Annotated in this window: 48 protein-coding genes and 1 pseudogene (2 of these 49 only partly in view); 17 read left to right on the forward strand and 32 right to left on the reverse strand. The window is 73.0% G+C overall.

Annotation, left to right across the window (positions count from 1 at the left end):
- The 4 genes in view from leuS to LEP48_RS10400 are tightly spaced (at most 1 nt apart) and all read left to right on the forward strand, a layout consistent with a single transcriptional unit that may run on beyond the window.
- On the forward strand, positions 1-1,307 hold the end of the coding sequence (leuS, locus tag LEP48_RS10385; RefSeq protein ID WP_225565523.1) for a leucine--tRNA ligase. The gene continues 1,630 nt to the left of window position 1, outside the view; 1,307 of the gene's 2,937 nt are visible here — the last part of the coding sequence; its start codon lies beyond the left edge, outside the window; it ends in the stop codon at positions 1,305-1,307.
- A gap of 1 nt (position 1,308) precedes the next feature.
- Entirely contained in the window at positions 1,309-2,880 is a 1,572-nt protein-coding gene (locus tag LEP48_RS10390; RefSeq protein ID WP_225565524.1) for a DUF3375 domain-containing protein, read from the forward strand.
- Positions 2,877-3,713 carry a DUF4194 domain-containing protein gene (locus tag LEP48_RS10395; RefSeq protein ID WP_225565525.1) on the forward strand — a complete coding sequence of 279 codons (837 nt, stop codon included), beginning with the start codon at positions 2,877-2,879 and terminating at the stop codon, positions 3,711-3,713. The genes LEP48_RS10390 and LEP48_RS10395 overlap by 4 nt, the downstream gene beginning before the upstream one ends.
- A complete protein-coding gene (locus LEP48_RS10400; RefSeq protein ID WP_308010004.1) occupies positions 3,710-7,162 on the forward strand; it encodes an ATP-binding protein in 3,453 nt (1,150 codons plus the stop codon). Before LEP48_RS10395 ends, LEP48_RS10400 begins: the two co-directional genes overlap by 4 nt.
- Positions 7,163-7,166: 4 nt before the next feature.
- Here LEP48_RS10400 and LEP48_RS10405 read toward each other — a convergent pair whose 3' ends face one another.
- On the reverse strand, positions 7,167-7,982 hold the full coding sequence (locus LEP48_RS10405; RefSeq protein ID WP_225565526.1) for a hypothetical protein: 816 nt from the start codon (positions 7,980-7,982) through the stop codon (positions 7,167-7,169).
- A gap of 156 nt (positions 7,983-8,138) precedes the next feature.
- Between LEP48_RS10405 and LEP48_RS10410 the strand changes: the two genes are divergently transcribed.
- A complete protein-coding gene (locus LEP48_RS10410) occupies positions 8,139-10,610 on the forward strand; it encodes a glycogen/starch/alpha-glucan phosphorylase (protein WP_225565527.1) in 2,472 nt (823 codons plus the stop codon).
- A gap of 15 nt (positions 10,611-10,625) precedes the next feature.
- On the opposite strand, the gene LEP48_RS10415 is transcribed toward LEP48_RS10410, so the two are convergent.
- Positions 10,626-12,410, reverse strand: coding sequence for a helicase HerA-like domain-containing protein (locus LEP48_RS10415; protein ID WP_225565528.1), 1,785 nt, complete (start codon positions 12,408-12,410; stop codon positions 10,626-10,628).
- A gap of 100 nt (positions 12,411-12,510) precedes the next feature.
- On the opposite strand from LEP48_RS10415, the gene LEP48_RS10420 reads away from it, so the two are divergent.
- From LEP48_RS10420 to LEP48_RS18805, 3 genes are all read left to right on the forward strand, one after another.
- A complete protein-coding gene (locus tag LEP48_RS10420) occupies positions 12,511-13,389 on the forward strand; it encodes a DegV family protein (protein ID WP_225565529.1) in 879 nt (292 codons plus the stop codon).
- Between the two features lie 146 nt (positions 13,390-13,535).
- On the forward strand, positions 13,536-14,636 hold the full coding sequence (locus LEP48_RS10425) for a ComEA family DNA-binding protein (RefSeq protein ID WP_225565530.1): 1,101 nt from the start codon (positions 13,536-13,538) through the stop codon (positions 14,634-14,636).
- On the forward strand, positions 14,633-17,179 hold the full coding sequence (locus LEP48_RS18805) for a ComEC/Rec2 family competence protein (protein ID WP_225565531.1): 2,547 nt from the start codon (positions 14,633-14,635) through the stop codon (positions 17,177-17,179). The genes LEP48_RS10425 and LEP48_RS18805 overlap by 4 nt, the downstream gene beginning before the upstream one ends.
- Before the next feature lie 27 nt (positions 17,180-17,206).
- Here LEP48_RS18805 and LEP48_RS10435 read toward each other — a convergent pair whose 3' ends face one another.
- Positions 17,207-18,172 carry a helix-turn-helix transcriptional regulator gene (locus LEP48_RS10435; RefSeq protein ID WP_225565532.1) on the reverse strand — a complete coding sequence of 322 codons (966 nt, stop codon included), beginning with the start codon at positions 18,170-18,172 and terminating at the stop codon, positions 17,207-17,209.
- Between the two features lie 123 nt (positions 18,173-18,295).
- Here LEP48_RS10435 and LEP48_RS10440 point away from each other — a divergent pair, with 123 nt between their 5' ends.
- Positions 18,296-18,691 (forward strand): RidA family protein, encoded by a 396-nt coding sequence (locus LEP48_RS10440; protein WP_225565533.1) that lies wholly within the window; start codon positions 18,296-18,298, stop codon positions 18,689-18,691.
- 196 nt (positions 18,692-18,887) lie between these two features.
- On the opposite strand, the gene LEP48_RS10445 is transcribed toward LEP48_RS10440, so the two are convergent.
- The 8 genes from LEP48_RS10445 to LEP48_RS10480 all read right to left on the reverse strand — a co-directional run bounded on the left by LEP48_RS10445 (position 18,888) and on the right by LEP48_RS10480 (position 30,660).
- Positions 18,888-21,125 carry an alpha-galactosidase gene (locus LEP48_RS10445; RefSeq protein WP_225565534.1) on the reverse strand — a complete coding sequence of 746 codons (2,238 nt, stop codon included), beginning with the start codon at positions 21,123-21,125 and terminating at the stop codon, positions 18,888-18,890.
- The gene (locus tag LEP48_RS10450) at positions 21,122-23,758 is read right to left on the reverse strand and encodes a glycoside hydrolase family 2 protein (RefSeq protein ID WP_225565535.1); all 2,637 of its coding nucleotides are present in this window, start codon (positions 23,756-23,758) and stop codon (positions 21,122-21,124) included. Before LEP48_RS10450 ends, LEP48_RS10445 begins: the two co-directional genes overlap by 4 nt.
- Positions 23,759-23,808: 50 nt before the next feature.
- Positions 23,809-25,044, reverse strand: coding sequence for an ROK family transcriptional regulator (locus tag LEP48_RS10455; RefSeq protein WP_225565536.1), 1,236 nt, complete (start codon positions 25,042-25,044; stop codon positions 23,809-23,811).
- Positions 25,045-25,134: 90 nt separating this feature from the next.
- Positions 25,135-25,938 carry an ABC transporter ATP-binding protein gene (locus LEP48_RS10460; RefSeq protein ID WP_225565537.1) on the reverse strand — a complete coding sequence of 268 codons (804 nt, stop codon included), beginning with the start codon at positions 25,936-25,938 and terminating at the stop codon, positions 25,135-25,137.
- On the reverse strand, positions 25,935-26,867 hold the full coding sequence (locus LEP48_RS10465; protein ID WP_225565538.1) for an ABC transporter ATP-binding protein: 933 nt from the start codon (positions 26,865-26,867) through the stop codon (positions 25,935-25,937). Before LEP48_RS10465 ends, LEP48_RS10460 begins: the two co-directional genes overlap by 4 nt.
- Positions 26,864-27,895 carry an ABC transporter permease gene (locus LEP48_RS10470; protein WP_225565539.1) on the reverse strand — a complete coding sequence of 344 codons (1,032 nt, stop codon included), beginning with the start codon at positions 27,893-27,895 and terminating at the stop codon, positions 26,864-26,866. The genes LEP48_RS10465 and LEP48_RS10470 overlap by 4 nt, the downstream gene beginning before the upstream one ends.
- Positions 27,896-27,905: 10 nt before the next feature.
- Entirely contained in the window at positions 27,906-28,895 is a 990-nt protein-coding gene (locus LEP48_RS10475; RefSeq protein ID WP_225565540.1) for an ABC transporter permease, read from the reverse strand.
- Positions 28,896-28,944: 49 nt separating this feature from the next.
- On the reverse strand, positions 28,945-30,660 hold the full coding sequence (locus LEP48_RS10480) for an ABC transporter substrate-binding protein (RefSeq protein WP_225565541.1): 1,716 nt from the start codon (positions 30,658-30,660) through the stop codon (positions 28,945-28,947).
- Between the two features lie 280 nt (positions 30,661-30,940).
- Between LEP48_RS10480 and LEP48_RS10485 the strand changes: the two genes are divergently transcribed.
- Together LEP48_RS10485 and glgB are read left to right on the forward strand one after the other, a co-directional pair.
- The gene (locus LEP48_RS10485) at positions 30,941-31,912 is read left to right on the forward strand and encodes a LacI family DNA-binding transcriptional regulator (protein WP_225565542.1); all 972 of its coding nucleotides are present in this window, start codon (positions 30,941-30,943) and stop codon (positions 31,910-31,912) included.
- A complete protein-coding gene (gene glgB, locus LEP48_RS10490; protein WP_225565543.1) occupies positions 31,909-34,143 on the forward strand; it encodes a 1,4-alpha-glucan branching protein GlgB in 2,235 nt (744 codons plus the stop codon). Before LEP48_RS10485 ends, glgB begins: the two co-directional genes overlap by 4 nt.
- A 20-nt stretch (positions 34,144-34,163) precedes the next feature.
- Here glgB and LEP48_RS10495 read toward each other — a convergent pair whose 3' ends face one another.
- The 3 genes from LEP48_RS10495 to LEP48_RS10505 are packed head-to-tail and all read right to left on the reverse strand — an operon-like array spanning position 34,164 to position 37,606.
- Positions 34,164-35,105, reverse strand: coding sequence for a tetratricopeptide repeat protein (locus LEP48_RS10495; RefSeq protein WP_225565544.1), 942 nt, complete (start codon positions 35,103-35,105; stop codon positions 34,164-34,166).
- 18 nt (positions 35,106-35,123) lie between these two features.
- Positions 35,124-36,143 carry a DUF8094 domain-containing protein gene (locus LEP48_RS10500; protein ID WP_225565545.1) on the reverse strand — a complete coding sequence of 340 codons (1,020 nt, stop codon included), beginning with the start codon at positions 36,141-36,143 and terminating at the stop codon, positions 35,124-35,126.
- Positions 36,140-37,606, reverse strand: coding sequence for a hypothetical protein (locus tag LEP48_RS10505; protein WP_225565546.1), 1,467 nt, complete (start codon positions 37,604-37,606; stop codon positions 36,140-36,142). Before LEP48_RS10505 ends, LEP48_RS10500 begins: the two co-directional genes overlap by 4 nt.
- Positions 37,607-37,827: 221 nt before the next feature.
- On the opposite strand from LEP48_RS10505, the gene LEP48_RS10510 reads away from it, so the two are divergent.
- Positions 37,828-39,531 (forward strand): coiled-coil domain-containing protein, encoded by a 1,704-nt coding sequence (locus LEP48_RS10510; RefSeq protein WP_225565547.1) that lies wholly within the window; start codon positions 37,828-37,830, stop codon positions 39,529-39,531.
- A gap of 31 nt (positions 39,532-39,562) precedes the next feature.
- On the opposite strand, the gene LEP48_RS10515 is transcribed toward LEP48_RS10510, so the two are convergent.
- The 3 genes from LEP48_RS10515 to LEP48_RS10525 all read right to left on the reverse strand — a co-directional run bounded on the left by LEP48_RS10515 (position 39,563) and on the right by LEP48_RS10525 (position 41,581).
- Positions 39,563-40,390 (reverse strand): alpha/beta fold hydrolase, encoded by an 828-nt coding sequence (locus tag LEP48_RS10515; RefSeq protein WP_225565548.1) that lies wholly within the window; start codon positions 40,388-40,390, stop codon positions 39,563-39,565.
- Positions 40,391-40,444: 54 nt separating this feature from the next.
- Positions 40,445-41,212, reverse strand: coding sequence for an alpha/beta hydrolase (locus LEP48_RS10520; protein WP_225565549.1), 768 nt, complete (start codon positions 41,210-41,212; stop codon positions 40,445-40,447).
- Between the two features lie 69 nt (positions 41,213-41,281).
- The gene (locus tag LEP48_RS10525; protein ID WP_225565550.1) at positions 41,282-41,581 is read right to left on the reverse strand and encodes a hypothetical protein; all 300 of its coding nucleotides are present in this window, start codon (positions 41,579-41,581) and stop codon (positions 41,282-41,284) included.
- 229 nt (positions 41,582-41,810) lie between these two features.
- On the opposite strand from LEP48_RS10525, the gene LEP48_RS10530 reads away from it, so the two are divergent.
- A complete protein-coding gene (locus tag LEP48_RS10530; protein WP_225565551.1) occupies positions 41,811-42,779 on the forward strand; it encodes an FKBP-type peptidyl-prolyl cis-trans isomerase in 969 nt (322 codons plus the stop codon).
- Positions 42,780-42,868: 89 nt separating this feature from the next.
- A complete protein-coding gene (locus tag LEP48_RS10535) occupies positions 42,869-43,408 on the forward strand; it encodes a phosphoribosyltransferase (protein WP_225565552.1) in 540 nt (179 codons plus the stop codon).
- 24 nt (positions 43,409-43,432) lie between these two features.
- Here LEP48_RS10535 and LEP48_RS10540 read toward each other — a convergent pair whose 3' ends face one another.
- The 8 genes and pseudogenes from LEP48_RS10540 to rpmB all read right to left on the reverse strand — a co-directional run.
- Entirely contained in the window at positions 43,433-43,816 is a 384-nt protein-coding gene (locus LEP48_RS10540) for a Fur family transcriptional regulator (protein ID WP_225565617.1), read from the reverse strand.
- 116 nt (positions 43,817-43,932) lie between these two features.
- Positions 43,933-44,877: a metal ABC transporter substrate-binding protein gene (locus LEP48_RS10545; protein ID WP_225565553.1), complete on the reverse strand. Its 945-nt coding sequence runs from the start codon at positions 44,875-44,877 to the stop codon at positions 43,933-43,935.
- Positions 44,878-45,005: 128 nt separating this feature from the next.
- On the reverse strand, positions 45,006-46,361 hold the full coding sequence (aztD, locus tag LEP48_RS10550) for a zinc metallochaperone AztD (RefSeq protein ID WP_225565554.1): 1,356 nt from the start codon (positions 46,359-46,361) through the stop codon (positions 45,006-45,008).
- A gap of 416 nt (positions 46,362-46,777) precedes the next feature.
- Positions 46,778-46,900 carry a type B 50S ribosomal protein L36 gene (gene ykgO / locus LEP48_RS10555; protein ID WP_225565555.1) on the reverse strand — a complete coding sequence of 41 codons (123 nt, stop codon included), beginning with the start codon at positions 46,898-46,900 and terminating at the stop codon, positions 46,778-46,780.
- A complete protein-coding gene (locus LEP48_RS10560; protein WP_225565556.1) occupies positions 46,897-47,178 on the reverse strand; it encodes a type B 50S ribosomal protein L31 in 282 nt (93 codons plus the stop codon). The genes ykgO and LEP48_RS10560 overlap by 4 nt, the downstream gene beginning before the upstream one ends.
- 16 nt (positions 47,179-47,194) lie before the next feature.
- A complete protein-coding gene (rpsN, locus tag LEP48_RS10565) occupies positions 47,195-47,497 on the reverse strand; it encodes a 30S ribosomal protein S14 (RefSeq protein WP_225565618.1) in 303 nt (100 codons plus the stop codon).
- Positions 47,497-47,664 carry a 50S ribosomal protein L33 gene (rpmG, locus tag LEP48_RS10570; protein WP_225565557.1) on the reverse strand — a complete coding sequence of 56 codons (168 nt, stop codon included), beginning with the start codon at positions 47,662-47,664 and terminating at the stop codon, positions 47,497-47,499. The genes rpsN and rpmG overlap by 1 nt, the downstream gene beginning before the upstream one ends.
- A gap of 13 nt (positions 47,665-47,677) precedes the next feature.
- A pseudogene (rpmB, locus tag LEP48_RS10575) lies at positions 47,678-47,902 on the reverse strand (50S ribosomal protein L28); the annotation flags it as partial.
- A 328-nt stretch (positions 47,903-48,230) separates the two neighbouring features.
- On the opposite strand from rpmB, the gene istA reads away from it, so the two are divergent.
- Entirely contained in the window at positions 48,231-49,910 is a 1,680-nt protein-coding gene (gene istA / locus LEP48_RS10580) for an IS21 family transposase (protein WP_225565619.1), read from the forward strand.
- Positions 49,907-50,740: an IS21-like element helper ATPase IstB gene (gene istB / locus LEP48_RS10585; RefSeq protein WP_225565558.1), complete on the forward strand. Its 834-nt coding sequence runs from the start codon at positions 49,907-49,909 to the stop codon at positions 50,738-50,740. Before istA ends, istB begins: the two co-directional genes overlap by 4 nt.
- 92 nt (positions 50,741-50,832) lie before the next feature.
- Here istB and LEP48_RS10590 read toward each other — a convergent pair whose 3' ends face one another.
- From LEP48_RS10590 to LEP48_RS10600, 3 genes are all read right to left on the reverse strand, one after another.
- Positions 50,833-51,060 carry a hypothetical protein gene (locus LEP48_RS10590; RefSeq protein WP_225565559.1) on the reverse strand — a complete coding sequence of 76 codons (228 nt, stop codon included), beginning with the start codon at positions 51,058-51,060 and terminating at the stop codon, positions 50,833-50,835.
- Positions 51,061-51,077: 17 nt separating this feature from the next.
- Positions 51,078-51,989: a hypothetical protein gene (locus LEP48_RS10595; RefSeq protein ID WP_225565560.1), complete on the reverse strand. Its 912-nt coding sequence runs from the start codon at positions 51,987-51,989 to the stop codon at positions 51,078-51,080.
- 158 nt (positions 51,990-52,147) lie between these two features.
- A complete protein-coding gene (locus LEP48_RS10600) occupies positions 52,148-52,390 on the reverse strand; it encodes a hypothetical protein (protein WP_225565561.1) in 243 nt (80 codons plus the stop codon).
- A 121-nt stretch (positions 52,391-52,511) separates the two neighbouring features.
- Between LEP48_RS10600 and LEP48_RS10605 the strand changes: the two genes are divergently transcribed.
- The gene (locus LEP48_RS10605) at positions 52,512-52,676 is read left to right on the forward strand and encodes a hypothetical protein (RefSeq protein ID WP_225565562.1); all 165 of its coding nucleotides are present in this window, start codon (positions 52,512-52,514) and stop codon (positions 52,674-52,676) included.
- A gap of 121 nt (positions 52,677-52,797) precedes the next feature.
- Here the strand turns inward: LEP48_RS10605 and nrdF are convergent, their stop codons facing one another.
- From nrdF to nrdH, 4 genes are all read right to left on the reverse strand, one after another.
- Positions 52,798-53,778 (reverse strand): class 1b ribonucleoside-diphosphate reductase subunit beta, encoded by a 981-nt coding sequence (gene nrdF / locus LEP48_RS10610; RefSeq protein WP_225565563.1) that lies wholly within the window; start codon positions 53,776-53,778, stop codon positions 52,798-52,800.
- A gap of 32 nt (positions 53,779-53,810) precedes the next feature.
- On the reverse strand, positions 53,811-55,970 hold the full coding sequence (gene nrdE / locus LEP48_RS10615) for a class 1b ribonucleoside-diphosphate reductase subunit alpha (protein ID WP_225565564.1): 2,160 nt from the start codon (positions 55,968-55,970) through the stop codon (positions 53,811-53,813).
- The gene (gene nrdI / locus LEP48_RS10620; RefSeq protein WP_225565565.1) at positions 55,967-56,398 is read right to left on the reverse strand and encodes a class Ib ribonucleoside-diphosphate reductase assembly flavoprotein NrdI; all 432 of its coding nucleotides are present in this window, start codon (positions 56,396-56,398) and stop codon (positions 55,967-55,969) included. The genes nrdE and nrdI overlap by 4 nt, the downstream gene beginning before the upstream one ends.
- Positions 56,399-56,522: 124 nt before the next feature.
- Positions 56,523-56,709, reverse strand: partial view of a glutaredoxin-like protein NrdH gene (gene nrdH, locus LEP48_RS10625; RefSeq protein ID WP_166849614.1) — the 3' portion only. Its footprint extends 56 nt past the window's final position; the window shows 187 of its 243 coding nt (coding positions 57-243); the start codon falls outside the window, past its right edge; the stop codon is at positions 56,523-56,525.

Below are 56,709 nucleotides of genomic sequence, written 5' to 3' on the forward strand. Positions count from 1 at the left end.
ACGAGCGCCCCGTCGCGGTTCCCGCCGACATGCTGCCCATCGACCTGCCCGACGTGCCCGACTACGCGCCGCGCACGTTCGAGCCGGACGACGTCGACTCGTCGCCCGAGGCGCCGCTGGGCCGCAACGACGACTGGGTGCACGTCACCCTGGACCTGGGCGACGGCCCGAAGCGGTACCGCCGCGACACCAACACCATGCCGAACTGGGCCGGCTCGTGCTGGTACTACCTGCGGTACCTGGACCCGACGGACGCCACTGACGGGCCCGCCGAGGGCACCGCCGTCGTCGACCCTGAGCTGGAGACGTACTGGCTGGGGCCGCGGCACAACGCGACGTCCGGTGCCGCGGGCGGCGTCGACCTGTACGTGGGCGGCGTCGAGCACGCCGTGCTGCACCTGCTGTACGCGCGGTTCTGGCACAAGGTGCTGCTGGACCTGGGCTACGTCACGTCGATCGAGCCGTTCGGCACCCTGTTCAACCAGGGCTACATCCAGGCCTACGCGTTCGTCGACGACCGGGGCCAGCACGTGCCCGCGGCCGAGGTGGCCGAGGGGCCGGGGCCCGACGGCGAGCCGCAGTACACCTGGAACGGCCAGGTGGTGCAGCGCGAGTACGGCAAGATGGGCAAGTCGCTCAAGAACGTCGTCACGCCGGACGAGATGTACGAGCAGTACGGCGCCGACACGTTCCGCGTGTACGAGATGTCGATGGGACCGCTGGACCTGTCGCGCCCCTGGGAGACGCGCGCCGTCGTCGGCTCCCAGCGCTTCCTGCAGCGGCTGTGGCGCAACGTCGTGGACGAGGAGACCGGCGAGGTCACCGTGACCGACGACGCGCCCGACGCCGCGACCCTGCGGGCGATGCACCGCGCCGTCGCCGACGTGCGCGTCGAGATGGAGCACATGCGGCCCAACACGGCGATCGCCAAGCTCATCACGTACAACAACCACCTGACGGGCCTGGACCGTGTGCCGCGCTCCGCCGTCGAGCCGCTCGTGCTCATGGTCGCGCCCATCGCCCCGCACATCGCGGAGGAGCTGTGGCACCGGCTGGGGCACGACGCCTCGCTCGCCCGTGAGCCGTTCCCGGTCGCCGACGAGCAGTACCTGGTCGAGGACACCGTGACCTGCGTCGTGCAGGTCAAGGGCAAGGTGCGCGGCCGGATCGAGGTCTCGCCGTCCGTCTCGGACGCCGACCTGGAGGCCGCGGCGCTCGCCGAGCCGAACGTGGTGCGGGCGATCGACGGCGCACCGGTGCGCAAGGTGATCGTGCGCGCGCCCAAGCTCGTCAACATCGTCGTCTAGGTTGTCCACGAGCCGTCTGGAGGGTGCCCTCGCGCGCAGCGAGGGCGCCTTCGGCACGCCCGCGCTGGCGCTCCTGCACCGCAAGGAGGGCCCGCTCGTCGTCGCCGTCCTGTCGCTGATCTTCACGCCCGGTCGTTCGCGGGTGGCCACGGAGCAGATGCACGTCGAGGTGGAGGACCTGCTCGCCGAGGCGCGCTCCGGCGACCGCGACGTGCCCGACGGGCCCGCGCGCGCCCTGTGCTCACGCTGGGTGGCGGGGCGCTGGCTGGTGCGTTCGCTCGACGACGAGGGCGTCGAGCAGTACCAGGTGAGCTCGCACGCCGCGGAGGCGCTGGCGTTCGTCGACCGGACCCAGGGCTCGCGGTCGCTGGTGAGCGAGTCTCGGATCCGCACGCTGCTGGTGGCTCTCGACGGGCTGGCCCGGGACGCACGCCCCGACCGGGCCTCGCAGCAGGCGGCGCTGCGCGAGCAGATCGCACGGTCCCGCGACGAGGTCGCGCGCGCCGAGGCGGAGCTGGCGCGGCTGGAGGCGGGCGGCCCCGTCACGCAGGTCCCGACGGACCGCCTGGTGGAGCAGCTCGACAACGTCGCGTCCCTCGTCCGCGAGCTCCCGGCGGACTTCGCACGCGTCGTGGAGTCGATCGCCGAGCTGCAGCGTGCCATCGTCACGAGCCTGCGGCAGGACGAGCGCGCCACGGGGGAGGTGCTGGGCGACTATCTCGACGCGTCGGAGCACCTCATGCGCCGCACCCCGGAGGGCCGGGCGTTCGCTGGCGCGATGGAGGTGCTGCGCGACCCGCAGCTGCTGGCCCAGGTGGACGACGGCGTCCGCGCGGTGCTGTCCCACCCGTTCGCGGCCGACGTGCCCGAGGACCGGCGCGAGGCGGTGCGTGCCCTCTACGGGCAGCTGCTCACGGCGGTCGACGCCGTCCTCGACGCGCAGGCCCGGGCCTCGCGCACCATCACGCAGCAGCTGCGGGTGCACAACCCGCTGCGCGACCGCGAGCTCGACGCCGCCCTGCGCGAGGCGACGGCGGCGATGGCCCAGTGGTTCCCGGCGTCCGCGCGCGCCGCCCGGGTCGAGCCGCTGCGGTGGTTCGAGCGGGCCCGGCTCGGCCGGTTCCGCGACCAGCTGCACGACCTGCGTCCTGAGACGCCGCCCGAGGCCCTGCGTGAGCAGCACGACCTCGACGACCACGACGCGGGCAGCCCGCTGGCGACGCTGCGCGGCATGGGCGGCCCGCGCTACGCGGAGACGACGGCGCACGTGGCGCGCATGCTGGCCGCGCGCGGGACGGCGAGCGCCGACGAGGCGTTCGCCTCCGCGCCCGTCGAGCTGCGGCGGCCCGTGGAGCTGCTCGGCTACCTGGAGCTGGCGGCTCCCGACGCGCTGGACGAGGTGCTGGCGGCCGGGGACGTGCCCGCGGACCGGGTGCGGCGGGTGACGACGGTGCGCGCGGACGGCACCACGCGCGACCTGGCGCTGCCGCTGGTGCGGCTCGAGGTCGGCGACGACGCTCCGGGCGCCCGGGCGGAGACGCCGGCGAACATCAGGGACGAGGGGGAGGCATGACCGAGGTGTCCGAGGTGGACCACGACGCGGCGCACGACACGGCACAGGTCGCGATGCACGAAGACCACACCGGCGCGCCGCCCGCGGCGCCGCCCGGGCCCCCGACGTTCGTCGAGCCGGAGGCCGTCGAGGCCGACGTCACCACCCTGTTCGCGGGGGACACCGGCGTGCTGCCGTACCAGGCGCGCCGGGCGCTCGCGCTCGTGCTGCAGCGGCGCTACCTGTCGGCCGCCGGTCACCCCGCCGAGTGGAAGGCGCTGCTCGCGCACCAGGGAGTGCTCGCGTCGCGCTGCCACGATCTCTTCGTCGAGCTGGTGGTGGACCGCGACTACGAGATCGCCTACAAGCGTCAGGTGCGCGAGGCAGGGCTGAGCATCCCCGTGCTGCTCAAGGACGAGCCGTACAAGCGCATCGAGACGCTTCTCATGCTGTTCGCCCGCAACCGGTTCCGTCAGGAGCAGGGCGTCGGCGAGCGTGCGGCGTACGTGGACGCCGAGGAGCTCGTGGACTACGCCCTCGGATTCCTCGCGCAGGACGAGACCAATCTCGCCGGCCGCCGTCGGGAGATCGACAACGCGGTCGCGTCGCTGGTGCGGGAGCACGTGCTCGACGAGGTCGCGCAGGGCCGGTACCGGGTGGAGCCCGTGGTCGAGATCCTGCTGCCGGTCGAGCGGCTGCGCGAGCTGACCGCCTGGCTGCGCGACCCCTCGCCGTCCGGTCCGGGCTCGCCCCACACGACCGACCGCGCCGGTGAGGCGGACGAGGCCGACGAGACCCACGACGCCGACGACGGCTCGGACGCCGTCGACGAGGACGAGGAGGCCACGGCGTGACCGTCACGGGCACGAGCACGACGTCAGAGGCCGCTGCCGCCGCGCCCCGGATGCAGCAGTCGCTGTTCGGGCTGATCCCCACGGCGTCGGACGGGCGCCAGTGGGTGGCGCACTCGATGCAGCTCGTCAACTGGGGCGGGTACCACGGGCACCACGAGGTGCGGTTCGCGGGGACGACGACGCTGCTCACGGGCGCGTCCGGCTCGGGGAAGTCCACGCTGCTGGACGCGTACATCGCGCTGATGATGAGCCACACCACGCCGTTCAACGGTGCGTCGAACGGGGCCACCAGCGGGCGCGCCCGGGGGCAGGAGCAGCGCAACGTCGTCTCGTACGCCCGCGGCAAGCTCGACGAGCAGCGCACCGGTGCGGCGACGTCGAAGGACCGGGTGCTGCGCGGCGAGACGTCGGACACGTGGTCGGCGATCGCGATGACCTGGTCGTCCCAGGCCGGCGAGCGGATCACCGCCTTGCGCGCCTGGTACGTGCCGCGGGGCGCGAGCCGGGCGGACGAGACGACGCCGGTGCGCGCCGTCGTCGACGCGGACTTCGACGCGCGGCGGCTCGAGCCGCTCGCGGCGCAGCGCTTCGGCCGGGCGGGGCTCTCGGCCGCCGGGCTGACGACGTTCGACACCGACAAGGCGTTCGCCACGCGGCTGCACGCGGCGCTCGGCATCGGCGCCGCCGGGGACGGCGACACGGCGATGCAGCTGCTCGGCCGCATCCAGGCGGGGCAGCAGATCACCACGGTCGACGCCCTGTACAAGGCGATGGTGCTCTCGGCGCCCGAGACGATCCGCATCGCCGATCGCGCCGTCGCGCACTTCGACGAGCTGAGCGAGGTGCGGCACGAGATGGACACCGCGCAGCGTCAGGTCGACGTGCTGCGCCCGATGCTGGACCACCGCGCGGCGATCGACGCCGCGGTCCAGGCCCGCCGCGTCGTCGAGGACCTCGGGCTCGACGCCGCCGGCGCCGCCGTCGCCACCCCGGGCTCGCAGGGCGACGGGGGCCCGCGGGGTGGGTCGCCCACGCCGTTCACGGCCTGGCGCGACCGCACCCAGCTCGACCTGCTGCGCGACGCGGAGACGCACAACCGCACCCAGCACCGCGCGGCCGCCGAGCGGGTCGCCGTCGCCGAGCAACGGATCGCCGCCGCGGAGGCCGAGCTCGAGCAGGTCCGGGCCGACCAGCGCAAGAACGGCGGCGACGCGATCGAGGCGGCGGAGCGCGACGTGCGCGAGGCCGAGCGCGGTCTCGCCGACGCGCGGCGCGCCCGGGCGGAGCTGGAGGGTCAGGTCGCGCCGCTCGAGCGCGACGTCTCCACCCGGCGTGACCTGGAGCGGCTGCACGCCGACGCACGCCGGTACCGCGACGAGCGCGACCGGCACACGGACGCGCTGTCCGAGGCGGTGCTCGACGCGAGCACCCGGGAGAAGGTGGCCGCCCAGGCGCTCGCGGAGCTGGAGCGTGAGGCCGCCTCGCTGCGCGACCGCAAGGGCAACGTCCCGCGCGAGCTGCACGAGGCGCGCGTGGCCCTCGCCCGGGCGTCAGGGTTGCGCGTGGAGGACCTGCCGTTCGTCGGCGAGCTGCTCGAGGTCCGCGGGGAGTACGAGCCGTGGCGGGAGGCCGCCGGCCTCGCGCTCGGCGGCTTCGCGCTGACGCTGCTCGTCGACGAGGACCGGCTGTCGGGGTTCCGCACGGCGATCGACGACGTGCCGTCGGCGGTGCGGCTCCGGTTCGAGGGCGTGCCCACCGGCCTGCCGCTGTACGAGGAGACGGACCGTTCGCTGCTGGGCGGGCGGCTCGAGATCAAGGCGGGGCCGTTCGGCGGCTGGCTCGCGGGCCGGCTCGCCGAGCGGTTCGCGTACGTCTGCGTGGACGACCCGGCCGACCTGGCCCGGCACGACCTCGCCCTCACGCGCACCGGCCAGACCACCGAGGGCCGCCGCGGCGCCCACGGCGGCCGGGGCCGCGCGTCCGCGCTGGGCTTCAGCAACCACCGCCGGCTCGAGAAGCTGGTGGACGACGTCGCCGCCGCGCGCACCGAGCTGCGGCTCGCCACCGAGACGCTGGCGGGGGCGCGTCTGCGGCAGAAGGGCGAGGCCGACCACTTCGTCGCCTACAGCCAGGCGCTGCGCGTGGGGTGGGACGACATCGACGTGGCCGGGGCCGAGGCCAGGGCCGCCGAGCGCCGCGAACGGCTCGGGGCGCTGGTCGCGGGCTCCGACGTCCTGCGCGCGCTCAAGGCCGACGAGGACGCGCTGCGCGCCCGGCTCACCGAGCTCTACCGGGAGCGCGCCGAGGGACAGAACCGGGTGACCGAGCTCGGCGCCACCTGGGAGCAGCTCAGCGACCAGGTGGACCAGGTCGCGGACGCCGTCGAGCGGGCGGACGAGGACGGCGTCGCCCCCAGCCCCGAGCAGGAGCGGCACCTGGGCGAGCTCATGGCCGCCGTGGGCTGGTCCGGGGCGGTCGCGACGTCCGGGGGCGGCGGGCTCGCCGACCTCACGACCGCGGTGTCCGCCGTCGAACGTGAGCTGCGGCACGACCTGGACGCGGCCGACGACGCCGAGCGCAACGCCCGTGCGGCGCTGGCGGCGCTGTTCGAGCGGTTCAACGACACGTGGCCGGACCCGAACCGCGGGGCCGACCCCGACGCGTCGTACGAGGACTTCCTGCGGATCTTCTCCGAGCTGGAGTTCGCCCAGCTGTACCGGCTGCGGGGCAAGTGGTCGGCGCACCTGCGCCAGATGTCGGGCGACCAGCTCACCCGGTTGAACAACGGGATCGCCCAGGCGGTCGCGGAGATCCGGGACCGGATGGAGCCCGTCAACACCATCCTCGCCACGCTGCCGTTCCGCGACGGCGAGCACCGGCTGCGCATCACCGCCACGCCCGCGGAGGGGCAGGACGTCGCGTCGTTCCGCCGCCAGCTGCGCGAGCTGGCGACGACGCCCGCGGGGGACGTGCCGATGGCCGAGCACGAGCGCCGATACGCGCGCATGTCGCGGCTCATCGACCGGATCCGCCCGGACAGCCCGGAGCGTCGCCGGCTGGTGGACGTGCGCGACCAGGTACGCATCAGCGCGGAGTGCGTCGACGTCGAGGGCAACCACGTGAGCGTCTACGACCACATCGCCGGCAAGTCCGGCGGGGAGTCGCAGGAGCTCGTGGCGTTCATCGTCGGCGCGGCGCTGCGCTACCAGCTCGGCGACGCCGGCGCCGAGCGCCCGCGCTACGCCCCCGTGTTCCTCGACGAGGCGTTCATCAAGGCGGACGCCCGGTTCGCCGGCCGTGCGGTGGGCGCGTGGCGAGGGCTGGGCTTCCAGCTCGTCGTCGGCGCGCCGCTGGACAAGGTGAGCGCGCTGGAGCCGCACGCCGACGTCGTCCTGCAGGCCGTCAAGGACGCGACCGGCCGCTCACGGCTGGTGACGCTCGTCGGCTAGGCGCTCATCCGCGGGTGACCCACACGAACCGCGTCCGCACCTCCGCCTTGGTGACGGGAACCAGGCGGATGCGCCCCGTCGTCGGACGATCGACCGACACCTTGCGCGTGCGCCACGCCTTGGTGCTGGACCTGGCGTCGACCGTGCCCGCGTACCGCTTGCCCACGTAGACCTTCATGCGCCCGGCGTCGGGGCCGGTGCGCACGGACAGGCGGATGGTCCGCGCCCTCTCGTAGGAGTACCTCGTCCGGGTGGAGAGCGAGGCGGAGTTCCGCGTGCTCACCACGGCGTAGGCGTGCTGGTGGGCAGCACCCTGGATGACGGACTTGTTGACGTCGAAGTTCAGTATCGGGACGAGCGGGGCGTTCGTGCACTGGGTCTTGGACCACGCGCTCTTGTTCCCGGCGGCGTCGCGGGCGCGGACCCGGATGCAGAGCTCGCCGCCGTCGTACAGAAGGCCGCGGTAGGAGCGTGTCCCGGCGGAGCGCCAGGTCTTTCCCACGGTCGACCACCCGCTCAGCGCCTCCCGCTCGCCGGCGACGCGGGTCTGGATCTGGTAACCCGTCACCCCGCGGCTGTCCCGCGACTTCGTCCATGTCGCGCGCGGCTTCCAGGCGTACAGTCCGGCGAAGTCCGGGCCCTTCGGGTCGAGCCAGCGCTCGAGGCTGACGACCGGGCGGGTCGGGGCGGTGCGGTCGGCGGCATGGGCCGACGGCGCCGCAACCAGCGCACCGGTCAGCGCGACGGCGAGGCTCAGGAAGAACCCTGCGGCACGGCGGTGGACGGGGCGGCGGGGCTCGGTGCTCGACACGGTGCTCATGAATCTCCAGTGTCCGGCGATGGGTCGAGCCGGAGCATATCGGGACATCCCGCCCCGCACCGGGTGAAGTCCGGGGTCTTCTCGGGCCACCGGCGGGTGCGGGAGGACCGCCGCTGCGACCGGCGGTGGGCGGGGCCCCGTGTATAGGGTCGGGACGTGACCGAGAACACCCCGCTGATCAGCAGCCCGGAGCACTCCGTCGAAGGGTTCGTGCGCGAGTTCATGCGCGAGCTGAACTTCTCCCAGGGCACCGTCCTGGAGCGGTCGACGGTGAACGACGAGTACCTGGCCCTCGCCCGCACGGTGCGCCACTACCTCATGGCGCAGTGGATGGAGACGACCGTCGACCACTACCGCGCGCAGCCCAAGGCCGTGGCCTACCTGTCCGCCGAGTACCTGCTGGGGCGCCAGCTCGACAACGCGCTCATCGCCACGGACCTGGTCGAGATCGCGACCGAGGCCCTGGCGAGCCTCGGGCTCGACCTCGCCGACCTGCGCGAGGCGGAGGTGGAGCCCGGCCTCGGCAACGGCGGCCTGGGCCGGCTCGCGGCCTGCTTCATCGACTCGCTGGCCACGATGAGCGTGCCCGCCATCGGCTACGGGATCCGGTACGAGTACGGGATCTTCCGGCAGACGTTCGCGGACGGCCGCCAGGTCGAGGAGCCGGACAACTGGCTCGAGTACGGCTCGCCGTGGGAGTTCGCGCACCCCGAGCACGAGGTCACGGTCGGCTTCGGCGGCCACACCGAGAAGTACACGGACGACGACGGCGTCGAGCGGTCGCGGTGGGTGCCGGGCTGGCGGGTGCTGGGCGTGCCGCACAACTACATGGTGCCCGGCTACCGCAACGGCCGCGTCAACACGCTGCGGCTCTGGAGCGCGCGGGCGACGCACGCGTTCGACCTCAAGATCTTCAACTACGGCGACTACGCGGAGGCGGTCCGCTCCCAGACGTTCGCGGAGAACATCTCCAAGGTGCTGTACCCGGAGGACTCCACGCCGCAGGGCAAGGAGCTGCGGCTGCAGCAGCAGTACTTCTTCGTGGCCTGCTCCATCCGCGACTTCATCGACCAGCTCCTGCCGCGCGGCTTCGACCTCCACCGGCTGCCGGAACGCATCGTGTTCCAGCTCAACGACACGCACCCGGTGATCGGGATCCCGGAGCTCATGCGCGTGCTGGTGGACGAGCACGGCTTCGAGTGGGACGACGCCTGGGACGTCACCCGCCGCTGCTTCGCCTACACCTGTCACACGCTGCTGCCGGAGGCGCTCGAGGTGTGGCCGGTCGAGCTGATGGGGCGCCTGCTGCCGCGGCACCTGGAGATCATCTACCGGATCAACGACGAGTTCCTCGCCGACGTGCGCGAGCGCTCGGGTGGTGACGAGCTGCTGGTGCGCCGGATGTCGATCATCGCGGAGCACCCGGAGCGGGCCGTGCGCATGGCGTACCTGGCGACGGTCGGCGGGGCCAGGGTCAACGGCGTCGCCGAGCTGCACTCGCAGCTGCTCCGGGACAAGGTGCTGGCGGACTTCGCGTCGTTCTTCCCGGAGAAGTTCACCAACGTCACGAACGGCGTGACGCCCCGCCGGTTCGTCAAGCTCGCCAACCCGGGGCTGTCCGGGCTGATCACCGAGGCGATCGGCGACGGCTGGGTCACCGACCTCGACCGCCTGCGCGAGCTGGAGCCCCTGGCGGAGGACGCGGAGTTCCGCCGGCGGTTCCGCGAGGTCAAGGCGGCGAACAAGGACCGCCTCGTCGACCTGCTGCGCCGCCGCGACGGCATCGAGATCGACCCGTCGACGATGCTCGACGTGATGGTCAAGCGCCTGCACGAGTACAAGCGCCAGCTCCTCAAGCTGCTGCACGTGGTCACCGTCTACGACCGGATCACCACCGGCGAGCTGGCGGTCGCGGGCGTCACCCCGCGCACCGTCGTTTTCGGTGCCAAGGCCGCCCCCGGGTACGTCATGGCCAAGCAGATCATCGCCCTGATCAACCACGTGGGCGCGGTGGTGAACTCCCACCCGGAGGTCTCGGGCGTCCTGCGCGTGGCGTTTCCCGCCAACTACAACGTCACGGTCGCGGAGACGCTCGTGCCCGCGGCCGACCTCTCCGAGCAGATCTCGCTCGCCGGCAAGGAGGCGTCCGGCACGGGCAACATGAAGTTCGCCCTCAACGGTGCGCTGACCATCGGCACCGACGACGGAGCGAACGTGGAGATCCGCAAGCTCGTGGGCGACGACAACTTCTTCCTGTTCGGGCTAACGGAGCCGGAGGCCAGCGCGATCGCGGAGCGGGGCTACCGCCCGACGTCGTACTACGAGGAGAACGAGTCGCTGCGCCGTGCGCTCCACCTCATCGCGACGGGCGTGTTCTCCCACGGCGACCGGTCGACGTTCGAGCCGGTCGTGTCCAACCTGCTGGGCGAGGACCGCTTCATGGTCCTCGCGGACTACCAGTCGTACCTCGACGCCCAGGAGCGCGTGGACGCCGCGTACGCCGACCCGGAGGCGTGGAGCAGGTCCGCCGTGCTGAACGTGGCCCGGTCCGGGTTCTTCTCCTCCGACCGGTCGATGCGTGACTACCTCGAGCGGATCTGGCACGCCGAGCCGCTGCCGAGCTCCTGACCGCGCCCCGCGACGTCAGCGGCGCCGTCGGGTACCGAAGACCGTGCGCGTGATCTCCCGCGCGAGCGTGGTGCCCACCGTCGTCAGGATCGATTCCAGCGGGCTGCGGGCCGGGCGTCCGCCGGACGGGCGGGTGGACCGCGGTGCGGGGGAGCGACGCTCCGCCTGCTCGGCCGCCTCCTCGGCCTCGGCACGGGCGTCGGCGGCGTCCTGGCGCTCCTGGTCGGCGCGGGCGCGCTCGGCCAGGAGCTCGGCAGCGGACTCCCGGTCGACGGAGGCCCCGTAGGCGGCCTGGCCGGGCGACGCCGCGACGGTCGCGGTCAGGGTGGCGGCGGGGGCCGGGTCCATCGAGGACTGCGGCGCGCGCACGCGGGTCCAGGCCACCGGCGTCGGGGTCCCGTCCTCGTCGAGCAGCGTGACGACGGCCTCGCCCGTGCCGAGGGACTGCAGCAGCCGCTCGAGGTCGTAGGGCGAGCGGGGGAACGTGCGCACGGCCGCGCGCAGGGCGGTCGCGTCGTCGGGCGTGAACGCGCGCAGCGCGTGCTGCACGCGGCTGCCGAGCTGGGCCAGCACGTCGGCGGGCACGTCCTTGGGCGACTGCGTGACGAAGAAGACGCCCACCCCCTTGGACCGGATGAGCCGCACGGTCTGGACCACCTGCGTGAGGAAGTCCTTGGACGCGCCCGTGAACAGCAGGTGCGCCTCGTCGAAGAAGAACACCAGGCGCGGCCTGTCCGGGTCGCCCACCTCGGGCAGCTCCTGGAAGAGCTCGGCGAGCAGCCACATGAGGAACGTCGAGAACAGGGCGGGCCGGTCGGCGATCTCGGGCAGCTCGAGCGCGGAGATCACCCCGCGCCCGTCGAGCGCCGTGCGCAGCAGGTCCGCCGTGTCGAAGGCGGGCTCGCCGAAGAAGACGTCGCCGCCCTGCGCCCCGAGGCCGGAGACCTCGCGCAGGATGACGCCCGCCGTCGCGGTCGAGATGCCGCCGATGCCCTTGAGCTCCGCCTTGCCCTCGGGCGAGGTGAGATAGGCGATCGTGGCCCGCAGGTCCTCGAGGTCGAGCAGGGCCAGGCCCTGGGCGTCCGCCCAGTGGAAGATCAGCTGCAGGCTGGACGACTGCGTCTCGTTGAGCCCCAGGACCTTGCTCAGCAGCAGGGGGCCGAAGTCGGTGACGGTCGTACGGACGGGGACGCCCGTGCCGAGCCCGCCGAGGGCGTAGAACTCGACGGGGAACGCGGTGGGCTCCCAGTCCTGGCCGATGCTCGACGCGCGTGAGGCGATCTTCTCGTTCGCCGGGCCGGGGACCGCGAGACCTGACAGGTCCCCCTTGACGTCCGCGAGGAAGACAGGGACGCCCGCCGCGGACAGCCCCTCGGCCATCCCCTGCAGGGTCTTGGTCTTGCCCGTGCCGGTGGCGCCCGCCACCAGACCGTGACGGTTGAGCATCGACAGCGGGAACCCGACCTGCACCGACGCGTCGGGCGTCGCCTCGCCGCCCACCTCGCCGGTGAGCAGCGCGCCCAGCGCCAGCGTCGGGCCGTCGTGGGTGTACGCGGTGCGGACCTCGTCGCCGTAGCCGGGCTCGACGCCGGCGGGGGCTTCCTGAGGCGCCGCGCGGTCCGCCTCGCCCGCACTCTTCGGTGCGGCACGGCGTGCCTCGGCGGGTGCGGCCCGGTGTGCCTCCGCCGCCTCGAGGGCTGCCTGGGCGGCCGCGGCCCTCGCTTCCGCCGCCTGTGCAGCGGCCTGGGTGGCGGCCGCCCGCAGCGCGGCGAGCTCGGCGTCGTCGGCGGTCTGGCCCATGGCGGGCACGCTAGCGCGGGGGTGGGGCGCGTGCGCGCCGAGCCGTCGAGAGGGAGCGGTGCGGAGCCGGCCGCCGGGGCGCCACTAGACTGCGGGTGCCATGCCCTCAGCCCCTCCCACGGTTCGCGTCGTCACCGACTCGACCGCCTGCCTGCCCGCCGCACCGCGGGACGCCTCGAGCCCCGTCGTCGTCCCCCTGAGGGTGGTGTCGGGAGACTCGGCCTGGCTCGAGGGCGTGGACATCACCCCCGAAGAGGTGGCTGAGCGCATTCGTGCCGGCGAGCGGCTGAGCACCTCTCAGCCGCCGGCCCAGGACTTCTCCGCCGCGTACCGCGACCTGGCCGCCGCCGGGGCGCGCGCCGTGGTGGCCGTCCACCTGTCGGGGATGCTGTCCGGCACGGTGGACGCGGCGGCCGCCGCGGGGCAGCGGGCCATGCTGCCCGTGCGGGCCGTGGACTCTGGCACGGTCGCGATGGCGCTCGGGTTCGCCGCGCAGGAGGCGGCGCGCTGCGCGGCGGACGGCCAGGACGCGGCGCACGTCGCGAAGCGCGCCCGCCAGGTCGCGGCGTCGTCCCAGACGTACTTCCTCGTGGACTCGCTGGAGCACCTGCGTCGCGGTGGCCGGCTGTCGGGCCCGGCGGCGGCGCTGGGCACCGCGCTGGGCGTGCGGCCGATCCTGACCGTGCGTGACGGTGCGATCGAGCTCGCGCAACGCGTGCGCACCCGGCGGGCGGCGACCGACCGGCTGGTCGAGCTCACCGTGGCCCGCGCCCAGACCTGTGCGCGTCCCGCGGTCGCCGTGCACCACCTCGGCGTGCCCGAGCGCGCCGAGGAGCTCGGGCGGGTGCTCGCCGACCGGACCGGGGTGACACCCGTCGTCACTCCCGTCAGCGCCGTGCTCGGGGCGCACGCCGGCCCCGGGGCGCTCGCCGTCGTGGTCGCGGAGCTCGGCGGCCACGTGCACGAGGACCCCTGGTAGGACGGCGGAGCCGGGCGGCGACCCGGCCGACCACTGAGGTCGTGACTCCGGCGGCAAAAGGAGCCGAACCTGTGCACAGGGCGGCGCCGTCCACAGCGTGACCCGGAACTCCTGGTCGGGCCCGACGGCGGTCCTACCGTCGCCGGGTGACCTCGACCGCCCCCCGCGACCCCCTGCCCCACGAGCCGCGCGCCGCGGCGTCGACCGGTGCCCGGACCGGTGCCCCCGACCTCGACGAGGCGGTGGCGCGGCTGCGTGCCTGGCGGGTAGGGCTCGGGGCGACCGCTCCGGGGCAGCACCGGCCGGCGGCACCACCGCCAACGTCGTCCGAGGCCGCGCACACCGGCGCGACGGTCGCCACCGACGCGACCGTCGCCACCGACGACCTCGCGGGCCGGTTGGCCGCGCGGCGCTCGGCCCGACACGTGGCGGCGGCCTACGCCGCCGTGCACGGGCACCCGATCACGGGGGCGGAGGCGGGCGAGACCGCGCCCGGTCGACGACGCTGGAGGCTTGGCCTGCGCGCCGCGGTGGTGGCCTCCGTGGCCGTGCTCCTGCTCGGGATCGTCGCGTCGGCGCTGGCGCTCGGCGGGCCGGACGACGTGACCACCCTCGCGGGTGCGGGCCCGGGAGCGACCGCCGGGGGAGTCGACGCCGTCGGCGAGCTGCCGTCGTCAGGCTCGCCGTCGGCAGGCTCGCCGTCCTCCGGCTCGGCGTCGGCGCCGTCGTCGTCCGGAGCGACGTCCGACCAGGCGTCGGCGGCCCCCACGCCCGAAGGGGCGGGCACTGACGCCCGGGCGGAGGTCGTGGTGCACGTGGTCGGGGCGGTCGGCGAGCCGGGCCTCGTGACCGTGCCGGCCGGTGCGCGCGTGGCCGACGCCATCGAGGCGGCGGGCGGCGCGACGTCGAAGGCCGACACGGCGGCGCTCAACCTCGCGCGAGCGGTGGCCGACGGGGAGCAGATCGTGGTGCCCGAGCCCGGTGACGTCGTGGTTCCCGCGCCCGAGGCCGGCACCGGGACCGCGGCCGGTGGAGGAGCGGACGGGCCGGGCGCGGCGGTGCTGGACCTCAACGCGGCGAGCGCCGCCGACCTCGACGGACTGCCCGGCATCGGTCCGGTGCTCGCCGAGCGGATCGTCGCGTGGCGAGCGGCGCACGGCCCGTTCACCGCCGTCGAGGAGCTGGACGAGGTGTCCGGCATCGGTCCTGCCGTGCTCGAGCGGCTGCGCGACCTGGTCCGCGTGTGAGTGCGGCCGCGCCTGTCGACCTCCGTCTCGTCCCCGCCGTCCTCGTCGCCTTCGCCGCCGCGTGGTGCGTGACCGGCCCGGCACGCGGCTGGGCGGGAGCCGCTGCCGTGGTGGGCGTCGTCGGCCTCGCGCTGGTCGGGTTCGCGCTCGCCTCGCGCACCTGGATCGCGCGGCTCCGGTCGCCACGCTCCCGGACGGCGCGCGTCGCGACCGCGCGATCGAGGACGGCCGGCGCGCCGGGTGCGGGCACGGTGGCGCACGTCGTCCTGGCCCTGGCGTGCCTGGCGGCCGTCGGTACGGGCGCGCACGTGCAGCTGGCACGGCAGGAGCCGCTCGCCGCGGCGGCGGGCTCCGGTGCGCTCGTGCACCTGACCGGGCGGGTCGCCTCCGAGCCCCGCCCCGCCGTCTTCGGCCCGGGCAGCCGCTGGGTGCTGGCGACGTCGTCCGTCACCGTGCGCGGTGCGGCGACCGGCACGGCGGGGCTCGTCGAGGTCACCGCACCGGGGGACCCGCCGCGCTACGGCGCGCTGGTCGCGCTGCGCGGGGTGCTGCGTGTCGAGGGCCCAGGCGACGGTGTCCTCGCCCGTACCTCGGTGGACGGCCCTGTCCCCGAGCGGGCACCGCCCGGGGCGGCGCTGCGGGCGACCGACCGCCTGCGCTCGGCGCTGCTGCAGGTCACCGACCCGCTGTCCGAGCAGGCCCGTGGGCTGGTGCCCGGGGTGGCGGTCGGCGACACGTCACGACTGTCGCCCGACCTCGACGAGGCGATGCGCACGACCTCCCTGACGCACGTCACCGCCGTCTCGGGCGGGCATTTCGCGATCGTCGTCGCCACCTTGACCGCCCTGTGCGCGGCGCTGCGGGTGCCGCGGGTCGTACGGGTGCTGGCGGTCGCGACGGTGGCCGTCGGCTTCGTGCTGCTCGTGCGACCGGAGCCGAGCGTGCTGCGGGCGGCCTGGACCTGCGCGGTCGGGCTTCTGGGGCTCGCTCTCGGCCGGCCGTCGGCCGGGCTGCCCGCTCTCGGCGCGGCGGCGATCGCTCTCCTGGTCGTCGACCCGTGGCTGGCCCGGTCGTACGGGTTCGTCCTGTCGTGCGCGGCGACCGCGGGGCTGGTGCTGCTCGCCGGGCCGCTGGCCCGCCGCCTCGCGCCCTGGACGGGGCGACCGCTCGCCTTCGCGCTCGCGGTGCCGTGGGCGGCGCAGGCGGCCTGCGGCCCGGTGCTCATGCTCCTGGACCCGCGCGTGCCGCTCACCTCGGTGCCGGCGAACCTGCTGGCCGCGCCCGCGCTGGTGCCCGCCACGGTGCTGGGTCTCGTCGCGACGCTGCTGGCCCCCTGGGCGCCGGGCCCGGCCACCGCCGTCGGGTGGTGCGCCGGGCTGGCGACGGGCTGGATCGCGATGGTGGCGCGCTGGTTCGCCGCCCTGCCGTGGGCGTCCGTCCCGTGGCCGGGTGGCATCGGCGGTGCCCTGGCGCTGGCGTTGCTGACCGGCGTCTCGGTGGTGCTGGTGCTGCGACGAGGTCCCGCCGAGGGGTGGCCGCGACGGTGGAAGGAGGCGGGCCCGCGGGTCGTGGACCGGGCATGCCGGGCCGTGCGCCGCCGCCGGGACCGTCGGCAGGTCGTCCACCTGCTGCTCCTCGCGGGCGCGGGAGCGGCCGGGCTGGCGCTGATCGTCGCTGCGGCCGCGCCCCGGCTCGGGCTGGTCCCCGGCGCCGTGCCCGACGACTGGCAGGTGGCGGCCTGCGACGTCGGCCAGGGTGACGCGCTGGTGGTCCGCACGGGGCCGGCGTCGGGCATCGTCGTGGACGTCGGCCCCGAGGGCGGGGCGGCGGGGCGCTGCCTGGACCACCTCGGGGTCGAGCGGGTGGACCTGCTGGTGCTCAGCCACTTCCATGCGGACCATGTCGGAGGCCTGCCGGCGGTGCTGCGCGGCCGCACCGTCACCGAGGCGCTCGTCTCCCCGCTGGAGGCTCCCGCGGGGCAGGCCGAGGCGGCACACGTGGCTCTGGACGACGCCGGCGTGCCGGTCCGGGCCGCGAGCCCCGGCGACCAGGGGAGCGTCGGGGACGTCGGCTGGCAGGTCCTGGGCAGCGGTGTGGGCGGTGGTGTCATCAGCGCGGCGTCGGTCGGTGGCGGGGGCGGTGGCGCCGAGGGCGACCGCGCCAACGACGCGAGCGTGTCGCTGCGCGTGCGCACCGCCTCCGGGCTCGACGTCGTCGCGCTGGGTGACCTGGAGGAGCCGGGCCAGGACGCGCTGCTGCGCTCGCTCGCCGCCGTCCAGGGCAGCGACCTGGCGGGGGTCGACGTCGTGAAGATGGCGCACCACGGCTCGCGGGCTCAGTCCGCCGCCCTGGCCGGGTTCCTCGCGCCGCGGGTCGCGCTGGTGAGCGTGGGCGTGGACAACACCTACGGGCACCCGACGCGCGACGCGCTGGACCTGTACGCGGGCGTCGGGTCGGCGGTGGTGCGCACGGACGAGTGCGGCACCGCCGTCCTGGTGGACCGCGGCGGCGAGATCGGCCTGGCGTGCACCTCGCCGTCCTGAGCGGACACGCTCCGCAGGGACAGGTGGTCAGGATCGATATCGAGCCGCCAGGGCTTCGGCGCGCTCGCGCATCGCGTCGCGGACGGAGTCCGGTGCCAGTACCTCGGCATCCGTCCCGAGCTGCCACACCGCCCAGACCGCGTGCCGCAGGTCGTCGAACGTCACGTCGAGCCGGACCCAGCCGTCGGGCTGCGGCTCCTCGGCGCGCACGGCCCGCGCGGTGCTCAGGAGCTCGTCCCGGCGTGCCGGCCGGACCCGGACGACCACGGGGATGTGGTCTTCGGAAAGGAACTGGGCACTGCGCTCGGCCCAGATACGGTCGAGGTCGACCTGCGCAGGGCGCTGTGCCCGGTCGGGGAGTGCTTCGGCGCTGCTCATGCGTGTCAGCCGGTAGGTGCGGTCCTCCCCGGACCTGGTCGCCAGCAGGTAGGTGCGGCCGCGCACGGTGACCAGGCCGACGGGATCGACGGTGCGCAGGCTCGGCGTCGAGCCGGGTGGCGCGTAGTCGAAGCGGAGCCGACGACCGGCAAGGACGGCGGCGCGCACCTCGCTCATCACTTCGTCGGCAAGGTTCTCGGTGATCGCTCGTCGCGACAGCAGGTCGGTCTCCGGCTCGACCAGGAAGCGTCGGGCGGCGTCCTCCAGGCTCGCCTGGTGTCCCTCGGGCAGCGCATCGACGACCTTGCGCATCGCCGAGGCGAGCGGCGCGCTGAGGCCGAAGATCTGCTCGCCTCGGCCGGATCCTGCGGTGAGCAGCGCGAGGGCTTCGTCGTGGTTCAGGCCGGTCAGCTCCGTGCGGAACCCGGGCAGCAGCGAGTAGCCGCCGTGGCGGCCGCGGTCCGCGTAGACGGGGACGCCGGCGGTCGAGAGCGCGTCGATGTCGCGCAGCACGGTGCGCTCGGACACCTCGAGCTCCTGTGCCAGCCGCCCCGCGGTCATACGACCTCGCTGGCGCAGCAGCAGCACCAGCGAGACGAGTCGGTCTGCTCGCATCGGTCCATCCTTACCAGAAATCACGACAGGAGATGGCGTGATTCGCGGGGACGCTGGACGTGCGGTGTCAGGACGACGGCCACCGGGCCGCCGGGCACCCGCGGTCGAAGGATCGGAGAAGCGATGGAACGCACGGCAGTCAATCCGGTGACGTGGTCCAAGGAGCTGGGCTTCAACCAGGGCGAGCTGGTCTCGGGCGGGACGCGGACCCTGTACCTCTCCGGGCAGACGGCGATGAGCGAGGACGGTCGACCCGAGCACGACGGGGACGTCGCGGCCCAGCTCGAGCTGGCCCTGGACAACCTCGAGGCCGTGCTCGCCGAAGCGGGCATGTTGCTGGCGGACCTGGTCCGCCTCAACGTCTACACCACGGACGTGGACGCGCTGTTCGGGCACTACGGCGTGCTCGCCGGGAGGCTCGGGGCCGCCGGCGTCTCTCCCACGACCACGACGCTCGGAGTCACCCGGTTGGCGATCCCCGGCCAGCTGGTCGAGCTCGAGGGAACCGCTGTCGCATAGCGGCACCTCGTCCACCTCTTGTCGTCGGGGGGCGGGGGGGGGGCCCCCCCGCCCCCCCCCCCCCCCCCCGCGGCGGCCGGGGCCCCCCCGCCCCCCCCCCCCGGACCCCCCCCCCCCGGGGGCCCCCCGGCCCCTCACGGGGGGGGGGGGGGGGCGGCCCCCCCCCCCCCCCCCGGGGGGGGGCCCCCCCCCCCGCTCACAGCACGGGTGGCCGTCGGTCCACCTCGGACACCCGGAGCAGCAGCGAGCGGTCCGGGTCGAGCACGGGCATCGCCAACCCGGCGTCGGCGAGCAGGTGCCCGGGCAGGGTGACGCCCCCGTCGTCGAGCCAGGGCAGCGACGCTCCCCAGCGGGACGCGACGCCGTCCGCGGTGGCGACGGGCCCGTCCGGGCGCACGCGGTACGTGCGCCGCGGGTCCAGGCCCGGCAGCCGCACGGGACCCGGGGACCAGGTCGGCGACGTCGCGGTGCACACCCAGGCGAACAGGGCGTCGTCGCGGTCCGGCGCGACGACCCCGTGCAGCCGGTAGGCGGGATCGGCGTGCTCGCCGTGCACGACGGTGCCGGAGTGCAGCAGCCCCCGCACCCGCTTGTAGTACGCGACCCACTGCGCCACGCGCGCCTGGTCGGCGGCACTCGCACCGGTGAGGTCCCACTCGATGCCGAAGTGCCCGAACAAGGCGGTCGCCGCGCGGAAGTCCAGGGGCAGTGCGCGGCCCGACGTCGGCGCCACCGGTGAGCTGACGTGCGCCCCCAGCAGCTCGTAGGGCACCAGCAGGCTGGTCCAGCGCTGGATGTCCTGCCGCTCGTGCGCGTCTGTGGAGTCCGACGCCCACACGCGCTCCGTGCGCTGCAGGACCTCCAGGTCCACGCGCCCGCCGCCCGACGCGCACGACTCGACCTCCAGGGCCCGGTGCCGGTGGCGCAGCACGTCCAGCAGCCGCTGCAGGGCGGCGTTCTGGCGGTGCGCGGCGGCCCGCCCGTCCGCGGGGACGACCGCCCCCACGAGCTCCCGGTTGTGGTCCCACTTGAGGGAGGCGACCGGGTACTCCACAAGGAGGGCGTCGAGCCGGCCGAGCACGTGCTCGAAGGCGTCCGGGTGCGTCAGGTCGAGCACCTGCTGGTGGCGGGCGGGGCCCAGCGGCGCGCCGTCGGCGCCCGTCAGGAGCCAGTCGGGGTGCGCGCGCGCCAGGTCGGAGTCGGGGTTGACCATCTCCGGCTCCACCCACAGCCCGAAGTCCATGCCGAGGGAGCGCACGTGCTCGACGAGCGGCCACAGCCCCTTCGGCCAGACGTCGGGCGAGACCACCCAGTCGCCGAGCCCGGCGGAGTCGTCCCGGCGGGCGCCGAACCAGCCGTCGTCGAGCACGAACCGCTCGGCGCCCACCCGGGCCGCCGCGTCCGCGAGTGCGGTCAGCCGCTCCAGGTCGTGGTCGAAGGTCACGGCCTCCCACGTGTTGACGACGACGGGCCGCGGCGAGCGCGGGTGCTGGGGCCGGGCTCGCAGCCAGGCGTGCACCCGCCCCGACGCCTCGTCGAGCCCGGTGCCGTGCGTGCCGTACACCCAGGGGCTGGTGTACGACTCCCCGGCCGCGAGCCGCACCTCGCCCGGCTCGAGCAGCTCGCCGCCGCCCAGCACGGAGCGACCGTGGTAGCTCCGCTCCGCGAGCAGGCGCGGGTTGCCGGACGTCGCGGCGTGCAGCGCCCACACCTGCCCGCGGCGATCGCCGAACCCCGCCTCGCCCGCCGCCAGCAGGAACGCGGCGTCGAAGCCAGGCCGCCCCCGGTGCGCCGCCCGCAGGTGCGTGCCGTGCCCGAACGGCGCCCGCTGCGGGGCGCGCTCGCGCAGCTGGTGCCCCGTGAAGTCGAGCAGCTCGGTCGCCCGCGCCGGGACGGGCAGCGTGAGCAGCACCTCGGCGAGATCGAACGGCACGTCGCCGGCGGTGCCGTCCGGCCCGGCTCCTGGGGCCCCTTCGGGGGCACCGACCGGCCCGTTCGCCGGCACCGAGGTCAGCCTGGCCCGCAGCCGCACCAGGCCGGAGTCCGCCTGCTCCACCTCGAGCCGCAGGCCGAGCCGCGCCGCGTCGTCGACCGCCTCGACGACCAGGCCGTGCCGCCAGGGGGCCGCGCGCCCCGAGACGTCCGCGCCCGTGACGCGGAACCGCGTCCCGGCCGCCACGCCGCCCCGGTGCCCGCCGACGCCGGGCGTCCCGGGCCAGCCTGCCGACGTCTCCGGCAGGACGGCGACGGGCATCGGCCCGTCCACGGGGTTGCCGAACGGCTGCTCGGCCAGCGCGCCGGCCAGCGCGGCGCCGTCGTCGCCGAGCTCGCCGAGGTCCGTGCCCCAGTGCAGGACGACGGGCAGGCGGTCGCCGTCGAGCTCCAGCAGCAGGCTGACCCCGCCCGCGCGCAGATGGACGTGGCGTGCGCTCACGCCGTGGCCTCCGCCGTGACCTCCGCCGTGACCTCCGACGTGACCTCCGCAGCGTCCACCGCCGTGACCCGCGCAGGCCGCACGAGCTGGTTGAGCGAGCGCAGCACGCGCGGGTGCGTGAGCACGGCCGGGTCGAGCCGGGCGTCGTCGGGCACGGTCACGCGCAGCTCGACCCGCTCCCCGGGCAGCAGCGTGACGAGCATGGCATCCACCCTGGCGTCGGGGTGGGCCTTGTCGGCCAGCAGCGTGAGGTCGCGCACCAGGTGCCGCGCGGTCACGTCGACGACGTACCCGCCCTCGACGGGCCGCACCTCGGCCTCGACCAGCCCCGACCCGCTGTGAGCGGGCGTGACCAGCGCGCTGTCGCGCGGCTCGGCGAAGAACCACAGGCCCCGCACGCCGTCCAGCGTCGCCGTGACCAGCTCCGCGGCCGCCTCGCCCGGCGTGCCGACCTCGGTGGGCAGCACGACGGTGGCTGCCGCGCGCGGCGCGACGTGCACGGGCACCGTCGCGTCCGCCACCGGGGCGCCGTCGAACGTGAGACGACGCAGCACGACGTCGCCCGCCCAGGCGGCGTCGGTGTCGTTGACGACGACGGCCGCGAGCGCGTCCGTGCCGTCCCGGCGCGCCTCGCCGCCGTCCGCGGCACGCGGCTGCAGCGTCACGAGCCGGTCGGCGTGCGCGTGGGCGAGCGCGTGCAGCAAGGGCTTGGGCCGCCCGTCGCCGTCGACGGCCGCCCAGGACGTCACCGGCCAGCAGTCGTTGAGCTGCCACACCACGGACCCCGTGCAGCGCGGCGACCAGGAGCGCAGGTGCTCCACGGCCGTACGCACCGCGGTGGCCTGGTTCCACGACATGGCCCAGTGCCAGTCCTCCATGTCGTCGGGCAGCGGCACGTGCGCCACCAGGCCGTCGGTGAGCTTGTCGTTGCCGCCCATCGCCTTCTGGTGCACCTGCATCCCCGGCGACTCCGGCGTCAACGGGTCGTCGCTGATCGACCGGGTCAGGGTCGACCAGGTCGGCGGGCCCTGCCAGCCGAACTCCGCCATGAACCGGGGCACGACGTCCCGGTAGTGCGGCCAGTCCTCCCGGTTCCACAGCTCCCACGAGTGCATCGACCCGTGGTCCGGGTCGTTGGGGAACACGTCCAGGCTGCCCGACCAGGGGCTGGACGGCGTGTACGGGCGGGTGCCGTCGAGCTCGGCCACGACGCCGGGCAGGAGGTCCGTGTAGTAGCCGAGCCCCCAGCTCCTGCCGTCCAGCCGCTTGATCCAGCCCCACGTCTGGTGGCCCCAGATGTTCTCGTTGCTGCCGTTCCAGAGCACGAGGCTGGGGTGCGGGGCGAGCCGGGCGACGTTGTCCCGCGCCTCCGCCTCGACCTCCGCCCGCAGGGGCTCCTCCTCGCTGTACGCCGCGCAGGCGAAGGCGAAGTCCTGCCAGGTGAGGATGCCGCGCTCGTCGCACAGGTCGTAGAAGTCGTCGGCCTCGTAGACCCCGCCGCCCCACACCCGCAGCAGGTTCATGTTCGCCGCCTCGGCCTGGTCCAGCCGGGCCGCGAGGCGGCCCCGGTCCACGCGGGCCACGAAGGCGTCGTCCGGGATCCAGTTGGCGCCCTTGACCCACACCGGGCGGTCGTTGACGACGATCGTGAACGACGTGCCGTGGGCGTCCGGCACCATGTCCAGGCCCACGGACCTGAAACCGGTGCGGCCGCTCCAGGCGTCCAGGGCCGGACCCTGCGCGGCACCGGTCGCGTCGGTGCCCGACAGGCCCACCTCGACGGCGTACAGCGGCTGGTCGCCGTGCCCGCGCGGCCACCACAGCGCGACGTCCGGCACCTCCAGGTGCACGACGGCGGAGCTCTGCCCCGCAGGCACCGCGGCGCGGGCGGTGCGCTCGGCCCCGTGGCCGGACAGGCGCACCGTGACCTCGAGGGGGCCGGCGACGCCCGGGGCCCGCTCGACGTCGACGGCGAGGTCGAGGAGCCCGCGGCCGGCGGCCACGTCCGCCGTGGCCAGCGGCCGCACCGACGCGAGACGTGCCGTGCTCCACGACTCGAGGCGCACGGCCCGCCAGATCCCGGCCGTCGCCGCGTCGATCCCCCAGTCCCAGCCGTAGTTGTACGCGGCCTTGCGGATCGCGTTGAACGGGTGGTGGTTGACCTGCGGCCGGTAGCCGAGCGCCAGGCTGCGGGCGTCGGCCTCGCGCACGGGCGACGCGAACCGCACCACGAGCTCGTTCTCGCCCGCACGCAGCAGGTCGGTGACGTCGAACCGGTAGCGCCGGTGCTGGTTCGCGGTGCGGCCCACCTCGGCGCCGTTGAGGGTGACGGTCGCGACCGTGTCCAGGCCGTCGAAGGCGAGGTCGTGCCAGTCCCCCGTGCCCGGACCTGACCGGAAGGTGGTGCGGTACTCCCAGTCGCTCTGCCCGATCCACTTGAGCAGCGCCTCGTGGTCGTCGAGGTACGGGTCGACGATCAGCCCGGCGGCGAGCAGGTCGGTGTGCACGCAGCCCGGCACCGTGGCCGGGACGTCGCGGCCGGCGAGGTGCTCGGGCACGGGGCCGCCCGCTCCCCGGACGGTCCACCCGTCGTGCAGGAGAAGCGTGTGACGGGCAGCAGCGATGGGGGCCATACGGGGTTCCTCCGGGAGCGGGCGGTCGTGGGTGGTCGTGGTCGAGCGGGTCAGGCGGGGCGTCCGACGGCGATCCGGACGCTGCCGCCGGCGGCGACGAGCTCGCCCTGGAGGACGAGGGCCGCCGCGCCGATCGCCGCCGCCTCGTTCGCGTGCGGTGAGATCACGACCTCGACGCCGTGGTCGCTGCGCGCGAAGAACGACGTGTCGAGCCGCTCCTGGACGACAGGCAGGTACAGGGAGCCCGCGAGCGCCATCGCCGGACCGGTGAGCACCAGGCGGTCGATGTCCAGCACCTGTGCCAGCGTCTGGGCGGCGATCGCCACGTACCGGGCGGAGCGGTGCAGCATGCTGGCCGCGACCGCGTCCCCGCCGATCGCGGCCCGCGCGAGCACCGCGAACCGCTCCGACGTCGGGCGGCCGGGCCCGCCGAGGTCGAAGCCCGCGGCCTCCGCGGAGGCGACCACCACCTGCGGGCCGCCGAGCGCCTCCAGGCAGCCGCGCGCGCCGCACCAGCACTCGGGGCCGTCGGCCTGGACGCACACGTGCCCGATCTCGCCGGCGTTCGAGCTGGCGCCGCGCAGCGGCACGCCGCGCACCACGGCTCCCGCCCCGATGCCGGTCGCGAGGTAGAGGGCGGCGAACGCACGACTGCCGTTCGCCCCGCCCGTCCAGTGCTCCCCCACCGCGGCGGCGGTCGCGTCGTTGTCGAGCAGGATCGGCAGGCCCGTGGCCTCCCCCAGCCGCTCGCCGAGCGGGAAGCCCGCCCACCGCCCCATGGCTGGGCCGGTGAGCACCGTCGGCGACGACCGGGCGAGCGGCCCCGGCGAGACGACGCCGAGCCCCAGGACCTTCTCCCAGCGGGCCCCGGCGCTCTCCACGAGCTCCCGCACGGTGCGGGCCATGCGCCGGACGACCGCGGCCGGCTCGGCGTCCGGCCGCGTCGCCCGCTTGAGCCGCGCCACCACGCCGCCGTCCAGGTTCACCAGGGCGTACGTGATGTCCGCCGAGTCCAGGTGGACCCCCAGGGCGTGCCGGCTCGCCGGCACCAGCTCCAGCAGGACCCGCGGCTTGCCCCCGGTCGACTCGCCGCGGCCCGCCTCCTGGACGAGCCCGTCGACGATGAGCCGGCGCACCGTCGTGGACACCGTGGCCCCGGTGAGCCCGGTGGCCGCAGTGATCTCGACCCGGCTGATCGACCCCGCGGCCCGGATCGCGTCGAGCACGAGGGCACGGCTCGACGGCGTCGCACCGGGGTGCCCGGGCGCCTGGATCACCTTCGTCATGGTCGACCTCCCGGGTCAGGGTGACACGACTGGGGCGCGATGCCGCGCCCGGCCGCGCCGTGCGCCGTGCCATCGGCGCGTCCGTCGCCGTCACGCGAGCTCGGCGAGCCGACGCTCGGGGTCGGGCGACGCCGCGCGCAGCGTCTGGGTGTACTCGTGCCGCGGGTGCAGCAGGACGTCGTCGGCCGGGCCCCGCTCCACGATCGAGCCGCGGTACATGACCATGATGTCGTCGCTGAAGTGCCGGGCGGTAGCCAGGTCGTGGGTGATGTACAGGACCCCGAGGTTCTCCTCGCGCTGGAGGCGCCCGAGCAGGTTGAGCACCCCGAGGCGGATCGAGACGTCGAGCATGGACACGGGCTCGTCCGCCACGAGGATGCCCGGCTCCGGCGCCAGCGCCCGCGCGATGGCGACACGCTGGCGCTGGCCGCCCGAGAGCTCGTGCGGCCGGCGGGCGGCGAACTCCTCGGTCGGGTCCAGCCGCACGCGGGTCAGCAGCTCCAGCACCCGGGACCGCACCTGCGCGGCACTCATGCGCGGGTGGTGCAGGGCGACCGGTCGCGCCAGGTGGTGCTCGATCGTGTGGTGCGGGTTGAGCGAGCCGAACGGGTCCTGGAACACCATCTGCACCTGGCTGCGGTAGGCGCGCTGGGCCGACCGCGAGCGCCCCACCGGGCGCCCGCCGAGCAGGATCCTGCCCGACGTCGGCGACTCCAGCCGCATGAGCAGCTTGGCGATGGTGGACTTGCCGGACCCCGACTGCCCGACGAGCGCCGTGGTGCGGCCCGGCTCCAGGGTGAACGACACGTGGTCCACCGCGCGCAGGCGCTCGCCCCGCCACCCGTCGCGCAGGTGGTACTCCTTGACGACGTCCTGCATCTCGAGCGTGGTCATCGCTCCCCCCCGGAGTCGGCGAGGTCCGCGGACCCGCTGCGGACGAAGTCGCCGTGCGCACCCGTCAGGCTCGGGAACGACGACAGCAGCGTCTTCGTGTAGTCGTGCTGCGGCCGGGTGTAGAGCGTCATCGCCGGCGCCTCCTCGACGATCCGCCCGGCCCGCATGACGGCGATGCGGTCGCTGATCTCGAGGAGCAGGGGCAGGTCGTGCGTGATGAAGACGACGGCGAAGCCCAGCTCGGCCCGCAGGCGGGAGATCTCCTGGAGGATCTCGCGCTGCACGACGACGTCGAGGGCCGTCGTGGGCTCGTCCATGATCATGACCTGCGGGTCGAGCGCCATCGCCATGGCGATCATCACGCGCTGACGCATGCCGCCCGACAGCTCGTGCGGGTACGCCAGCAGCCGGTTGCGGTCCACCCCGACGCGCTCGAGCAGGTCTCCGCTGCGCAGCACGCGCTCGCGCCTGGTCATCGACGGGCGGTGGGTGGCGAACACGTCGCCGAGCTGGTCCCGGATCTTCTTCACCGGGTTCAGCGAGTTCATCGCGCCCTGGAAGACCATCGAGATCTTCTCCCAGCGGAACAGCCGCAGGTCGTCGCCGTCGAGCACGCTCGTGTCCACGACGTGCCCTTCGCGCGAGTGGAACCGCACCGCGCCGCCCGTGACGACGGCCGGCGGCTTGAGCAGCCGGTTGACGCCGTACGCCAGCGTCGACTTGCCGCACCCGGACTCGCCGGCGAGCCCGAGGACCTCGCCGCGGCCCAGCGTGAGCGAGACGTGGTCGACCGCCCGCACGGTGGTCTCGGCGCGGTACTCGACGCTGAGGTCCTCGATCGTGAGCACGGGGTCGACCTCGTGCCGCGGAGGGCGCACGGCCGGCCCCTGCGCCTGGCCGTCGGCCGTCGGTGCCTGCGCGGCGCTCATGCCGTCGCCTCCGTGGGGGTGTCGGTGGTCCCGGCCGCCACGGGTGCGGGCCGGTCGAGGTGCCAGCGCTTGCGGGCCCGCCGCGTCTGGCTGCGCAGGCGCGGGTTGATGATCTCGTCGATGGAGAAGTTGATCAGCGCCAGCGCGGCGCCGAACAGCGCGATCATCAGGCCCGGCGGGACGAACCACCACCACGCGCCCAGGCGCAGGGCGAGGCCGTTCTGCGCGTAGTAGAGCATCGTGCCCCAGGTGAACGAGCCGGTGGCTCCCAGCCCGAGGAACGACAGCCCCGCCTCGCCGAGGATCGCGAAGATCACCGCGAACATCGCCTGCGACGCGAGCAGCGGCACGAGGTTCGGCAGGATCTCGACCAGGAGCACCCGGGACGGCGGCTCGCCGGCCACGCGGGCGGCGAGGACGTAGTCCCGGGACCTGACCGAGAGCGTGTAGCCGCGCAGCACCCGGGCGGACCCGGCCCAGCTCGTGACGGCGAGGACCACCGCCACCAGCCAGACGCTCTTGTTCGGCACGTAGCTGGAGATGATGATCACGAGCGGCAGGCCGGGGATGACGAGCATGACGTTCGAGAACAGGGAGAACGACTCGTCCACGAACCCGCCGGCGTAGGCGCCCACCACCCCGAAGAAGCCGGAGAGCACCAGGGCGATCACCCCGACCACGAGGCCGATGATGAGGGAGCCCCGGGAGGCGTAGGCGAGCTGGGCGAACACGTCCTGGCCGGTCTGCGTCGTGCCGAGCAAGTGCTCGGCGCTCGGCGGGGTCAGCCCGATGTCGTCGACGCGCGACGGGTCGGCGACGAAGAACGGTCCGACGACCGCGAACAGGACGGTGACGGCCACGATGGCGAGCCCCACCACGAGCTTGGGGGTGAGCGGGACCGACGGGCCGCGCCGGCGCCGCGCGGTGCTCCTCGCCGGTGCGGCGTCCGGGGTGCCCGGCGTCGCGCCGTCCACCTCGCGGGCGCGCGACGTCCTGGGCGGCTGCGGTTCTTGCGTGCTGATCGACATCGTTGTCCTTTCAGCTCCGGTTCCGGGTGCGCGGGTCGATCACCGAGTACAGGAGGTCGACGAGCAGGTTCGCGCCGAGCACCGAGATGGTGATGACGAGGAAGATGCCCTGCATGAGCGCGTAGTCGTTCGAGTTGACGGCCGACAGCAGCGCCGAGCCGACGCCGGGGTAGGAGAACACCGCCTCCGTGACGAGCGAGCCCCCGACGACGAACCCGAGCGAGATCGCGAAGCCCGAGATCGAGGGCAGCATCGCGTTGCGGGCGGCGTAGGTGCGCATGATGCGCCCCGGGGCGATGCCCTTTGCCTCGGCCGTGAGGATGTAGTCCTCGGACAGCGTCGAGACCATCATGTTGCGCATGCCGACCATCCAGCCGCCGACGGACGACAGGACGATGGTGATGGCCGGCAGCGTGCCGTAGAAGATCACCGACGAGACGAAGGGCGCGTTCCACCCGATCTCGGTGGTATAGACGTCGTAGCCGCCGTGGAGGGGGAAGACGGCCCACACCGAGCCGAGCAGGTACAGCAGGATGAGCGCCAGCCAGAAGTACGGCACCGACTGGAACATCGTCGTGACCGGGACGAAGTTGTCCAGCCACGACCCCCGCTTCCAGCCGGCGAGGGTGCCGAGCCCCACGCCGAGCAGGAACGAGATGATCGTCGAGAGCCCGACCAGGCCGATCGTCCAGGGCAGGGTCTGGCCGATCACCTGGGTGACCGGTGCGGGGAAGTACGTGACGGACACCCCGAGGTCGCCGTGGGCGAGCTGGGCGAGGTAGTCCAGGTACTGCTTCCACAGCGGCGACGAGGTGTCGGCGCCGAGGAGGAGCTCGATGGCGTGCCGGGTGGCGGGCGTGACCTGCCCCTTCTGGGCCAGCTTCGAGACGAGCTGATCCACCGGGTTGCCCGGCATGAGCCGTGGGATCAGGAAGTTCAGGGTCAGCGCCGCCCACAGGGCGATCGCGTAGAACCCGAGCTTTCGTGCGACGAACGTCATGGTGCGACCTCGCGAGTTCCTCCTCGGCGCCTACGGTGGGCCTGCGGCGTCAGCCGGCGGGCTGGATCGTCTTGAGGACGATGCCGTTGTCCCACGCCTTCCACGACGCGGCGAAGGCGTACTTGTCGTCGTTGCTCGGCCAGCCGGTCACCGTCGCGTTGTTGAACTCGGTGAGCGTCGAGTTGATGTAGATCGGCACGTACGGCAGGTCGGTCACGATCTCCTCCTGGACGATCGCGTACTGCGCCTTCTGCTCGGCCTCGTCGGACGTCGAGGCGGCCGCCGTGATCGCCGCGTCGACCTTCGGGTTCGAGTAGCGCGCGTAGTTGCCGCCGGAGGCCTGCTCGCCCACCTTGGCCGAGTTCGCCGACAGGTACTTGCCGTTGTACGTGTAGTACGGGTTGTCCGAGGCGCCCAGGCCGATCGAGTCGAGCGAGAGCTGGTAGCTCCCCTTGACCTGGTTGTCGTTCCACTCGTTCCAGGCGAGCTGGGTGGGCTCGAGCTCGATGCCCACCTCCGCGAGCTGCTGCTTCATCGTGTCGTTGAGCGAGATGTAGTCCGACCAGCCGGACACCGTCTGGATCGTCATGCTCAGGCGCTCGCCGTCCTTGGCGCGGATGCCGTCGTCGCCGGCCTCCCACCCCGCGTCGTCCAGGATCTGGTTCGCCTTGGCCACGTCCGCCCCCGCGGGCGTGGTGGCGTGCGCGGGGTCCGCGATCCAGTCGGTGTCCCGCTCCGGCAGCAGCAGCGTCGGCGAACCGGTCCCGGCGAAGCCGCCGCCCGCGAGTTGGTTGAGCTGCTCGCGGTCGAGCGCCCAGTACATCGCCTGCCGGACCGCGGGGTCGGTCTGCGGCCCCTCGCAGCCCAGGTCGGCGTTCGAGCAGGTGAAGATCGACGTCGTCAGGGCGGGGGTGTTGACGTACGAGATGTGCTCGTTGCCCTCGAGCATCTGGTCGAGGCCCGGCAGGAACGAGCTCATCCAGTCGACCTCGCCGGCGAGCAGCGACGCCGACGCGGCGTCCGCGGTGTCCAGCGAGATGTAGCGGACCTCCTGGACCGAAGGCTTGCCCTCGATCCAGTAGCTCTCGTTCTTCTGCAGGACGTAGCTCTGCGACGAGAACTCCTTGAGCGTGTACGGCCCGGTGCCCACCGGCTCGGGGTTGATCGTGGTGATCGGGTCGTCGATCCCGGACCAGACGTGCTCGGGCACGATCGCCTGGTTGCCCAGCACCTGGGCCTCCTGCATGAAGGAGTCCGGCTCGGGGAACGTCAGGGTCACGTGCGTGTCGTCGGTGGCCTCGGCGGTGGCGGCGGTGCCGGACGTGTTGAGCTCCGGGGTCTTCTGCAGCAGGTTGAACGTGAAGGCCACGTCGCCGGCCGTGAACGGCTCGCCGTCGGACCAGGTCACGCCCTCGCGGGTGGTGACGGTCAGCTCCGAGCCGTCGTCGTTCCACTCGGCGCCGGTGGCGAGCAGGGGCGTGGGGTCGGAGGTCTCGGCGAGGTTGTACCAGAACAGCGGCTCGTAGATCACGCCGAGGGTGGGCTGCAGGGCCGTGGGCGAGAACGGGTTCCAGTTCTCGTTGATGGTGCCGGTCGAGCCGTTGAAGACGGTGATCGACGCGTCCTTGTCCCCGGGTGCGGACGACCCGCCCCCCGTGCCGCCGGCCCCGCCGGAGCAGGCCGTGAGCGCGAGCGCTGCGGCGGTGGCCGCGGCCACCGCCGCGAGCACCCGGCGCCGGGTCGTGCGTGGCGTCATGTCGGTCATCAGGTGTCCTTCTGTCGGTCGCCGTCGTTGGCGAGACCTGGACGCCGGGTCCTCGGTCCCCACCCCCATCGGTGGGCCGAGCTGTCGAGCCGGCGTTACTTTTGTAGTCGATCTAAGAAAGTCCGGTCAAGGGGTGTCTCACTCCGTGTCCGGCGACCGTCGTCCCCTGATAGACCAGTTCGGCCGAAATGACCGCGCTAGACGGTGGCGAACTTCGATCGGTGCGTGAACGAACTCGCGGCGAGGTCCGCGGCCGGTCGGCGGCCGGTAGCGTGAGGCCGTGCAGCGCGCGAACCTTCCTGAGGTGCCTCCCGACGTCGTCGGGCTCGTCCTGGCCCGGCCCGCCCGGATGCTCGCGATCGAGCCGTTCTTCATGGAGCTCGTCGCAGGGATCGAGGAGGTGCTGGGCGCCGTCGACATGTCGCTGCTGCTGCACGTCGTCCACGACCTCGACGCCGAGCTCGCCACCTACCGGCGCTGGGCGGCGAACGGCACCGTCGGCGCGACCGTCGTCACCAACGTGCGCACCGACGACCCGCGGCCCGCGGCACTGCGCGAGCTCGGGATCCCCTACGTCGTCGCCGGCGGCCCCCGGCCCGACGACGACGCCCCCCACGTGTGGATCGACAACGCCCGGCCCGTGCGCGACGTCGTCGCCTACCTCGCGGGCCTCGGGCACGGCGTCATCGCGCATGTCACGGGCCCGGCGGTGTTCGCGCACACGCGCACGCGCACGCAGGCCTTCGCCGAGCGGTGCCGGTCCGTGGGCGTCGAGGCGCGCACCATCGAGGGCGAGTACACCGAGGAGTCGGGGGCGCGGGCGGTCCAGGAGCTGCTCGGGCTCGACCCCCAGCCCACCGCCGTCGTCTTCGACAACGACGTCATGGCCATCGGCGGCCTGGAGCAGGCGCGGTCCTCAGGGGTCGACGTCCCCGCCCGGCTGTCGGTCGTCGCCTGGGACGACTCGGCGCTGTGCCGGCTCTCCTCTCCCCCGCTGTCCGTGATGCACCACGACGTGCACGGGATGGGCCGCCTCATCGGCGAGGCCGTGCTCGACGCGATCGGGGGCGCGGCCCCGGTCACCCGCACCGCGCCCTTCCCCCGGCTGATCGTGCGTGGCTCCACCTCGTCCCCGGCCGCCGTCGATCCCGCGGCCCCGGCCGCCGTCGATCCCGCGGCCCCGGCCGCCGTCGATCCCGCGGCCCCGGCCGCCGAGAATCCCGACCCGGATCGTGGAACAGTGGGCCCATGACCGGGCCTGCCGAGCACCCCACGCCCCCGCCGCCTCCGCCCGTCGACCCCGAGGTGCTCACTGCGATCGCGCAGGGCACCACGCACGACCCGCACGCGGTGCTCGGCCCGCACCTGCTCGACGACGGATCCTGGGCCGTCGTGCGGGTGCTGCGCCCGTTGGCCGACGAGGTCGTCGTGATCACCACCGGCACCGACGGCGCCGTCGAGCACGCGGCCTCCCACGACGCGGCGGGCGTGTGGAGCGCCGTCGTGCCCGCCCTCGACGACGACGACGGCACCCGGCACGCTCCGGACTACCGGGTGCGCACGCGGTACGAGGACGACGATCAGACGGCGGACGACCCCTACCGGTTCCTGCCCACGCTCGGCGAGGTGGACCTGCACCTCGTCGCCGAGGGACGTCATGAAGAGCTGTGGCGCGTGCTCGGGGCCAACCCGCACCGCTATCCCAGCGCGCTCGGGGACGTCACGGGCACGGCGTTCGCGGTCTGGGCGCCGAACGCGCGCGGCGTGCGGCTCGTGGGCGACCACAACCGGTGGACGCCCGTGCACCCGATGCGCTCGCTCGGCTCGAGCGGGGTGTGGGAGATCTTCGTCCCCGGCGTCGGCCCGGGGACCCGGTACAAGTACGAGATCCTCGGCGCCGACCGGGTGTGGCGCGCCAAGGCCGACCCGCTGGCCAAGGGCACCGAGGTCCCGCCGGCCACGGCCTCCGTCGTCGTGGGCTCCGACCACGAGTGGGGCGACGACGCCTGGCTCGCCGCGCGCGCCGGACGGGACCCGCACACCGGCCCCGTCAGCGTGTACGAGGTGCACCTCGGGTCGTGGCGGCCGGGCCTGGGGTACCGCGAGCTCGCGGACGAGCTCACCGCGTACGTCGTCGACCAGGGGTTCACGCACGTCGAGCTCCTGCCCGTGGCGGAGCACCCGTTCGGCGGCTCCTGGGGTTACCAGGTCACCAGCTACTACGCGCCCACCGCGCGGTTCGGGCACCCGGACGACTTCCGGTACCTGGTGGACCGGCTGCACCAGAGCGGCGTCGGCGTCATCCTCGACTGGGTGCCCGCGCACTTCCCGCGCGACGAGTTCGCCCTCGCGCGGTTCGACGGCTCCCCGCTGTACGAGCACCCCGACCCGCGCCGCGGTGAGCAGCCGGACTGGGGCACGCTCGTCTTCGACTTCGGACGCCGGGAGGTGCGCAACTTCCTGGTCGCCAACGCCACCTACTGGTTCACCGAGTTCCACGTGGACGCGCTCCGGGTCGACGCCGTGGCGTCGATGCTCTACCTCGACTACTCCCGCAAGCCCGGCGAGTGGGAACCGAACGTCCACGGCGGCCGGGAGAACCTGGAGGCGATCGCGTTCCTCCAGGAGGCCAACGCCACCGCCTACCGGCGCCACCCGGGCGTGATGCTCATCGCCGAGGAGTCCACCGCGTACCCGGGCGTGACCCGCCCCACCGACGCGGGCGGCCTCGGCTTCGGGCTCAAGTGGAACATGGGCTGGATGAACGACTCGCTGCGCTACGTCGCGCACGACCCGATGTACCGCCGTTACCACCACCACGAGCTCACGTTCTCCCTGGTGTACGCGTTCTCGGAGCAGTACCTGCTTCCCATCAGCCACGACGAGGTGGTGCACGGCAAGGGGTCCCTGCTGCGCAAGATGCCGGGCGACCGCTGGCAACAGCTCGCCGGCGTGCGCGCCTTCCTCGCCTACCAGTGGACGCACCCGGGCAAGCAGCTGCTGTTCATGGGCAGCGAGTTCGCGCAGGACGCCGAGTGGAACGAGGGCGCCGGGCTCGACTGGTGGTTGCTGGAGAATCCCGGCCACGCCGGCGTCCAGCGCCTCGTGCGCGACCTCAACGCCCTCTACCGCACCACCCCCGCGCTGTGGGAGCAGGACTTCGACACCGCCGGTTTCGAGTGGCTCGACGCCGACGACGCCGACCACAACGTGCTGTCGTACGTCCGCCGCGACCGGGAGGGTCGCCCCGCCGTCGTGATCGTCAACTTCGCCGGCACCCCGCACGAGAGCTACCGCCTGGCCCTGCCCCAGGGCGGTACGTGGGCCGAGGCCCTGAACACCGACGCCCAGGACTACGGCGGCTCAGGGGTGGGCAACCTGGGGCAGGTGGAGGCGGCCGCCGTGCCCTGGAAGGGGCGCCAGCACTCGACGACGCTGCGCGTCCCCCCACTCGGGGCCCTGGTCCTCACCCCGTCCGCCTGACCCCTGCTTCGGCTGGGACGTCAGTACAGGCTGATCGCGAGGCGCTGCCGGGCCTTGCCGACGCGCGGGTCCGTGGGGCCGACGACCTCGAAGTAGTCGACGAGCCGGGCCCGGAGCGTCTCCTTGGTGTCCGCGTCAGCGCCGGGAAGCAGCTCCAGCAGGCGCGCGAACGCGTCCTCCACCTTGCCGCCGAGCATGTCCAGGTCCGCGACGGCCAGCTGGGCGTCGACGTCGGCCGGGGCGTCGGCCGCGGCCGTACGGACGGCCTGCAGGTCCGCACCCTGCGTGCGCTGCAGCAGCCTCACCTGCGCCAGGCCCGCCACCGCCTGGGCGTCCTTCGGGTCCTGCTTGATGGCCTTCTCGTAGGCGGCGACGGCGGTGTCCAGGTCGTCGCGCTCGATGGCGTCGTACGCCTCCTGGTGCAGCGGGGGCAGCGGCTCCTCGACGGGCTCGGCCTCCTCCACCGGCGCGTCGCCGCCCTGGCCGGGGGCCCGGCCGGTGACGCCGCTCTGCTCGGCCGCGGCCAGCACCTGGTCGAGCACGCCGCGCACCTGCTCCTCGCCCGCCGCGCCCTGGAACAGCGGCAGCGGCTGGCCCTGGATCACGGCCACGACCGTCGGCACGCCCTGCACCTGGAAGGCTGCGGCGACCTGCGGGTACGCCTGCGCGTCGAGCCGTCCCAGGAGGAACCGGCCCGCGTACTCCTCGGCGAGCCGGCCGAGCAGCGATCCCAGCTCGGCGTTCGACTGGTCGGTGGGGATCCACAGCAGCACCACGACGGGATACGTCGTGGAGTCCTGCACGACCTGCTGGAAGTTGGCGTCCGTCACGTCCAGCACGTACCCGCCGGCGGACGGCGCGCCGCCGGGCTCCCCCGGCGGTGGCGACTGCGGCCGGTTGAGCGCGGAGAGGTCGACGGCGCCGCGCGTGCTGATGCTCGGCTCGGGCGTGGCGTGAGTCATGGACGACATCCTAGGAGGCTAGTTGGAGGCCGACGTGGCGACGTGCGAGTAGCCGAGGCTCCGGACCTTCTCCCCGGAGTCCTTGGGCGGGACGTAGAGCGCGACCGTGTCCGTGTACCCCACGACGAGCTTGTTCGTCGGGTCGGCGTCTCCCAGCAGCGTCTCCTGCGTCTTGGAGTACGCCTGCACCTCCGCGCCCTCCTCGGTGGTCAGCTTCGACTTGCCGTCCAGCACGCCGACGACGAGCGCTCCGCCGTCGGCGGTGCGCACCACGCGCACGTCGTCCTCCCGGGCGGTGAACTCCACGGTGTACTTGCCGTCGGCGTCGTCGAACCCGGGCGTCGCGCGTACGTTCTTGGCGTCACCCTGGACCCGGGCGACGAGATCGGCGTCCGGCAGGTCGAACGTGTCGGCGAACGACGACTTCTTGGTGCCGAGCGAGACGATGTCCGCGTACTGCGCGAGCGCGTCGGCCGGGGACGCGACGAGCAGCTCGCCGTCGTCCGGCGCCAGGGGCTCGCTGCCGATCCGCGTGTCGGCGAAGTGCGGCATGTTGATGCCGGGTACGAGCTGCACCCAGGCCCACATCTTGTAGGGCTTGCGCGCGGTGTCCTGCTCGAAGACGACCAGGCGAGGCGTCTCCATGTTCTCCAGCCTCTCGGTGATGGAGAAGCTGGTCCGCGGCCAGGTGTTGGTCGTGGGGATGATCATCTGCTGCGAGTTGTTCGGGATGGCCGTCACGAACTCGTTGCTGTCGTTCGCCTTCGCCACCTTGAGCTGGCTCTTGCGCACCTCGAGCGCCGGCCCCGTGACCCGCGCCTTGAGGTCCGCGGACGTGCGGCTCTTGTCTGCCTTGTCCAGCGTCGCGGAGACCGCCTCGATGATGGCGACGTCCTGCTCCTCCGTCAGCACGGGACCGCTGAACGGCTCGCCCGCCTGCGGCGCAGGGATCTCCTCCGCGCACCCGGCGAGCAGGGCCGACGAGACGACGGCGGCGCTCACGACGGCGAGGGGACGACGTACGGTGCGGCGGTTCATCGGTTCTCCTGATCGGTCGTACCGTCGTTCTGGTCGGAGCCGAAGCCCCACGTGGCGCGCCACGCCGCTGCCCGGCCGGCCGGCGTGGACAGGTCCGGGGACCCCTCCTGCTCGGTGGCCGCAGGTTCTGCGGCGGGCGACTGCCGCACGGCCGGGACGGAGCCCGTGACGGCGCGCAGCACCCGCGCGACGCCGCCCTGCTCGGCGGCGCGCCGCGCCTCCTCCTGGGCGCGCAGCTCCCGGCGGGTCAGCCGCGGCATCGACCCGGTGATGGTCGGCTCGGGGGCCGCGTGATCCGGGACGGGCTGCGGTACCGGTGCCGGCGCGACGTCGGCGACCGGCTGCCCGACGGCGCCGGCCTCCTCGGGGGCGGCGTTCTCGCCCTGGGCCGGCCAGCCGGCCTGTTCCCGCTGCTGGCGCCGCGAACGGCGCAGGAGTCGCGCGGCGACGGGCACCTCGGCCGTCCCGCTCCCGTTCTCGCCGGCGACGGGCTCGGCGGCCTCGTCGGGTGCCGGGGGGATCGAGGATGCGGCCGCGCCGGCGGGCGCAGCGGGTTCGGCGGGCTCGGACGCCCCGGCGGGACCGGCCGTCCAGGCCGGCGTGTTCGCGGGCCGTTCCGTCGCACGCACGGGGGCGAACGGGTTGGCGCCGGCGAACGGCGCAGGGCTCGCGTCCTGGGCCCCGTCGTCGGTCTCCGGTGCGGAGACGGAGCCCAGGTCCCGCGACCCGGCGCGGGACTCCTGGCGCGTGGTGTCGCCCCGCCCGGTACGGGCGGCGCGCGCCTTGCTCCGCCGTCCGCCGACGACGATGACCGCGGCGCCGAGGAGGACCAGGACGGCCCCGACCCCGATCCCGGGCCACAGGTACGGCGTGCTCACGGCACGCGGCCACGTCAGCTCGAGCGTGGGCGCCTGCGCGCCCTCGCCCACGCCGGCCGCCAGGAGGGTCCAGCGGCCCGGACGGTCGCTCCACCGCAGGGTCACGGTGCCCTCGTCCGACGTCTCGGCCACCCACATGTCGGAGCCCGCCGGCTCCGGGCCGGTCACCGGCTCCTCGGCGGCAGCCTCGTCGTCAGCAGCAGCCTCGTCGTCGGCAGCAGCCTCGTCGTCGGCAGCGGCCTCGTCGGCCGGCGCCTCGCCCTCGGTGACCCGCAGGCTCTCCCAGTCCGACAGACCGGTGACGCGCGAGAACGGGTCCTCGCCCACCCAGCCGAGCACGTCGACGTCACGCCCCACGGCGAGCGTCACCCGCTGGCCCTCGGGAACGGTCGCGGTGACGGTGACGTCGTCGCTCACCAGACCCAGGACACCGGGGTCCGTGATGATCATCGTGCCGTCACCGACCGGTTCGGCCGTGGCGACCACCGTGTCGGTGGCGCGCCAGACCGTGGCGGACGCGACACCGAGCGCGACGGTGGCCAGCCCCAGAAGGACCAGGACACCGCCCAGAATGCGTTGCAGCACCGAGCTTCCCTTTCGACGTGGACAGTCCAGCATAGGGACGGCCGCACTCCGGCCGTCCACGCACGGGCACCCGAGCCCGCCGGTTCACCAACCCTTCACGAGTCGCGTACCAGCACCGCGCCCCGACCTCCGCCACCGCTCACAAACTGCCCGGAGCCTCGGCCGTCGCGCACGAGTCGGGCGCGCGGACAGCACGATTGTCCAGGAAGGGGAAGAATGTCATGAGTATCGACGCCGACCGCACGCCACTATCCTGGCGGCGCCCGCGGCCAACCACCACGTACGGAGGTCTGCACGTGTCCGACGAGCGCACGCTCTTCCCCATCACCATGCGCGGCTACGACCGCGTCCAGGTCGAGAGCCACATCGCACGACTCGAGCAGGCCCTGGAGGAAGCCCGGCGCAGCGTCGAGGCCACCGACGCCCGCACGATGCAGCTGTCGTCCGAGCTGGCCGAGACCCAGCGCCAGCTCCGCGAGAACGAGAAGCCGTCGTACGCCGGCCTCGGCGCCCGCGTCGAGCGGCTGCTCCGTTCTGCCGAGGAACAGTCGGCCGAGGTGCTCACCCAGGCCAACCAGCAGGCCGCGGACATCATGGCGCGCGCCAAGCTGTCCGCCGGTCAGGTCCGCGCCCGCGCCGAGTCCGAGGCGTCCGAGCTGCTGGGCAGCGCCCGCCGGGAGGCCGAGGAGATCCGCTCGACGACGGCGTCCGAGGCCGAGGGCACCCTCCTGGCCGCCCAGCGTCGTGCCGAGGAGCTGGTCGGCTCCGCCGAGCGCGAGGCCGCACTCATCACGAGCACGCTCAGCGCGGAGGAGAGCGAGCGCCGCGCCGCGCTCGAGCGCGAGATCGGCGTCCAGCGCTCCACCGCGGAGCGCGAGACGACCGAGCTGCGCGTGACCGCCGAGCGGGACACAGCGCAGCAGCGGGCACAGGTCTCGGCCGAGGCGGCCGCCCTGCGCGAGGAGGCCGAGCGGGAGTCGAACGACCTGCTCGAGCGCACCCGTCGCGAGGCCGCGCGGATCATCGCCGAGGCCAAGCACCAGGCCGCGGAGTCGGCCGACACGGTGACGACCGAGCTCGAGGACCTGCGTGAGCGGGCTCGCGCGATGCTCGCGAACTCCGAGCTCGAGCTCGCGCAGCGGCGCGAGCAGGTCGAGCACGAGGCCGCCGCGCGGCACGACGCTGCCCGTCAGGAGACCGAGCAGCTCGTCCGGGCCGCGGAGGAGCACGCCGCCGAGGCCGAGAAGCGCGTCGCGCTGGCGCTGCAGCAGGCCGAGAAGGTGCGGACCGAGTCGGACGCGTACGTCAAGCAGCTGGTGTCCGACGCCCGCCGGACGGCGGACGGGATCGTCGCCGAGGCCCGCCAGTTCGCCGAGCAGACGGTCAACGACGCCCAGGCCGAGTCGGAGCACCACCGCACCACCGCACAGCGCCAGCTCGAGGACCTCACGCAGCGCCACGACTCGATCAACTCCTACCTCGAGGAGCTCCGCGGGCTGCTGGGTGCGGAGAAGCGCGGCGCCGAGGCGCCGGACGACGACGCGTCCGTGACGCAGGACCGCGACTCCACCCGGGGCGACCGCACGCCGGGCCAGGCCGCGCGCGCGTCACTGGCACAGCCCGCCCCCGTCGCGAGCCTCTCGCTGCCCGTGCCGGACGCGGAGCCGGAGGCGGACGACACGGCCGGACGCGCCGACACGGCGGAGAGCACCACCGCCGACGCGGCGGACGCCGACGACGTCGCGGACGGCCCGTCCGCCGCTCAGACCGGCGAGACCGAGGCCGCCGCCGCGCAGGCCACCGGTGCCGCCAAGGCGACCAAGGCCGCGAAGGGCACCAAGGCAACCGGGGCCGCCGGGACCGCCAGGACCACCGGAACCGGCGGCGACGCCGACGACGAGACCGCCGCACCGACCAAGGCCTGAGCCTGACCGGCGGCGTCCGGGACCGATGCCGTCAGCGCTGCCAGGGCCAGCGCGGCGGCGCCGCCCGCTCGGACACCCGCCGGTGCAGCAGCGCGAGCGCGGCGGCGACCGTCGCCGGGTCCTCCACCGCGCTCATGTGCCCCACCTGGGGAACGACGGTGAGGGCACCGTCCTTGGCCGCGTGCACCATGTGCTCCGCCTCGACGAGCGGCGCGACCTCGTCCTCCGCGCCGACGACCACGGCGACCGGGCCGTCGAACCGGCGCACCACCTCGGTGCGGTCGGGCCGCGCGGCCATGGCCCGCTGCGCCCAGGCGACCCCGGCCGGCGACTGTCCGCGGATCCACGACTCGAGCGTGGGGAACAAGTTCCGGCGCTGCGTCACGCTCGTGCGGCCGAGCAGCGTCGCGGGCATGCCGAGCACGGCGTCGAGCGTCTGCGTCTCGGTCACGGTGTCCGCGATCCGGCGTCGGTGGTCGCGGGCCGCCGCGGTGTCGGCGGTCGACCTGGTGTCGACCAGCCCCAGCCCGACGACGAAGCCCGGGTGACGCTCGGCCAGCGCCAGGGCGACGTAACCGCCCATCGACAGGCCGACCACCACCGCGTTGCCCTCCCCCTGGTCCCGCAGGGTCGCGTGCACGGCGTCGGCGGCGTCCTCGAGCCGCGGCGGCATGCCACCCAGCTCGGAGTGGCCCTGGCCGGGCAGGTCGACCCCGATGGCACGCACCCCGGCGGGCAGGGCCTGCGCGGCCGCCGCCCACATGCGGTGGTCCAGCGGGAAGCCGTGCAGCAGCACGAGCGGGATCCCGGCGCCGTCGTGCAACGGGTACGTCGCCAGGGCCGCGGAGGTGGTGGTCATCGTCGACTCCTCACTGGTTCGTCTCGTCGGGCGGGCGCCCGGCGGGCTGTGGTGTCAGGTCGTGGGTGCGTCCTGGACGGCGCGGACGACCTCGCCGTCGTGGTGCGTGGGCAGGGGCGGGTGCCCGGGGAGCACGTGCGCCACGATCTCGTCGAGCACTCGACGCACGGCAGGCTCCCCCACCCACAGGTGCTTGGCGCCGTCCACCCCAATGACTTCCGCCTGGGGGACGCGCGCGAACCGGCGGCGGGCCTCGTCGGGGCGCAGGTAGTCGTCGTGCTCGGGCACGAGCACGACCAGCGGCCTGCCGAACGCGGCCCACCGGTCGAGGTCCTCGTCCGTGGCGCGGTGCAGGGGCGGGGAGAGCAGGATCGCGCCCTCGACGCTCGGGTCCGCCCCGTGCTTGAGGACGAGCTCCGTGCCGAACGACCAGCCCACGAGCCACGGGCGGGGCAGCTCGCGGAACTCCGCGAGCTCGATCGCGGCGGCGACGTCGTACCGTTCCGCGTCCCCGCCGTCGAACGCCCCCTCGGACGTGCCGCGGGGCGACGAGGTCCCCCGGGTGTTGAAGCGCAGCACCGCCAGGTCGGCGAGCTCGGGCAGGCGCCAGGACGCCTTGCGGTAGACGTGCGAGTCCATGTACCCGCCGTGCGTGGGCAGCGGGTGGAACGTCAGGAGCGTCGCGACGGGGTCGCGCTCCGCGGGCAGCGCGAGCTCGCCGACGAGGGTGAGCCCGTCCGCGGTGTGCAGCTCGACGTCTTCCCGCCGTGCCGGCAGCACGGTGAGCGAGCGGATCTGGTGGCCGGTGGCGTCGTCGTTCATCGCCACCAGCCTAGATCCGGCGCAGGGCCTCGGCTGGCCGGACGACGACGGGCACCTGCGGGCGGCACGTCAGCGCAGCCGGCCGCGGCGTTCCCAGCACGAGCCGTGCCAGTGGCGGCGGTCCTGGAGCCCCGCCTCCTCGCCGCCCACCACGTCACGCGGCCACGCCACGACGTGCGGCGTGCCCGGGGGGATCTCCTGCCGGCACGTCGGGCAGCGGTAGGTCTTCTCGCCGCCGCGCACCCGCCGCACCGTCCACTCGCCGTCGGCGGCGCTCTCCCGGCGCACGCCGCCGAGGGCACGGTCGAGGTCGAGCGGGGGCGGCTCGGCCCCCCAGGGGCGCTTGCGGGACGGGCGACGCGACGGCATGCCTCCCATTGTCACGCCGATGGTCACGCCGATGACCACCTGGGCCGGGACGGCCAGCGACTCTCGCGCGCCGTGGCGCCGGCGTGTGGTGCGGCGCAGGCACGCCGGCCGCGCCGTTCGGGCACGAGGTCGGCACAGGCTCCCCACGCCCGCTCTGCGCTCTCCCTGCCCGCGATCAGGTGCGGCCGTTACAGTGTCCCGGTTCGCCCCCACGACCGAAGGACCCTTCGTGAAGCTCCGTACGTCCGCCGGCGCCGTCGCGCTCGCGCTGACCGCAGCCCTGACCCTGACCGCCTGTGGCGACGACGGGGCCGACTCCGATCCCCAGCCCGAGGAGTCCTCGTCGTCCGCCGCGGCGACCGAGGCTCCCGCGCCCACCGCCGAGGACGTCGCCGCGCTCGAGGCGGTCACCGTCGAGGGCGAGCCTGGAGAGGAGCCGAAGCTCACCTTCGAGGCCCCCCTCGAGGTCTCGGCGCCCACCACCCGCGTCGTCGACGAGGGTGACGGCGACGCCCTCGCCGAGGGCTCGCGGGTCACCATGCAGTACATCGCGTACGACGGGAACGCGGAACGCCTCGGCTCCACGTGGGAGACCGACTCGCCGGAGACCTTCATCCTCGGCGACCAGAACTATGGGCTGCTCACCGATGCGCTGGACGGCCAGAAGGTCGGCGCCCGCATCATGGTCGCCAACTCGGTCGCGGGCAACGACGGCACCACGCAGACCGTGCTGAACTTCCTCGAGATCACCGACACCGCCCCGACACCCAGCCGCGCCGAGGGCACGGCCGTCGAGCCGGCCGAGGGCCTCCCCACCGTCACGCTGGCGGACGACGGAGCGCCGAGCATCGAGATCCCCGAGGGCTACGAGGCTCCTGACGAGCTGGTCAGCCAGCCGCTCATCAAGGGCGACGGCGAGAAGGTCACCGCCGACCAGCAGGTGTACGTCCAGTACTCCGGCTGGACGCTCGACGGCGAGCAGTTCGACTCCTCCTGGGAGCGCGGCGTCCCGTTCACCTTCTCGATGCAGGGCGGCGTGATCCCCGGCTGGATCGACGGCGTGAAGGGCCAGCCTGTCGGCAGCCAGCTCCTCCTGGTGATCCCCGCCGACCAGGCGTACGGCGCCGAGGACGACGGGTCGCACGAGCTCGCCGGCAAGCCGCTCGTCTTCGTGGTCGACGTCCTCGCCGCGTGGTGACCTCCAGCACTGCTCCCTGAGCTGAAGGTCTCTCACCTGACGACGGGCCCCGGTACGCCGGGGCCCGTCGTCGCGTCTAGCCTCGACGCATGAGCCCACAGCCCGCCGAGACGGCGACCGAGACGATGGCACCGACGAGCCCTCCGGAGCGCGAGGTCCTCACCTGGACGCGGCTGCCTGTCGCCGTCCGCGAGCTCGCGGAGCAGGTCGTGGCGAGCGGGTTCCTGCCCGACGTCGTCGTCGCGGTGGCCCGCGGCGGCCTGGTCCCCGGTGGCGCCATGGCGTACGCGCTCGGGACCAAGGGGGTCGGTACGCTCAACGTCGAGTTCTACACCGACATCGGCCAGACCCTCGACGACCCGCGAGTGCTGCCGCCGCTCATGGACACCTCCGAGCTGCCCGGCGCGAAGGTGCTGGTCGTCGACGACGTCGCCGACTCCGGGCGCACCCTCGCGCTCGTCATGGGGATGCTCGCCGCGCAGGGCGCCGACGCACGGTCCGCGGTGCTGTACACCAAGCCGCGCACGATCATCCGGCCCGACTACTCGTGGCGCGACACCGACCTGTGGATCACGTTCCCCTGGTCCGCCGACCCGCCCGTCACCGGCGCGGGCAGCGCCCCCGCCTGACGGCGCCGGGTCGGCCGGCCGACGTCAGCTCGTGGCGCTGCGGCAGGCCGCGCACGTACCGAAGAGCTCGACCTCGTGCGTGATGTCGGCGAACCCGTAGGTCGCCCCGACCTCGTGGGCCCAGCGCTCGACGCTGGGACCGTCGATCTCCTCGGCCCGGCCGCAGACGCGGCACACCAGGTGGTGGTGGTGCTTGCGCGTCTCGCACCGCCGGTACAGGTTCTCGCCCTCGCCCGTCCGCACAGTGTCGAGCTCGCCCGCGTCGGCGAGACGCTGCAGCCCCCGGTAGACGGTGGCCAGGCCGACCTTGTCCCCACGCTCGAGCAGGGTGCGGTGGATCTCCTGTGCGCTGCGGAACTCGGACAGGTCGTCGATCGCGTCGTTCAGCGCCGCGCGCTGGCGGGTCATCCGTGCCACGGCGGTCACCTCCTTCAGGCAGGGGAACACCCGAGGATCTCACAGGATTCCGCGGCGCCGGCCCCCGGGCCGGGGTGCTGTCCGGCCGCTCAGTCGGCCCTGGCGGGTCAGGGAGCCTCGTCGCAGACCAGGCCGCTCCGCAGGGCGGCGAGGTTGGCGCGCATGACGTCCAGGTAGTCGGAGCCCGCGTCCGACTGCCCCTCGAGCGGGTCGAGCCTGTCGGTGGCCACACCGAGATCGTCCACGAGGGCCTGGGCGACCTTGGGGCTGGTGATGACCTCGAAGTAGATCGTCTCGACGCCCGCGTCCCGCACGACGGACCGGACGTGACGCAGGCGGGCGGGCGACGGCTCGACCTCGGGGTCGAGGCCGACGATGCCGACCTGGTTCAGGTCGTAGCGCTCCGCGAGATAGCCGAACGCCTCGTGCGAGGTCACGAGCGTGGCGCCGGCGCACGGAGCGAGCGAGGTGCGGTACTCCTCGTCGATCGCGGCCAGCTCGTCCGCGAGCGCCGCGGCGTTCGCCGCGTAGTCCGCCGCGTTGCCGGGGTCCGCCGCGGCGAGCTCGTCCGCGACCCTGCGGGCGGCGGCCGCCAGCAGGGCCGGGTCCTGCCAGAAGTGAGGGTCGACGGCGTCGCCGGGCCTGGTGTCCGCGGCCGTGCCCTGCCCACCGGCCTCACCGGGGCCCGGACCGGCCACCTCGGCGGTGTCGACGACGTGGTCGGGCCGTTGCGCCGCGACCGCCTCGTCGGTCGCGGCCTGCATCCCCGACAGGTACACCACGACGTCGGCACTGCCGAGCAGCCGCACCCTCGCCGGCGACAGCTCCAGGCCGTGCGGGTCGGCAGCGGGAGGCGTGAGGTTGTGCACCGTCGTGTGCTCCCCGCCGACGCGCTCGGCGACGAACTGCAGCGGGTAGAAGGACGCGACGACCTCGACGGCATCGTCCGACGGCGGGGAGGCGCAGGCCCCGAGGGCTCCGGCGGCCAGTGCCGTGGTGATCAGGGCGGTGAGCGGGGTGGCGAGCGGCCGGCGGGTGCGCAGCGTGGGCATGGTGGTGGGGCTCCAACGGGTAGAGACGGTGCGGTGAGGCCGGGCGACGCACGACGGCGGTGGCACCGGCCGGGTGCCACCGCCGTCGCGTCGTGTGCGGTGGGTCGTGCGGTCAGGGTGGCGCAGGGTCAGTGCGCGTCGCCCTCGCCCTCGGCGTGCTCGTGCTCCTCCTCGGAGTGCTCGCCGCTCTCGGCGTGCTCGGTGGAGCCGCCCTCGACGTCGCCCGAGATGCCGTTGATCTCGTTGGGCACGACGTCGAGCTGGACCGTGCTCCACACCTCGCCGGACTCGATGTCGACCGCGCTGACGGTCCGGTGCGCCGGGTCGGTGACGTACGCGGAGCCGTCCAGCATGAAGATCGCCGGACGCGGCTGCTGCCACTCGGCCGGCTCCTCCCACGCGTCGATGACCGGGACGGACTTGGTGATCTTCGCCGTCCGAGGGTCGATGACGTGGATCTTCCCGTCCGTGCCGAGCACGAGCCCTTCGCCGTGCTCACCGCGGGCGAGGGACCGGAACGTGTAGCTGGACGGCAGGTCGACCAGCGTGATGGTGCCCGTGGTCGTGTCGGTCAGCGACACGCGCGTGGGCCGCTCCAGCTCCGCGTCCGGGTCGGACTTGTAGTCCCCGAGCACGACGGGCGAGGTCTCGCTCCCCGCCTGGTTGCCGATGCGCCCGTAGGCGTCGGGGCTGTCGACCTTGGTGATCTTCTGGTCCTTGACGATCAGGACGCCGTCCTCGCAGCCCGCCAGCACGACCTCGTCGGCGGCGACGGCCTCGCCGTGGATGCCGGGGCACTCGTCCGAGGCCGCGATCTCGCGGTCGTTCTCGTCGAGCACCTTCAGGCCGGTCCGCGCGTCGGCCGTGCCCTCGGAGACGATCAGGCTGCCGTCGGTCAGCTCGACGGCGACGCCGTGGTGAGCCACCGGGGTGGTGTGCTCCCGGACCTCGGGCTCGGCGTCGTCGACCGCGGTGGAGTCGAGCACCGTGACCTGCCCCGTGCCGTCGTCGAACAGCGCCGTGCGACCGTCGTGCACCACGGCGTGCCCGGGCGTCGTGGCCTCGAACATCGTGTCGGTGAGTCGGGGGTCGGCGGTGTAGTAGTGCGCGTGGTCGCCGTGCGGCTCGGCCCAGGCGCCGCCGTCCAGCACCTGGAAGCCGCCCGTGGTCGAGACCAGCAGGTGGCGGCCGTCGCCGGCCCCGTTGATCCGGTTGAAGCCTTCCAGCTCGATGTCGCCCACCTGCTCCAGCGAGCCCGCGTCGAGCACCTGGATGCCGCCGTCGTAGGTGATCGCGATGCGTGGTGTGTAGGTGGCCGCTTCGGTGGCCTGCGCCTGCTCCTCGGCCGGGGTCTGGGCCGCCGACGATCCGGCGCCGGGTTCGGCGTCCCCCGACGAGCAGGCGGCCAGGGCGACGAGCGGGAGGACCAGCCCGAGGGAAGCGAGCCCTCGGGCGCGCGTCCGCTTTCGTGCAGTGAGAGTCATGGGGTGCTGGACCTCGCGGCGGACGGGCCGACGCGAGGCCGTCTCCTTTCAGGTGGGGGTGTCTTCCGGGGCCGTTGAGGCGACCGGGGCAGAACGTACCACGAATGAGAATCGTTCTCATTCACATTGATTGAGACCGGCTGCGAGCCGCGGACGACCCCCGGCCGGCGCGTGACCAGGCGAGCAGCCGGCAGGCAGCCGGCAGGGTGCCGTCGGCTCAGCCGGGCGTGACCAGGCCGCGCCGGACGGCCCGGTCAAGGCGCCCAGGCACCGGGACGGTGCGGCCGTCGACAGCGACGGGCACCAGGGGTGGCACCGACGCCTTCACCGGGCCCGGCGGGACCGGGTGCGCGACCTCGACGTCTTGCCCCTGGGGACGGCCATGGGGCGCCGCCCATTCTGATCGGCCTAGGGACTCACCCCTGGCGGGCCTTGAACCGAGGGTTCTGCTTGTTGATGACGTACGTCCTGCCGCGGCGGCGGACGATCTTCGACCCCGCGGCGAGCCTGAGCGAACGCAGCGAGGAGCGGACCTTCATCGCGCCCCCTTCGTGCCGTAGCGTTGGTGGAACCTCTCGACGCGGCCCGCTGTGTCGACGACGCGCGCGCTGCCGGTCCAGAACGGGTGGGAGGCGCTGGAGATCTCGACGTCGACCACGGGGTACGTGGCGCCGTCCTCCCACTCGATCGTGCGGGCGGGCACCCCGGGCCCGCCGGGAGCCTGGCCCGCGAGCGTGGACCGCGTGAGGAACGCGGACCCGGCCCCGGGGTCGCGGAAGACGACGGGCCCGTACGTGGGATGGATGCTCTTCTTCATCGATCTACCTCTCTCATCAGCTGGACTTGGTCACGCCGGGCAGCTCGCCGCGCCTCGCCTGCTCGCGCAGCCGGATGCGGGACAGGCCGAACGCACGCAGGAAGCCGCGAGGCCGGCCGTCGACAACGTCGCGATGGCGCACCCTGGTGCGGCTCGCGTCGCGGGGCTGACGCTGCAGCTCCATCACGGCGGTCGCGCGGTCCTCCGCGCTCGACGAGGGGGACGCGACGACCGCCTTGAGCTCGGTGCGCCGCACGGCGTACCGGGCGACGACCTCCTGACGGCGGTCGTTGGCGGCGATCTTGGACTTCTTGGCCATCAGCGCTCCTCGCGGAAGTCGACGTGCTTGCGGATCACCGGGTCGTACTTCGTGAGCACGAGCCGGTCCGGGTCGTTGCGCCGGTTCTTGCGGGTCACGTAGGCGAAGCCCGTGCCGGCCGCGGACCGGAGCCTGACGACCGGGCGCAGGTCGGTGCGGGACGCCATCAGACCCTCCCCCCCCCCGCGCGAGGATCCTGGCGACCACGACGTCGATGCCCTGGCGGTCGACGGTCTTGATCCCCTTGGCGCTCACGCGCAGGGTGACCTTCCTTCCGAGCGAGGGCACCCAGTAGCTCTTCTTCTGGATGTTCGGGTCCCAGCGGCGCTTGGTGCGCACGTGGGAGTGCGAGACCGAGTGGCCGAAGCCCGGGGCCGTCCCGAGGACCTGGCAGCGGGCGGACATGGCGCCCCCTTCCTGAGTTGGCAAGTTGTTGAGAACGCTTCTCAGCAGGCTAGATTCTGGCACAACAGATAATCATTATCAACAAGAAAGGGATCCCGTGCCCGCAGCGCCCCACCCGAACCTGATCGCCCTCAGCATGCTCGTCACCGTCGACCCGGTCCTGCGCGAGTCGGCAGTGGCCGGGTGGCTATGACAGGTTCGTTGAGGACCACCGTGACGGCTTGACTTGGGACCACCTGGGTCGGGCTGGTTGTGGTGTGACGGTCTGATTCGGACCCACCCCGAGCGTCTACCCGGGTTGCGGCACCGATGCCGTGAGCCTGGATGGATGGAGACGTCGCGAGTGGAGCTGTATGCGCTGATCAGGCGGGATGCGAGAGTCGAGGGTGCCTCGATCCGCGAGCTCGCGCGCCGGTACCGCGTGAGCCGGAACACCGTCAGGCAGGCGTTGCGGTCGGCGACTCCGCCGCCGAGGAAGACGCCGGTGCGAACGGCCCCGAGGTTGGAGCCGTTCAAGTCTGCGATCGACGGGATGCTCCGGACGGACTTGACCGCACCGAAGAAACAGCGTCATACGGCCCGCCGGGTTTGGGTGCGATTGGTCGAGGAGCACGACGCCGGCGATCTGTCGTACTCCACGGTGCGGGACTACGTCCGGAATCGTCGTCCGCAGATCCTGGCCGAGGCCGGTGTCCCGGTGGGTGAGGTGATGGTGCCGCAGGAGCATGCCTGGGGCGGCGAGGCGGAGGTCGACTTCGGCGAGGTCTACGTGATCCTCGCTGGGGTCAAGACGAAGTGCCACCTGTTCACCTTGCGCCTGTCCGCGTCGGGCAGGGCGGTGCACCGCGTCTATGCGTCCCAGGGGATGGAAGCTTTCCTCGAAGGCCACATCGCGGCGTTCACCGAACTCGGCGGCATCCCCACCCGCCACATCAGGTACGACAACCTCTCCTCCGCGGTCTCCGAGGTGCTCTACGGAACCGGCCGGCGCAGGACGGAGAACCAGCGCTGGACGGTGTTCCGCTCGCACTACGGGTTCGACGCGTTCTACTGCCGCCCGGGGATCGAGGGCGCACATGAGAAGGGCGGCGTCGAGGGCGAGGTCGGCCGGTTCCGACGGCAGCGGCTCACGCCTATGCCTGAGGTCGCCTCGTTGGACGAGCTGAACCAGCAGATCATCGCCTGGGACCTGACCGACGACAATCGGCGAATCAGCGGGCGAGCTCGCACCGTGGGACAGGACTTCGCCGTCGAGCGCGAGCACCTGGCCGCCCTTCCCGATGAGGTCTTCGACCCCGGCACCATCCTCACCCCCAGGGTCGACCGGTCCGCGCTCATCACCGTGCGCACGGCCCGCTACTCCGTGCCCGCTCACCTGATCGGGCGCAAGGTGCGTGTGAGCCTGCGCGCGTCCCACCTGGTCGTGTTCGACGGCCGCAAGATCGTCGCGACGCATCCGCGGGTGATCGCCAAGGGCGGGCAGTCCGTGCTGCTGGACCACTACCTCGAGGTCCTCAAGCACAAGCCCGGAGCCCTGCCCGGGGCGACGGCTCTCGCGGCTGCGCGGGCGGCTGGCACGTTCACCCCGGCGCACGACGCGTTCTGGGCCGAGTCTCGCAAGGTCAACGGCGACGGGGCCGGGACCCGTGAGCTGATCGAGGTCCTGCTGCTGCACCGCCACCTGCCCGGCCACGCCGTCGCGGCCGGTATCGAGGCCGCGCTCCAGGTCGGCGCGGTGAGCGCCGACGTCGTCGCACTCGAAGCACGCCGACTCACCGCCGGCCAGCCCTCAGGCGGCGGTGATGTCCCGGCGTCTGGGTCGGCCTTGGCGGGGAAGGTCGTCTCGCTGACCCAGCGTCGCCTCGCGGACCCGGCCGCGGTCATCGCCGGCCTGCCACCCGATGCTCGCCCGCTGCCGACCGTGACCGCCTACGACGACCTCCTCGCGGCCCGACGCACCACAACGAACGAGACCACGCCCACCGACCTGGAAGAAGGAACCGCATGACCACCACCACCGCAGCACCGACGTCGACAACCTCCCTTGGAACCTTTCCCGGTTCTCGGCGGCGGGGCCCGCTGACCGAGCAGGCCGCTGCCGCGGCGATCGACCAGGCCTGCCGTCGCCTGCGGCTGCCGACGATCCGGACCAACGTCGAGGCCACCACCGCTGCGGCGCAGCGCGACCAGATGTCCTACGAAGGGTTCCTCGCCGAGCTGCTGCTCGCGGAGTGCGACGACCGCGACCGCCGCTCCACCATCCGACGGGTCAAGGCGGCCGGGTTCCCGCGCAACAAGTTCCTCGACGACTTCGACTTCGATGCCAACGGCGACATCAACCCGGCCACCATCGGGGCCTTGGCCACGTGTGACTGGGTGCGCCGCGGCGAGCCCCTGTGCCTCATCGGGGACTCCGGCACCGGCAAGAGCCACCTGCTCATCGCCCTGGGCACCGTCGCCGCAGAGCAGGGCTTCCGCGTGAAGTACACGCTCGCGACCAAGCTGGTCAACGAGCTCGTCGAGGCTGCCGACGAGATGCGCTTGGCGAAGACGATCGCCCGCTATGGCCGTGTCGACCTGCTGCTGATCGACGAGCTCGGATACATGGAGCTCGACCGCCGCGGCGCGGAACTTCTCTTCCAGGTTCTGACCGAACGCGAGGAGAAGAACTCCGTCGCGATCGCCTCGAACGAGTCCTTCTCCGGCTGGACCAAGACGTTCACCGACCCCAGGCTCTGTGCGGCGATCGTCGACCGCCTCACCTTCCACGGCACCATCATCGAGACCGGCACCGGCTCCTACCGCCTCGCCCACAGCCGACAGGCCCAGCAGGCCTAAGTAGCCCGATTCCTTGCCTTCGTGAGGACAACAGTGCCTCGTCCGTCAGATGACGGACGAGGCACTGTCTGCGCATGCTGGGGCGAGAGCGCTCAGCCGCGTCGGATCCAGTCCGCCTGCCAGGAGTAGTCGCCGTGCGCCACCTCGGAAACCGTGAGGGTGACCTCCTCGCCCGGCACCAACTCACGGAACGCTCCGTCCGGTGCGTCGATCGCCGCGAACAGCGCCCAGACCGCCCGGCCATCGGCGAGGCGCACCGCCCCGACGCCCTGTTCCTCGTCCCACGCGGTGACCACACCGCGGAATCGCTCCGATCCCACGCGACCTCCTCCGTTTGTCACTTGCGAGGGTAAATCGTCGTCGTGACCGTCAGCGCGCCAGGGAGAATCTTGCCCTTGCACTTCACCTCGAACGTGATGAGGTCGGAGGACTTGACCGTCGAGGGCACCTTCACCGGCTTGAACGAGCCGTGGAAGAGGTAGGACTTGGGCACATTCTTGTGCGGTGCGTTCATGCCCTGCTTCTTGCCGTTCAGCCACCACTTCATGCCACGCTCATTCACCTTCCCCACGATCTGACGCTGAAGCGACGGCTGGATCTTCAGCCCCCAAACGACGTTCTTGTACTTGGGGCAGTTGTTCTGGAACGTGATCGTCATGTTCGCATCCCAGAACGACTTCGCCTGCTTGCACTTCAGCGTCTTGTTTGTGGCCGCGCGGAGCACACCGCGAGAAGCGGCATCGTCACGCACCGCGGCCACCTGCTCATCCGTCGGGAGCCCCGGCACCGCTTCCGTGACCGCCTGCTCCAGATTCGCCGCCACCGCAGGGACGACCGCGACATCCTCGGGACCCGCGTCGACGAGGTCGGCAATCTCCTCCGCAGCCTCCTCGCGATCCTGGGGCTCCAGAGCGTCCAGGTTCACAACCAGCGAGGACGCCACATCGGACGACTCCGCGGCGGGAAGGTCCACCGTCGCCACCTGCGCGAGCGGGTCGGAGAACTCCTCACCGAGTGGAGGCGCTACCGCGACAGCCGCCACCTCCTCATCGCTCGCGACTGCGGTAGGCGTGTCGAGCTCGTCCGCCAGCACCGCCTCCCACTCCGCCGACGTGAGGCCCCCATGTTCCCCACCGCCCGTGCCGCTATCGGCAGTCGCCGCAACTGCCGCGGGTGCGACAAGTCCGCAGAGGGTTAGCGTTGCGATTCCTGCAATCACATTGCGCTTCCTCGAGGATCTGTGTTTCACGTTCGCTTCCTTTCACTGATGGTGCGCGAGAAGTTACGCACAGCGACACCGGAAGCGCAACGCCGAACTAGATGATTCAACGGTCAATAATTCAAAGTAGACCTACCTGGGCGCGACCCTGCGTCCACGCGTGGGACAGGTGGTCCCGTTTCAAGCCGTCATGGTGGTCCACATTCGGGTTGACACAGCCAGCCGGGCTCGTCCTCGGCTCCCCCGGGACTGTCGCCGTCCGCCACGACCTGCTGCCCGGCGAGGGCGCGCTGCGCCGGGTCGTCGTCGACGCGCTCGCCGCCCAGCTCGAACAGGCCGACCTGGTGGTGACCACCGGTGGCTCGCCGACGGGCTCCGGGCTCGTCGACCGCGTGCGGGGCACCGCCACGCGCCGCAGCGACGGGATGCATCGCGAACCGCCCCGACTCAGCCTGCCTGTGGGACTCCGCAGGCGGTCAGACCTGCATCGCCGACCTCGGGGGCTGGCAGGAGGCCGCGCCCGGCGTCGAGCCGCGCACCCGGATCCACGTCGTGGGCGCCGGCGACCCGCACGCCGCGCGCCGCCTGCGGCGCCGCCCCCGCGAGGCGTTCACCGCCGCCCTGACCACCGGCGACGAGACGGCCGACGGGGGCCTGCACTGGCTCGGCCGTGCGGACGTGCTCGCACCGTGGCTGGGTGACCGCACACCGGCCTGAGCGCCGGCGGCATCACGGGTGCGCACGGACGGGGGCACGCGACAAGGCCCGGACCCGCGCGACTGCGCGGGTCCGGGCCTTGTGGTCGGCCGATGCGGGCGGCCGGAGCCTGAGCCGGGGCTCAGAAGTCCCAGTCGTCGTCCTGCGTCGCCACGGCCTTGCCGATGACGTAGGAGGAACCGGACCCGGAGAAGAAGTCGTGGTTCTCGTCGGCGTTGGGGCTCAGGGCCGCGAGGATCGCCGGGTTCACCGCGGTGTCCTCCTTGGGGAACAACGCCTCGTAGCCCAGGTTCATCAGGGCCTTGTTGGCGTTGTAGCGCAGGAACGCCTTGACGTCCTCGGAGAGACCGAGCTCGCCGTAGAGGGCGTCGGTGTACTCGACCTCGTTCTCGTACAGCTCGAAGAGCAGCTCGAAGGTGTACGCCTTGAGCTCCTCCTGCTCGGCGGTCGTGACCTGCTGCAGGCCCTTCTGGTACTTGTACCCGATGTAGTACCCGTGCACGGCCTCGTCGCGGATGATGAGGCGGATGAGGTCGGCCGTGTTGGTGAGCTTGGCGCGGCTCGACCAGTACATCGGCGCGTAGAAGCCCGAGTAGAACAGGAACGACTCGAGCATCGTCGAGGCGACCTTGCGCTTGAGCGGGTCGTCGCCCCGGTAGTAGTCGAGGACGATCTCGGCCTTGCGCTGCAGCTGCGGGTTGGACTCCGACCAGGCGAACGCCTCGTCGATCTCCTTGGTGGAGATCAGCGTCGAGAAGATCGACGAGTAGCTCTTGGCGTGCACCGACTCCATGAAGGCGATGTTCGTGTACACCGCCTCCTCGTGAGGGGTCAGTGCGTCCGGGATGAGCGAGACCGCGCCGACCGTGCCCTGGATGGTGTCCAGCAGCGTGAGGCCGGTGAAGACGCGGGTGGTCATGAGCCGCTCGGCCTCGTTCAGCGTGTGCCACGACTGGATGTCGTTGGAGACCGGCACCTTCTCCGGCAGCCAGAAGTTCCCGACCAGACGGTCCCAGACCTCGAGGTCCTTCTCGTCCTGCAGACGGTTCCAGTTGATCGCGGTCACGCGATCGATGAGCTTGAGCTTCCCCGTGGGCGCCATCGTGTTCTTTTCCCCGATTTCCAGATAGTTGCTCACAGCATGCAGCTGACGCAGTTCTCCACCTCGGTGCCCTCGAGGGCCATCTGGCGGAGTCGGATGTAGTACAGCGTCTTGATGCCCTTGCGCCAGGCGTAGATCTGCGCGCGGTTCACGTCGCGGGTGGTCACCGTGTCCGGGAAGAACAGCGTCAGCGACAGGCCCTGGTCCACGTGCTGCGTGGCCGCGGCGTAGGTGTCGATGATCTTCTCGTACCCGATCTCGTACGCGTCCTGGTAGTAGTCCAGGTTGTCGTTCGTCATGTACGGCGCCGGGTAGTAGACGCGGCCGAGCTTGCCCTCCTTGCGGATCTCGATCTTCGCGGGCACCGGGTGGATCGACGAGGTCGAGTTGTTGATGTAGCTGATCGACCCGGTGGGCGGCACGGCCTGGAGGTTCTGGTTGTAGATGCCGTGCTCCATGACCGACGCCTTGAGCGCGCGCCAGTCGTCCTGCGTCGGGATGGCGACGCCGGCGTCGGCGAACAGCCGCGCGACGCGGTCCGTGGCCGGCGCCCAGGTCGCGTCGGTGTACTTGTCGAAGTACTCGCCCGTGGCGTACTTGGAGTCCTCGAAGCCACCGAACGCCTTGCCTCGCTCGATCGCGAGCCGGTTGGAGGCCGCGATCGCGTGGTACGCGACCGTGTAGAAGTAGAGGTTCGTGAAGTCGATGCCCTCGTCGGAGCCGTAGTAGATCCGCTCGCGGGCGAGATAGCCGTGCAGGTTCATCTGCCCCAGCCCGATGGCGTGCCCGAGGTCGTTGGCCCGGCGGATCGACGGGACGGACTCGATGCTCGTCTGGTCGGAGACCGCGGTGAGCGCGCGGATGGCGGTGTCGATGCTCTTGCCGAAGTCGGGCGAGTCCATCGTCTTCGCGATGTTGAGCGACCCGAGGTTGCAGGAGATGTCGCGGCCCACGTGGTCGTAGGAGAGGTCCTCGTGGTACGTCGACGGGGTCGAGACCTGCAGGATCTCCGAGCACAGGTTGGAGTGCGTGATCCGGCCCTTGATCGGGTTGGCCCGGTTCACGGTGTCCTCGAACATGACGTACGGGTAGCCGGACTCGAACTGCAGCTCCGCGATCGTCTGGAAGAAGTCGCGCGCCTTGATCGTGGTCTTGGTGATCCGGTCGTCGGCGACGAGCTCGTCGTACATCTCCGAGATGGAGATGTCCGCGAACGGCTTGCCGTAGACGCGCTCGACGTCGTACGGGCTGAACAGGTGCATGTCCTCGTTCTGCTTCGCGAGGTCGAACGTGATGTCCGGGATCACGACGCCGAGGGAGAGGGTCTTGATGCGGATCTTCTCGTCCGCGTTCTCCCGCTTGGTGTCGAGGAAGCGCATGATGTCGGGGTGGTGCGCGTGCAGGTACACGGCACCGGCGCCCTGGCGCGCCCCGAGCTGGTTGGCGTAGGAGAACGAGTCCTCGAGCAGCTTCATCACGGGGATGACGCCGGACGACTGGTTCTGGATGTGCTTGATCGGCGCGCCGTGCTCGCGGACGTTGCTCAGCAGGAGCGCCACGCCACCGCCGCGCTTGGAGAGCTGCAGCGCGGAGTTGATGCCGCGCGCGATGGACTCCATGTTGTCCTCGATGCGCAGCAGGAAGCAGGACACCGGCTCGCCGCGCTGTGCCTTGCCGACGTTGAGGAACGTCGGGGTGGCGGGCTGGAAGCGACCCGAGATCACCTCGGTGACGATGTCGCGTGCGACCTGCTCGTCGCCGTCGGCCAGGCCCAGGGCGACCATCGAGACCCGGTCCTCGAAGCTCTCGAGGTACTTCTTCCCGTCGAACGTCTTGAGCGTGTACGACGTGTAGTACTTGAAGGCGCCGAGGAACGACTCGAACTGGAAGTCCTGCGCGTACGCGAGCTGGAACAGCTCCTTGACGAAGCCCTTGGAGTACTTGGCCAGGATCGCCGGGTCGTAGTACTTGTTCTCGACGAGGTAGTCGAGCTTGGCCTCGAGGGTGTCGAACTCGATGGTGTTCGGCCGCACGTGCTGCTCGAAGTAGGCCGCGGTGGCCTCACGGTCCTTGTCGAACTGGATCGTGCCGTCCGGCCCGTAGAGGTTCAGCATCGCGTTGAGCGCGTGGTAGTCCAGCGCCACGCCCTGCAGGGGGACCTCGACGGCCCCCGCGGTCGCCGGCGTGCTCACGCCGAGATCAGTGACTGTCGTTGCCAAAATCGTCCCAATCCGTCACGGACGCGCTCGGCGTCCTCGGCCGTCCCCAGGAGTTCGAAGGCGTACAGGTAGGGCACCTGACACTTCGCGGAGATGATGTCTCCGGCGATGCAGTAGGCAGCGCCGAAGTTGGTGTTGCCCGCGGCGATGACGCCACGGATGAGCGAGCGGTTGTCCACGTCGCCCAGGAAGCGCCGTACCTGTCGCGGTACGGCACCGCCCTCGTTGCCCCCGCCGTAGGTGGGGGCCATGAGCACGTACGGCTCGTCGACGGTGAGGAAGCCGTCCGCAGGCCGCAGCGGGATCCGGTGCACGGGAATCCCGAGATCGGGAAGCCCGAGCCGCTGCACGAAGCGGTGGGTGTTGTCCGAGACGCTCGAGAAGTAGACGAGAGCCCCCATGTCACTCACTCCCCGAGGCCTTGCTTGTTGCTGGTGGTGCCGCGTACCCGTCAGGGGTACGCCTCGTCACCCGGGCGGGGACGCCCGGGTGGGTGCGGGCCGCACCCCCGCGCGGCCCGGATGCTCAGGCCGAGACGGCCTGCTGCGCCGCGACGGCGCTGATCTGGTCGGGGCGGAAGCCCGACCAGTGCGTGTCGCCGGCGACGACGACCGGAGCCTGCAGGTACCCGAGCCCACGGACCATCTCCAGCGCCTCGGCGTCCTGCGTGATGTCCACGACCGTGTACTCGACACCCTTGCGGTCGAGGGCG

Source organism: Isoptericola luteus (genome assembly GCF_020297055.1).
Classification (GTDB): domain Bacteria; phylum Actinomycetota; class Actinomycetes; order Actinomycetales; family Cellulomonadaceae; genus Isoptericola; species Isoptericola luteus.

What these genes read in the sequence shown, in the direction of transcription:
- LEP48_RS10395 (WP_225565525.1), top strand. Translation starts at nt 2,877, where the DNA reads ATGACCGAGGTGTCCGAGGTGGACCACGACGCGGCGCACGACACGGCA.
- LEP48_RS10405 (WP_225565526.1), bottom strand. Translation starts at nt 7,982, where the DNA reads ATGAGCACCGTGTCGAGCACCGAGCCCCGCCGCCCCGTCCACCGCCGT.
- LEP48_RS10415 (WP_225565528.1), bottom strand. Translation starts at nt 12,410, where the DNA reads ATGGGCCAGACCGCCGACGACGCCGAGCTCGCCGCGCTGCGGGCGGCC.
- LEP48_RS10420 (WP_225565529.1), top strand. Translation starts at nt 12,511, where the DNA reads ATGCCCTCAGCCCCTCCCACGGTTCGCGTCGTCACCGACTCGACCGCC.
- LEP48_RS10435 (WP_225565532.1), bottom strand. Translation starts at nt 18,172, where the DNA reads ATGCGAGCAGACCGACTCGTCTCGCTGGTGCTGCTGCTGCGCCAGCGA.
- LEP48_RS10440 (WP_225565533.1), top strand. Translation starts at nt 18,296, where the DNA reads ATGGAACGCACGGCAGTCAATCCGGTGACGTGGTCCAAGGAGCTGGGC.
- LEP48_RS10450 (WP_225565535.1), bottom strand. Translation starts at nt 23,758, where the DNA reads ATGGCCCCCATCGCTGCTGCCCGTCACACGCTTCTCCTGCACGACGGG.
- LEP48_RS10455 (WP_225565536.1), bottom strand. Translation starts at nt 25,044, where the DNA reads ATGACGAAGGTGATCCAGGCGCCCGGGCACCCCGGTGCGACGCCGTCG.
- LEP48_RS10460 (WP_225565537.1), bottom strand. Translation starts at nt 25,938, where the DNA reads ATGACCACGCTCGAGATGCAGGACGTCGTCAAGGAGTACCACCTGCGC.
- LEP48_RS10465 (WP_225565538.1), bottom strand. Translation starts at nt 26,867, where the DNA reads ATGAGCGCCGCGCAGGCACCGACGGCCGACGGCCAGGCGCAGGGGCCG.
- LEP48_RS10470 (WP_225565539.1), bottom strand. Translation starts at nt 27,895, where the DNA reads ATGTCGATCAGCACGCAAGAACCGCAGCCGCCCAGGACGTCGCGCGCC.
- LEP48_RS10475 (WP_225565540.1), bottom strand. Translation starts at nt 28,895, where the DNA reads ATGACGTTCGTCGCACGAAAGCTCGGGTTCTACGCGATCGCCCTGTGG.
- LEP48_RS10480 (WP_225565541.1), bottom strand. Translation starts at nt 30,660, where the DNA reads ATGACCGACATGACGCCACGCACGACCCGGCGCCGGGTGCTCGCGGCG.
- glgB (WP_225565543.1), top strand. Translation starts at nt 31,909, where the DNA reads ATGACCGGGCCTGCCGAGCACCCCACGCCCCCGCCGCCTCCGCCCGTC.
- LEP48_RS10495 (WP_225565544.1), bottom strand. Translation starts at nt 35,105, where the DNA reads ATGACTCACGCCACGCCCGAGCCGAGCATCAGCACGCGCGGCGCCGTC.
- LEP48_RS10500 (WP_225565545.1), bottom strand. Translation starts at nt 36,143, where the DNA reads ATGAACCGCCGCACCGTACGTCGTCCCCTCGCCGTCGTGAGCGCCGCC.
- LEP48_RS10510 (WP_225565547.1), top strand. Translation starts at nt 37,828, where the DNA reads ATGAGTATCGACGCCGACCGCACGCCACTATCCTGGCGGCGCCCGCGG.
- LEP48_RS10515 (WP_225565548.1), bottom strand. Translation starts at nt 40,390, where the DNA reads ATGACCACCACCTCCGCGGCCCTGGCGACGTACCCGTTGCACGACGGC.
- LEP48_RS10520 (WP_225565549.1), bottom strand. Translation starts at nt 41,212, where the DNA reads ATGAACGACGACGCCACCGGCCACCAGATCCGCTCGCTCACCGTGCTG.
- LEP48_RS10525 (WP_225565550.1), bottom strand. Translation starts at nt 41,581, where the DNA reads ATGCCGTCGCGTCGCCCGTCCCGCAAGCGCCCCTGGGGGGCCGAGCCG.
- LEP48_RS10535 (WP_225565552.1), top strand. Translation starts at nt 42,869, where the DNA reads ATGAGCCCACAGCCCGCCGAGACGGCGACCGAGACGATGGCACCGACG.
- LEP48_RS10540 (WP_225565617.1), bottom strand. Translation starts at nt 43,816, where the DNA reads ATGACCCGCCAGCGCGCGGCGCTGAACGACGCGATCGACGACCTGTCC.
- LEP48_RS10545 (WP_225565553.1), bottom strand. Translation starts at nt 44,877, where the DNA reads ATGCCCACGCTGCGCACCCGCCGGCCGCTCGCCACCCCGCTCACCGCC.
- aztD (WP_225565554.1), bottom strand. Translation starts at nt 46,361, where the DNA reads ATGACTCTCACTGCACGAAAGCGGACGCGCGCCCGAGGGCTCGCTTCC.
- ykgO (WP_225565555.1), bottom strand. Translation starts at nt 46,900, where the DNA reads ATGAAGGTCCGCTCCTCGCTGCGTTCGCTCAGGCTCGCCGCGGGGTCG.
- LEP48_RS10560 (WP_225565556.1), bottom strand. Translation starts at nt 47,178, where the DNA reads ATGAAGAAGAGCATCCATCCCACGTACGGGCCCGTCGTCTTCCGCGAC.
- rpsN (WP_225565618.1), bottom strand. Translation starts at nt 47,497, where the DNA reads ATGGCCAAGAAGTCCAAGATCGCCGCCAACGACCGCCGTCAGGAGGTC.
- rpmG (WP_225565557.1), bottom strand. Translation starts at nt 47,664, where the DNA reads ATGGCGTCCCGCACCGACCTGCGCCCGGTCGTCAGGCTCCGGTCCGCG.
- istA (WP_225565619.1), top strand. Translation starts at nt 48,231, where the DNA reads ATGGAGACGTCGCGAGTGGAGCTGTATGCGCTGATCAGGCGGGATGCG.
- istB (WP_225565558.1), top strand. Translation starts at nt 49,907, where the DNA reads ATGACCACCACCACCGCAGCACCGACGTCGACAACCTCCCTTGGAACC.
- LEP48_RS10600 (WP_225565561.1), bottom strand. Translation starts at nt 52,390, where the DNA reads ATGCATCCCGTCGCTGCGGCGCGTGGCGGTGCCCCGCACGCGGTCGAC.
- nrdF (WP_225565563.1), bottom strand. Translation starts at nt 53,778, where the DNA reads ATGGCGCCCACGGGGAAGCTCAAGCTCATCGATCGCGTGACCGCGATC.
- nrdI (WP_225565565.1), bottom strand. Translation starts at nt 56,398, where the DNA reads ATGGGGGCTCTCGTCTACTTCTCGAGCGTCTCGGACAACACCCACCGC.